This is a genomic window from Streptomyces sp. NPDC014676 (genome assembly GCF_043084105.1).
GTDB lineage: Bacteria > Actinomycetota > Actinomycetes > Streptomycetales > Streptomycetaceae > Streptomyces.
The window spans coordinates 1-50,935 of record NZ_JBIBZI010000026.1 but is presented as its reverse complement, the minus strand read 5'-3'; the positions used below and the strand labels follow the sequence as shown (position 1 = coordinate 50,935).

The 50,935-nt window shown below is 69.5% G+C and carries 42 protein-coding genes and 6 pseudogenes; 24 read left to right on the top strand and 24 right to left on the bottom strand.

Going from position 1 to position 50,935, the window contains the following annotated elements; all coding sequences use genetic code 11:
- Nucleotides 1-158 (top strand): annotated as a pseudogene (locus ACF1DX_RS37725) (IS5/IS1182 family transposase); the annotation flags it as partial.
- Between the two features lie 9 nt (nt 159-167).
- Here ACF1DX_RS37725 and ACF1DX_RS37720 read toward each other — a convergent pair.
- Both ACF1DX_RS37720 and ACF1DX_RS37715 read right to left on the bottom strand, forming a co-directional pair.
- Entirely contained in the window at nt 168-731 is a 564-nt protein-coding gene (locus ACF1DX_RS37720; RefSeq protein ID WP_391795663.1) for a dihydrofolate reductase family protein, read from the bottom strand.
- Nucleotides 732-1,222: 491 nt separating this feature from the next.
- The gene (locus ACF1DX_RS37715; protein WP_391795662.1) at nt 1,223-1,597 is read right to left on the bottom strand and encodes an STAS domain-containing protein; all 375 of its coding nucleotides are present in this window, start codon (nt 1,595-1,597) and stop codon (nt 1,223-1,225) included.
- 176 nt (nt 1,598-1,773) lie between these two features.
- Here ACF1DX_RS37715 and ACF1DX_RS37710 point away from each other — a divergent pair, with 176 nt between their 5' ends.
- The 3 genes from ACF1DX_RS37710 to ACF1DX_RS37700 all read left to right on the top strand — a co-directional run bounded on the left by ACF1DX_RS37710 (nt 1,774) and on the right by ACF1DX_RS37700 (nt 4,165).
- Nucleotides 1,774-2,259 (top strand): ATP-binding protein, encoded by a 486-nt coding sequence (locus tag ACF1DX_RS37710; protein WP_391795661.1) that lies wholly within the window; start codon nt 1,774-1,776, stop codon nt 2,257-2,259.
- Between the two features lie 335 nt (nt 2,260-2,594).
- Nucleotides 2,595-3,191, top strand: coding sequence for an RNA polymerase sigma factor (locus ACF1DX_RS37705; protein ID WP_391795660.1), 597 nt, complete (start codon nt 2,595-2,597; stop codon nt 3,189-3,191).
- Nucleotides 3,188-4,165: a CU044_5270 family protein gene (locus tag ACF1DX_RS37700; protein ID WP_391795659.1), complete on the top strand. Its 978-nt coding sequence runs from the start codon at nt 3,188-3,190 to the stop codon at nt 4,163-4,165. Before ACF1DX_RS37705 ends, ACF1DX_RS37700 begins: the two co-directional genes overlap by 4 nt.
- 363 nt (nt 4,166-4,528) lie before the next feature.
- Here ACF1DX_RS37700 and ACF1DX_RS37695 read toward each other — a convergent pair whose 3' ends face one another.
- Genes ACF1DX_RS37695 through ACF1DX_RS37685 form a run of 3 tightly spaced genes read right to left on the bottom strand, consistent with a single transcriptional unit; the run spans nt 4,529 to nt 7,491 of the window.
- Nucleotides 4,529-6,052, bottom strand: a complete 1,524-nt coding sequence (locus ACF1DX_RS37695; protein ID WP_391795658.1) for a glycoside hydrolase family 43 protein — start codon at nt 6,050-6,052, stop codon at nt 4,529-4,531.
- Between the two features lie 49 nt (nt 6,053-6,101).
- Nucleotides 6,102-6,488: a hypothetical protein gene (locus ACF1DX_RS37690; protein WP_391795657.1), complete on the bottom strand. Its 387-nt coding sequence runs from the start codon at nt 6,486-6,488 to the stop codon at nt 6,102-6,104.
- A 13-nt stretch (nt 6,489-6,501) separates the two neighbouring features.
- On the bottom strand, nt 6,502-7,491 hold the full coding sequence (locus ACF1DX_RS37685; RefSeq protein ID WP_391795656.1) for a helix-turn-helix transcriptional regulator: 990 nt from the start codon (nt 7,489-7,491) through the stop codon (nt 6,502-6,504).
- 92 nt (nt 7,492-7,583) lie between these two features.
- On the opposite strand from ACF1DX_RS37685, the gene ACF1DX_RS37680 reads away from it, so the two are divergent.
- Nucleotides 7,584-7,982, top strand: a complete 399-nt coding sequence (locus ACF1DX_RS37680) for a VOC family protein (protein WP_391795655.1) — start codon at nt 7,584-7,586, stop codon at nt 7,980-7,982.
- Between the two features lie 360 nt (nt 7,983-8,342).
- Here the strand turns inward: ACF1DX_RS37680 and ACF1DX_RS37675 are convergent, their stop codons facing one another.
- Together ACF1DX_RS37675 and ACF1DX_RS37670 are read right to left on the bottom strand one after the other, a co-directional pair.
- Nucleotides 8,343-9,275: a hypothetical protein gene (locus ACF1DX_RS37675; RefSeq protein ID WP_391795654.1), complete on the bottom strand. Its 933-nt coding sequence runs from the start codon at nt 9,273-9,275 to the stop codon at nt 8,343-8,345.
- A 370-nt stretch (nt 9,276-9,645) separates the two neighbouring features.
- Nucleotides 9,646-12,390, bottom strand: coding sequence for a hypothetical protein (locus tag ACF1DX_RS37670; protein WP_391795653.1), 2,745 nt, complete (start codon nt 12,388-12,390; stop codon nt 9,646-9,648).
- 552 nt (nt 12,391-12,942) lie between these two features.
- Between ACF1DX_RS37670 and ACF1DX_RS37665 the strand changes: the two genes are divergently transcribed.
- Together ACF1DX_RS37665 and ACF1DX_RS37660 are read left to right on the top strand one after the other, a co-directional pair.
- Nucleotides 12,943-14,109, top strand: coding sequence for an alpha/beta hydrolase family protein (locus tag ACF1DX_RS37665; RefSeq protein WP_391795652.1), 1,167 nt, complete (start codon nt 12,943-12,945; stop codon nt 14,107-14,109).
- 406 nt (nt 14,110-14,515) lie between these two features.
- Nucleotides 14,516-14,646 (top strand): annotated as a pseudogene (locus ACF1DX_RS37660) (IS5/IS1182 family transposase); the annotation flags it as partial.
- A gap of 82 nt (nt 14,647-14,728) precedes the next feature.
- Here the strand turns inward: ACF1DX_RS37660 and ACF1DX_RS37655 are convergent.
- Nucleotides 14,729-15,898: a Cmx/CmrA family chloramphenicol efflux MFS transporter gene (locus ACF1DX_RS37655; protein WP_391795651.1), complete on the bottom strand. Its 1,170-nt coding sequence runs from the start codon at nt 15,896-15,898 to the stop codon at nt 14,729-14,731.
- Between the two features lie 320 nt (nt 15,899-16,218).
- Here ACF1DX_RS37655 and ACF1DX_RS37650 point away from each other — a divergent pair, with 320 nt between their 5' ends.
- Together ACF1DX_RS37650 and gvpJ are read left to right on the top strand one after the other, a co-directional pair.
- Complete coding sequence (locus tag ACF1DX_RS37650) at nt 16,219-16,491, top strand: hypothetical protein (RefSeq protein WP_391795650.1); 273 nt, start codon at nt 16,219-16,221, stop codon at nt 16,489-16,491.
- 227 nt (nt 16,492-16,718) lie between these two features.
- Nucleotides 16,719-17,084, top strand: coding sequence for a gas vesicle protein GvpJ (gene gvpJ, locus ACF1DX_RS37645; protein WP_391795649.1), 366 nt, complete (start codon nt 16,719-16,721; stop codon nt 17,082-17,084).
- A 319-nt stretch (nt 17,085-17,403) separates the two neighbouring features.
- On the opposite strand, the gene ACF1DX_RS37640 is transcribed toward gvpJ, so the two are convergent.
- Complete coding sequence (locus tag ACF1DX_RS37640; RefSeq protein WP_391795648.1) at nt 17,404-20,574, bottom strand: NACHT domain-containing protein; 3,171 nt, start codon at nt 20,572-20,574, stop codon at nt 17,404-17,406.
- Nucleotides 20,575-20,919: 345 nt separating this feature from the next.
- Complete coding sequence (locus tag ACF1DX_RS37635) at nt 20,920-21,525, bottom strand: lytic polysaccharide monooxygenase (protein WP_391795664.1); 606 nt, start codon at nt 21,523-21,525, stop codon at nt 20,920-20,922.
- A gap of 1,395 nt (nt 21,526-22,920) precedes the next feature.
- Between ACF1DX_RS37635 and ACF1DX_RS37630 the strand changes: the two genes are divergently transcribed.
- Complete coding sequence (locus tag ACF1DX_RS37630) at nt 22,921-23,694, top strand: calcium-binding protein (RefSeq protein WP_391795647.1); 774 nt, start codon at nt 22,921-22,923, stop codon at nt 23,692-23,694.
- Nucleotides 23,695-23,743: 49 nt separating this feature from the next.
- On the top strand, nt 23,744-24,100 hold the full coding sequence (locus ACF1DX_RS37625) for a transposase (protein WP_391795646.1): 357 nt from the start codon (nt 23,744-23,746) through the stop codon (nt 24,098-24,100).
- A gap of 95 nt (nt 24,101-24,195) precedes the next feature.
- On the opposite strand, the gene ACF1DX_RS37620 is transcribed toward ACF1DX_RS37625, so the two are convergent.
- Entirely contained in the window at nt 24,196-26,436 is a 2,241-nt protein-coding gene (locus ACF1DX_RS37620) for an MMPL family transporter (RefSeq protein ID WP_391795645.1), read from the bottom strand.
- Between the two features lie 250 nt (nt 26,437-26,686).
- Between ACF1DX_RS37620 and ACF1DX_RS37615 the strand changes: the two genes are divergently transcribed.
- A complete protein-coding gene (locus ACF1DX_RS37615; protein ID WP_391795644.1) occupies nt 26,687-27,442 on the top strand; it encodes a TetR/AcrR family transcriptional regulator in 756 nt (251 codons plus the stop codon).
- Nucleotides 27,443-27,521: 79 nt separating this feature from the next.
- Here ACF1DX_RS37615 and ACF1DX_RS37610 read toward each other — a convergent pair whose 3' ends face one another.
- A complete protein-coding gene (locus ACF1DX_RS37610) occupies nt 27,522-28,409 on the bottom strand; it encodes an LLM class flavin-dependent oxidoreductase (protein WP_391795643.1) in 888 nt (295 codons plus the stop codon).
- A 247-nt stretch (nt 28,410-28,656) separates the two neighbouring features.
- Between ACF1DX_RS37610 and ACF1DX_RS37605 the strand changes: the two are divergent.
- Together ACF1DX_RS37605 and ACF1DX_RS37600 are read left to right on the top strand one after the other, a co-directional pair.
- A pseudogene (locus ACF1DX_RS37605) lies at nt 28,657-29,183 on the top strand (transposase); the annotation flags it as partial.
- Nucleotides 29,184-29,376: 193 nt separating this feature from the next.
- Entirely contained in the window at nt 29,377-29,619 is a 243-nt protein-coding gene (locus ACF1DX_RS37600; protein WP_391795642.1) for a hypothetical protein, read from the top strand.
- 347 nt (nt 29,620-29,966) lie between these two features.
- On the opposite strand, the gene ACF1DX_RS37595 is transcribed toward ACF1DX_RS37600, so the two are convergent.
- Nucleotides 29,967-30,209: a hypothetical protein gene (locus ACF1DX_RS37595; RefSeq protein WP_391795641.1), complete on the bottom strand. Its 243-nt coding sequence runs from the start codon at nt 30,207-30,209 to the stop codon at nt 29,967-29,969.
- 311 nt (nt 30,210-30,520) lie between these two features.
- On the opposite strand from ACF1DX_RS37595, the gene ACF1DX_RS37590 reads away from it, so the two are divergent.
- On the top strand, nt 30,521-31,486 hold the full coding sequence (locus ACF1DX_RS37590; protein WP_391795640.1) for an XRE family transcriptional regulator: 966 nt from the start codon (nt 30,521-30,523) through the stop codon (nt 31,484-31,486).
- A gap of 192 nt (nt 31,487-31,678) precedes the next feature.
- Nucleotides 31,679-32,440, top strand: a pseudogene (locus tag ACF1DX_RS37585) (transposase family protein).
- Nucleotides 32,441-32,611: 171 nt separating this feature from the next.
- Here ACF1DX_RS37585 and ACF1DX_RS37580 read toward each other — a convergent pair.
- Nucleotides 32,612-33,133 carry a transposase family protein gene (locus ACF1DX_RS37580; RefSeq protein ID WP_391795639.1) on the bottom strand — a complete coding sequence of 174 codons (522 nt, stop codon included), beginning with the start codon at nt 33,131-33,133 and terminating at the stop codon, nt 32,612-32,614.
- Between the two features lie 510 nt (nt 33,134-33,643).
- On the opposite strand from ACF1DX_RS37580, the gene ACF1DX_RS37575 reads away from it, so the two are divergent.
- The 3 genes and pseudogenes from ACF1DX_RS37575 to ACF1DX_RS37565 all read left to right on the top strand — a co-directional run bounded on the left by ACF1DX_RS37575 (nt 33,644) and on the right by ACF1DX_RS37565 (nt 37,482).
- The gene (locus ACF1DX_RS37575) at nt 33,644-35,299 is read left to right on the top strand and encodes a multicopper oxidase family protein (RefSeq protein ID WP_391795638.1); all 1,656 of its coding nucleotides are present in this window, start codon (nt 33,644-33,646) and stop codon (nt 35,297-35,299) included.
- Between the two features lie 350 nt (nt 35,300-35,649).
- Nucleotides 35,650-36,066 (top strand): annotated as a pseudogene (locus tag ACF1DX_RS37570) (ISAzo13 family transposase); the annotation flags it as partial.
- 75 nt (nt 36,067-36,141) lie between these two features.
- Entirely contained in the window at nt 36,142-37,482 is a 1,341-nt protein-coding gene (locus ACF1DX_RS37565) for an endonuclease domain-containing protein (protein WP_391795637.1), read from the top strand.
- Between the two features lie 438 nt (nt 37,483-37,920).
- Here ACF1DX_RS37565 and ACF1DX_RS37560 read toward each other — a convergent pair whose 3' ends face one another.
- Together ACF1DX_RS37560 and ACF1DX_RS37555 are read right to left on the bottom strand one after the other, a co-directional pair.
- The gene (locus ACF1DX_RS37560) at nt 37,921-38,187 is read right to left on the bottom strand and encodes a hypothetical protein (protein WP_391795636.1); all 267 of its coding nucleotides are present in this window, start codon (nt 38,185-38,187) and stop codon (nt 37,921-37,923) included.
- A complete protein-coding gene (locus ACF1DX_RS37555; protein ID WP_391795635.1) occupies nt 38,184-38,477 on the bottom strand; it encodes a hypothetical protein in 294 nt (97 codons plus the stop codon). The genes ACF1DX_RS37560 and ACF1DX_RS37555 overlap by 4 nt, the downstream gene beginning before the upstream one ends.
- A gap of 197 nt (nt 38,478-38,674) precedes the next feature.
- Here ACF1DX_RS37555 and ACF1DX_RS37550 point away from each other — a divergent pair, with 197 nt between their 5' ends.
- The 4 genes from ACF1DX_RS37550 (at nt 38,675) to ACF1DX_RS37535 (ending at nt 41,868) form a co-directional block, all read left to right on the top strand.
- The gene (locus ACF1DX_RS37550) at nt 38,675-40,144 is read left to right on the top strand and encodes a YcaO-like family protein (RefSeq protein WP_391795634.1); all 1,470 of its coding nucleotides are present in this window, start codon (nt 38,675-38,677) and stop codon (nt 40,142-40,144) included.
- Between the two features lie 53 nt (nt 40,145-40,197).
- Complete coding sequence (locus tag ACF1DX_RS37545) at nt 40,198-41,211, top strand: NAD(P)H-dependent glycerol-3-phosphate dehydrogenase (protein ID WP_391795633.1); 1,014 nt, start codon at nt 40,198-40,200, stop codon at nt 41,209-41,211.
- A 63-nt stretch (nt 41,212-41,274) separates the two neighbouring features.
- Entirely contained in the window at nt 41,275-41,604 is a 330-nt protein-coding gene (locus ACF1DX_RS37540) for a hypothetical protein (RefSeq protein ID WP_391795632.1), read from the top strand.
- 9 nt (nt 41,605-41,613) lie between these two features.
- Nucleotides 41,614-41,868, top strand: coding sequence for a hypothetical protein (locus ACF1DX_RS37535; protein WP_391795631.1), 255 nt, complete (start codon nt 41,614-41,616; stop codon nt 41,866-41,868).
- 189 nt (nt 41,869-42,057) lie between these two features.
- On the opposite strand, the gene ACF1DX_RS37530 is transcribed toward ACF1DX_RS37535, so the two are convergent.
- The 4 genes from ACF1DX_RS37530 to ACF1DX_RS37515 all read right to left on the bottom strand — a co-directional run bounded on the left by ACF1DX_RS37530 (nt 42,058) and on the right by ACF1DX_RS37515 (nt 44,591).
- Entirely contained in the window at nt 42,058-42,870 is an 813-nt protein-coding gene (locus ACF1DX_RS37530) for an NUDIX hydrolase (RefSeq protein ID WP_391795630.1), read from the bottom strand.
- A 37-nt stretch (nt 42,871-42,907) separates the two neighbouring features.
- Nucleotides 42,908-43,204 carry a hypothetical protein gene (locus ACF1DX_RS37525; RefSeq protein ID WP_391795629.1) on the bottom strand — a complete coding sequence of 99 codons (297 nt, stop codon included), beginning with the start codon at nt 43,202-43,204 and terminating at the stop codon, nt 42,908-42,910.
- A gap of 292 nt (nt 43,205-43,496) precedes the next feature.
- Nucleotides 43,497-44,156 (bottom strand): hypothetical protein, encoded by a 660-nt coding sequence (locus ACF1DX_RS37520; RefSeq protein ID WP_391795628.1) that lies wholly within the window; start codon nt 44,154-44,156, stop codon nt 43,497-43,499.
- A 75-nt stretch (nt 44,157-44,231) separates the two neighbouring features.
- Nucleotides 44,232-44,591 carry a lactococcin 972 family bacteriocin gene (locus ACF1DX_RS37515; RefSeq protein ID WP_391795627.1) on the bottom strand — a complete coding sequence of 120 codons (360 nt, stop codon included), beginning with the start codon at nt 44,589-44,591 and terminating at the stop codon, nt 44,232-44,234.
- A 60-nt stretch (nt 44,592-44,651) separates the two neighbouring features.
- Here ACF1DX_RS37515 and ACF1DX_RS37510 point away from each other — a divergent pair.
- Nucleotides 44,652-45,038, top strand: a pseudogene (locus ACF1DX_RS37510) (transposase); the annotation flags it as partial.
- Between the two features lie 112 nt (nt 45,039-45,150).
- On the opposite strand, the gene ACF1DX_RS37505 reads toward ACF1DX_RS37510, so the two are convergent.
- The 4 genes from ACF1DX_RS37505 to ACF1DX_RS37490 all read right to left on the bottom strand — a co-directional run bounded on the left by ACF1DX_RS37505 (nt 45,151) and on the right by ACF1DX_RS37490 (nt 50,542).
- Nucleotides 45,151-45,807: a hypothetical protein gene (locus tag ACF1DX_RS37505; protein ID WP_391795626.1), complete on the bottom strand. Its 657-nt coding sequence runs from the start codon at nt 45,805-45,807 to the stop codon at nt 45,151-45,153.
- Between the two features lie 15 nt (nt 45,808-45,822).
- Complete coding sequence (locus tag ACF1DX_RS37500) at nt 45,823-47,850, bottom strand: beta-L-arabinofuranosidase domain-containing protein (RefSeq protein WP_391795625.1); 2,028 nt, start codon at nt 47,848-47,850, stop codon at nt 45,823-45,825.
- A gap of 1,045 nt (nt 47,851-48,895) precedes the next feature.
- A complete protein-coding gene (locus ACF1DX_RS37495; protein WP_391795624.1) occupies nt 48,896-49,612 on the bottom strand; it encodes a hypothetical protein in 717 nt (238 codons plus the stop codon).
- A gap of 699 nt (nt 49,613-50,311) precedes the next feature.
- A complete protein-coding gene (locus ACF1DX_RS37490; protein WP_391795623.1) occupies nt 50,312-50,542 on the bottom strand; it encodes a hypothetical protein in 231 nt (76 codons plus the stop codon).
- Nucleotides 50,543-50,935: the final 393 nt, after the last annotated feature.

Here is a 50,935-nt window from a genome sequence, read left to right as displayed (position 1 = left end):
TCAACCGGGAAACCTACCGACGGCGCAACATGATCGAGCGCTGCTTCAACCGGCTCAAGGGCTTCCGCGGCATTGCCACCAGATACGAGAAGACCGCCACCTCCTACGAAGCAGCGGTCACACTCGCGTCGTTCCTGCTCTGGGCAAGATCCGTTTGAAGACGGACCCTAGTGCGCCACGCGGTAGCGGAGGTGGACGACTCCCGAGCCGAAGGCGCGGGTCTCCACGAGTTCGAGATCCACCCGGCGCTCGTGCCGGGGAAAGAACGGAATACCACCGCCCACCAGCACCGGGTAGACCATGATCCGGTACTCGTCGATCAGTCCCGACGCGGCCGCCTCGGCGGCGAGGGTCGCGCCGCCGATCGCGATGTCGCCCTCTCCCGGCCCGGCCCGCAACCGCCCGATCTCCTCCGCCGGGCCGCCGGAGGCCAGACGGGCGTTGCCCCGCACCGCCGACAGCGTGGTGGAGAACACCACCTTGGGAAGCGGCTTCCAGATCGCGGCCCACTCGAGCGACGCGTCGTCGAGCGAGGGATCCTGGTCGGCGGTCTCCCAGTACAGCATCGTCTCGTACAGCCGTCGTCCCATCAGGTGAACGTCGACCTCCCGGATCTCGTCGATCCAGAAGCGGAGGACCTCCTCGTCGGGCGCCGTCCAGTCGAAGCCGCCGTCCGGCCCGACGATGTAGCCGTCGAGTGAGACGCCCATCGAATAGGTCACTCTGCGCATCGGAAACCCTCCTCGGCAACGGGTTCGACGGTACGACCGCGAGCCATCGTCAAGTCCTGTGGACCGGCCCTGACGAGGTGGCCGATCGTGTGATCAAGGGCGTGTGCGACGCCGGCAGCAGTGAGTGATGACGACAGCCGGCGGTGCCCCCATGCCACCTTCGACATATAACGGATGGCCATCACCCACTTCCCCCACCGCGTGATCACCATGTCGGCGTGCGGCGTTGTTCACACGAAGAGCACCCCTGGAGACCGCGCAGGCGAGTGCGCCCGGCACCGTGGGTATGGCCGCACCAGTCCCCACGTCCGGCCATGGGCCGTGCCATCGAGGCAGGGAGGACGCGGGCGGTTCACGGGACGTCTCACACACCCGTCGGCACTGGGGCTGCGGAACAGCGGCATCCCCTGCGGCTCGCTCGTCCTGTCTCCATCATGCTCGTTCCGGCAGGTGAAATGTGTTCCGACGATACGTCATGACGGCGACAACGGTCAGCCGCCGAGGGCGTCTCGCAGGGTGGGGTGGCAGCCGATGACCTCGTCGATGCCGACGATCTGCAGGGTACGCAGTACGGCGGGGGTGGGCGCGGCCAGTCGTAGCCAGCCTCCGGCCGCGGTGGCGGTGTGGTGGGCGGTGAGGAGGATGTTGATGCCGCTGGAGTCCATGAAGGTGACCTGCCGCAGGTCGGCCACGATGCGGGGCCGGCCGGTGAGGGAGAGGCCCAGGGCATGGCGGAGCGTCTCACCGGTGTCATGGTCGATTTCGCCGGCCAGTGTCAGGACGCGTGCGTCGTGGGCGGTGGTGGCGGTGACCGAGAGCCCGCTGCCGGGGCGCGGCGCCTGCTCGGTGGGTTGTGCGTCTGTCATATGCTCCTCGGTCATATGGGTGATACTGGCACATCGGGCCGTGCCTGCGGTGCTGTCCTGCACGGTACGGGCACGGGCCTTGACGGTGCGGGCGGTCGGGGGAGGGGCGCGGGTGTGTGCCGCGCACGGGCGGGTATGCGCGCTGGGTGGTGAACAGTGCAGTGAGGGTGGCGGGGATGGCAGCAGTGCCCGTGGGTGGGGACGGTATTGCGCCGGGGGAGAGGGCCATCCAGGCCACGCTCGTGCTGGACGGGGACGGGGACGGGGTGAGTATTGCCCAGGCCCGTCACCTGGCCGTCGGCTTTCTTGCCCGGGTGCAGGCCGAGTACGGCCTGCCGGTCTCCCGGCGTGCGATGGATGTGACGCAGTTGGTGGTCAGTGAGCTGGTCACCAACGCCCGTAAGTACGCTCCCGGTCCGGCGCTGATGGACCTGCGCATCGCCGGTGACACGGTGGAAGTGTCGGTGTGGGACTCCGATCCGGTACTGCCGATCGCCCGGGCCGCGGACGCCGGCCGGGTCGGCCAGCACGGCCTGGAGATCGTGATGGCCGTCGCCCAGGGTTTCGAGGTGCGACGTGAGCCGGTGGGCAAACGCATCACCGCCCGCCTCGCCCTGGCCGACGACCCCGGCGGCGGGTTTGCCGGACGACAACCGCTGTAGAGGGTCCGGCCCCCGGCATGACACTCTCGTTCACGGAACAACGGAACAGCGAGGTCAACCGCGCCGGATACGGAGACTCCCGTCCCACCTGGACGTTCTCCTCGGACCATTGAGATCCAATGCCAGGGTGCCCTCCCGAGGGCCGGCCTCGGCAGACGGCCGTTCCCCCACGCCGTACCCGGCCACCTGGTCCGTGTTCCTTCATCGAACGGGTGTCATGAGGCGTACGGCGCCTGAGGCGGCGGCGTGAACCCGTTCGCGGCGACTCGGCAAGTACAGGGTGTGACCACCCACCATCCTGACACCCACCGACCCCACCGACGGACGGACTGTCCATGACCGACCTGGCCGGCGGCGACGCCGAGCTCATCGCGGCCTCACTCGAGGAACCCGAGCGTTTCGCGGCGCTCTTCGACCGTCACGCCCCGGCGATCCATCAGTACGTCGCCCGGCGGCTCGGACGGGACGCGGCCGACGACGTCACGGCCGAGACGTTTTTGACGGCCTTCCGGATACGGGCCCGGTTCGACCCGGCCCGCGCCGGCGTCCGGCCCTGGTTGTACGGCATCGCCGCCAAGCAGATCAGCCGGCACCGCCGCGAGGAGGTCAGGGCGCTGAGACTGCTCGCCCGTACCGGCCACGACCCGGTCGCCGACAGCTGGACCGACTCCGCCGACGACCGCCTCGCCGCCGAGGCCGCCGCCCGCCCACTGGCCGGGGCGCTGGCCCGTCTCTCCGCGGGCGACCGGCACGTCCTGCTGCTCTTCGCCTGGGCCGACCTCGGCTACCAGGAGATCGCCGAAGCCCTCGACATTCCCGTCGGCACGGTCCGCTCCCGTCTCCACCGCGCCCGCCGGAAACTGCGTACCGCCACCGGCGTGGCCGACGGCCCCCTCATCGAAGCTCGCACATATGAAAGTGACCCCGCATGAACGAGCTCTCCGAACTCCGCGGCGTGCGCGCCGACGTACCCCTTCCCGACGCCGACCGGCTCACCGCGCCGCGGGCCCGGCTCACCGCGGCGATCCGGCGGGAGACCCGCCCTGAGCGCGCCGCCCATCCCGGGCGTCGGATGGTCCTGGTCGGTGCCGCCACCGCAGGGGTCCTCGCCGTGACCGCCGGGATCGTCGCGACCCTGCCCGAGGACAGTACCCGCGCCTCCGCGGGGAAGGGCCCCCGGGTGCTGTCGGCAGGCGCCTCCGCCGACGCCCTCGAACTGGCCGCCGCGACCGTCGAGAAGCAGGGCGGCACCGAACCCGGCCCGAAGCAGTGGGTGTACGAGAAGAGCACCGTCTTCCTCCAGGGCAAGCCGCACAGCAGCGAGGAGTGGACCCGCTGGGACGGTACCGGACACGCCAATCTGCCCGGCATCCCCCCGGCCGGTGACATCTCGGACTTCGACCCGGACGAGCTCCAGGTCTGGTACGGCCCCAACCAGGAGGAGAAGTGGCGGAAGGAGGGGTACGACGACCGCTCCCAGCGGCAGTTCCACCGCTTCCTCGCCACCCTGCCGAGCGACCCCGACCGCATGATGAAACGCATCCGCGAGGAGCACGCCATCGGCTCCGTCGAGGGGGAGACGCGCGCACAGCGCGACTGGCGGGAGATCGACGTCCTGTACCGGTCCGTGCTGATCCCGCCGAACGTCCGGGCGGGCCTGTTCCGGGCTCTCGCGAAGATCCCCGGCACCCGGGTGACGACCGGTGTGAAGGACCCGCTCGGCCGCGCGGCGATCGGCGTAAGCGTGACCTACACCGAGAGGACGCCCTCGGGCCGGCAGAGCAAGCAGGAGATCTTCTTCGATCCCGAGAGCTACGCCTACCTCGGGGAGAGCGGGGGCGACGGGGAGATGGTCAGCGCCCGCGCCGCCTGGGGCGTCGTCGACAAGCCCGGCGCCCGCCCCTGAGCGCCCGCGAAAGGGCGCCCGGTGCGACACCGGGCGCCCCCTTGTCGTCGTACCGGCCACTTCGGGCCACAGCGTCCGCGACCTGGGCCCTCGGCGTGCGCTCCACACCCACGCGGGCCTCCGAGACCGGACGGCGCTTTCAAGGGCGCCGTATCGCCGCCGGGCGGGCGGAGGTCCTGAACGCCGGTGGAGCGCCGGTAAGACGGGCACCCGTGCCCGCACAGCGCGGTGAAGCCCCCGGAAGGGTCAGCCGGCCCGGGCCGGAACCCCGGACTTCAGGCCAGGGAGCACGTCGACCGTCCGGGAAGACCGTGAGGGGACGCCGCCCCCGCCGACGCGCGGCGCCCGCCCGCACACCGGGCGTCACACGGACGGCGCCGGGGCGTACTCGAACCAGTCGAAGGCGACCGCGCCCTCGGTGGCGTACATGCCGATCACACGGCCGGTGAAACCGCAGGCGACCTCGGTGGACAGGTAGCGCCCGTCCAGTTCGGCGAGCGGCCGGGCGTCCGGAGCGTCGGGATCGTCGAGCCAGAAGGCGATGGTGTCGGGGCCCGTGGTGCCGCCGTCGGTGAGTTCGGGCGACGCGGGCACAAGGCCCGACGTCCGGATCGTGACGGTGAGGGGCAGCGGCCCGGCCGGGACCGGCCGGCGGGCCACGGTCTGGCGCAGCGGTCCGATCCGGGCGACGACGCCGACCTCCCCGCCCCCGGCCTCCAGTTCGTAGTGATGGGCCTCGTCCAGGCGTACGCAGAGACCACCGCGTCCCGTACCCGGGTCGATCAGGGCGGTGACGCGGCAGTCGTGGTGCTGCTGACGGCGGCCGACGAAGGTGTACCCGGGACGGTCGAGGGTGGGTCCGGTGGCGTTGAGGACCAGCCGGCCGGGGCGCTCGGTGAGCGACCAGGAGCCCTCCGGGCGGGCGAACGGCGAGATCCAGTGCGGCGCGAGAGCGGGCCCGTCGAAGTCGTCGCGGGCGGGCGGGGCCGGAACGGGATGCCAGGCCCCGCCCGGGGCCGCGTGGCTCTCGGGAACGGGCGCGACGACGGGCCAGCCGTCCTCGTCCCACTCCACGGGGGTCAGGAACGTCTCGCGGCCGAGCACGTGCACGTCGGGCGTGAAGCCGCGGGGGCGGACGCCGAGCAGCACCATCCACCAGCTGCCGTCGGGAGCCTCCACCAGGTCGGCATGGCCGGTGTTCTGGATGGAGCGGGCGGTACCGCTGTGCGACAGCAGGGGGTTGGCGGGTGCGCCCTCCCAGGGGCCGCGTGGTGAGCGGCCGCGGGCGACGGACACGCTGTGGCCGCGTTCCGTGCCGCCTTCCGCGATCAGCAGGTACCACCAGTCGCCGATGCGGTAGAGGTGCGGCGCCTCGGGATACTTGAGGCCGCTGCCCGACCACGTGGCGAAGGGCCCCTCCAGCACCTCGCCCTTGACCGGGTCGATCCTGGCCGTGTTGATGCCTCCTTCAGGGCCGGAGAAGGCGCACCAGCAGGTGCCGTCCTCCTCCCACGCCAGGTCGGGGTCGATCCCGGTCAGGTCGATCCACACCGGGTCGCTCCACGGCCCCTCGGGCCGTTCGGCCGAGACGACGAAGTTGCCGCCACCGTCGACATTGGTGTTGATGACCCAGTAACGGCCGTCGTGGTGGCGGATCGTGGGGGCGTAGAGGCCCCCGGACGCCTTGGCGCCGGGGAGGGGCAGCGGCAGTTGTCCGGGCCGGTCGAGCACGTTGCCGATCTGCTCCCAGTGCACGAGGTCCTTGCTGTGGAAGAGCGGCAGCCCGGGGAAGTACTCGAAGCTGGAGCACACCAGATAGTAGTCGTCGCCGACCCGGCACACGCTCGGATCGGGGTGGAACCCGCTGATCACAGGGTTGTCGTACATGTGCACCGAAACGTTTTCCCTTCGAGCCGCCGGGCGCCGTGGAGCGAGTCTAGGTGTACTGCCCGGGAACGTCGGTGCTTGCGGTGAGGGGACCGGGCCGGTAGGGCCGGGTTTTCTCCGGCGTGATGCCGGGCTCGGTGCGGGTCCGGGTCCAGTGCCGGGAGCGGTGGGCCGGGCCGTTGCCGGTCAGGACCCGCTCGACGGCCACGCCGCGGGCGGCTGACCGGGCCGCCGCGTGGTGCAGGACGTCGACTGCGGTGGCGGCTGCCCCGTCGTCGCGGATCTCGGCGTACGCGACGGGGGAGGGGGCGCCGAGGACGACGTGGACGAACGCGGTTCCCCACAGCGGTCCTCGATATGTGCCGCGGGGTTCGCCGGGTGTCGCGGCCCGGTTCCTGCGGCCCGGGACGCGTCCGGCGCGGCGCCGCCCGCACATCGGTTCCCCGCGGTCAGGCTCGGCGAGCGCAGGACGCAAGGCGATCGGCGAGCGCGGTGACGAGGTGGCGCAGTTCATCGGGGCGCTCGATGACGAACGGCCGGTCGAGTGAGGCGAGTACCGGAGGCAGCCAGTCGAGCCGTTCCACCCGCAGTTCGACGCGCAGCCAGCGCTCGGCCGTCCGGTCCCGGCCTGCCGTGGGATCGTGTTCCTCCAGGCTCGCGACACCGGCGGGAAGACGGGCGCGGACCTGTTCGACCGTCCCGTGGATCCGCAAGGTCACCTCATGCCGGTACTCGGCCGTGGCGAACGCCGACAGCACGCGCTCTGCCGGACCGGGGCCGGCGGGCGCCTCGAAGGAACCGGGCAGGGGCCTCGCGTCCACGATGCGATCGAGCCGGAAGATCCGGTCCTCGCCGATCCCGGCGTCCTCGCCCGTGACGTACCACCGGCCCGCATGGGCGACGATCCCGTACGCGTGCAGCGTGCGTTCGCTGCGCCGTCCGTCACGGTCGGTGTAGCGGATCGAGACCGGTCGGCGGTGGCGTACCGCGTCGGCGATCGTGAGCAGGACACCGGCGTCCGGGGGGTCGGACTCACCGGGTCGGTCCGTGAAGGCGAGAGCCTCCAGGAGCGTGTCGAGCCGGCGGGCGACGTGCTGGGGCAGCACCCGCCGGATCTTCGCCGCCGCCGTCTCGCTCGCCGCGCGCTCCGCCGTCGTCAGTCCCGTCCGGCGGCCGGCGACCAGGCCGAGCAGCACGGCCAGCGCCTCGTCGTCACCGAGCATGAGCGGCGGCAAGCGGTACCCGGGAGCGAGCCGGTACCCGCCGTAGCGGCCGCGCACCGATTCCACGGGTATGTCCAGGTCGATCAGATGGTCCACGTACCGCCGCACGGTGCGCCCTTCGACGCCGAGCCGGGCGGCGAGTTCGGCCCCCGTCCGGGTGCCGCCCGACTGCAGCAGTTCCAGGAGCGTCAGCACGCGGCCGGTGGGGTGAGGCATGTTCGCAGCGTAACGCGGATACAGGACCGATTCCGTCCACTATCTCTCCTGGCCTGCGCGGTGCACGCTTCCAGCACAGCAAGGAGACCCCCATGGACTTCGTCTCGATCCGCATCATCACCGGCGACGTCGCGCGCCTTGTCGAGTTCTACGAGCGCGCCACAGGAGCGCGGGCGACGTGGGCCACCGAGGACTTCGCCGAACTCAGGACCTCGGGCGCCACCCTCGCGATCGCCGGTACCCGCACCGTCCCGCTGTTCGCCCCGGGCTCCGCCCGCCCGGCGGACAACCACAGCGTGATCACCGAGTTCCTCGTCGACGACGTGGACCGCGTTCACCGGAACCTGACCGGCATCGTCACCGACTTCGTCAACGAGCCCACCACGATGCCCTGGGGCAACCGGTCGCTGCTGTTCCGCGACCCCGACGGCAACCTCGTCAACTTCTTCACCCCCGTCACCCAGGCGGCCAGGGAGAAGTTCGCACACTGACGCCAGGCAAAGCCGCTCACGCGGGAGCCCTGAGATCCCAGGGCTCCCGACGAACGCGGCCGCCGGGTCCAGGAGCCACCGGCAGGGAACACCGGAACGCACGCCGGCCTCCTGCGGCCACGCTCCCGGACGGTCACGGGCGGCCGCCGCCCCGTGCGGCGGGGACGCGGGGTGGTACGAGGCGACAGGGATCATGGCCGGGGCGATCCGGCACGCGGGCGAGGCCGCCCCTCCCCGCCGCGCTGTGACGGTGCCCGGCCGAGTGCCGCGTCGGCCCACGACCGGCATGGACGGACAGCCCCCGGACGCGCCGCGTCACTCACAGCGCCCCGCCGTGCGTCCCCGGCTGCCCGGCAGGGCTCAGGTACGGAGCCGGCCCCTGCCGGTGGTCACCTCGCGTGCGATGTGACGCCACCGGTCCTCCCCTCCGGGCAGGGGCCAGGCCCAGGTCGGCTGTTTCGCGGTGTCCAGGTCGTGGAGGCGGCGGGCGAGCTGTGGGCCGGCGGTGGCGGTGCCGTCCGGGACGGTGGGACCGTGGAGGGCGCGGAGTCCGGCGAAGCGTGCCAGTTCGTCCTCGTAGAAGCCCACGGCGTCATCGATGCGTGCGGGCAGGTCGTCGTGCGGCACCGTGCGGTGCAGGTGCAGCAGCGGAGGCGCGCTGGACTCGGCGATCGCCGCGGCGAGTCGTGCGTGACCGTCCAGGACCAGATGACAGTCCAGACCACTGACCCACCACAGCAGAACGGGTGGGAGCGTCCCCTCACGGACCTGCTTGCGGTACGCCTTCACCCGGCTGTCGCCCGGACCGGGCAGGGGACGCAACGGCAGGACCTCGAACGATGTGGAGTGGAGAAACCAGTCGATGTATCCGTCCGGATGGCCCTCGACGAGCATCGAGCTCCAGTGCTCGGCATGCGAAGTGGCAGCGTGGCGCCGGCGCGGGAGCGGGCTCTCGCACGAGAGCAGCCACCGGCCCTCGTGCAACGGGCTGCCCGGGGAGCCGATGAGGTACCGCGCGAAGCGGTGAGCCCACCGTTGCGGACTGCCCGACAGGGCACGCCCCACGTCGGCGCGCAGCGGTGGAACGAAGGAGCGGTATTCATCGGTGCGCCGGAAGTCCACGCCCTGCAGGGGCTCTTCGACGACGGCGAGCAGCACAGGCCGCGACGACTGGGAGATCAGCAGCCGCGGCCCCGCGCTGAAAACGCACAGCTCCGGCCGGCGGCGGCCCCGTACGTCCAAGGACAGGCCCACCCATGTGCCGTCGTCCCGCGTGACATCGCTGCGCTGCATGCCAAGAGCGTAGACGGCGTCTACGGGACCGGCGGACAACTCATCAAGGACGGTGTGGTAACGCTCCAGGACGACGGTGTACTCGTTCTCGTCCTCTCGCGTACGACCCCACCGATGACCATGATGCCGGTGCTCACGAGCGGGAGGAACCGGCTTCTCGGCCGCCGCTTCACCGGCTGCTGATACAGCCGGTCGGGTTTGCGGCGTGCGCCGTTCCTGGGCTTTTGATGTGCCCAGGGGGCGTTACTCCACCGGTGACGAATCCGAAGGACGGCGGGCCGGACGGGATCCGCGTGACCTTGTGAAGCGCGGGGCCCGGACAGGCCGGACCCCGCACAAGAGGGCGCTCACGATCCCTCGTGCATCGTGCCTACGGCTTGTCGAGCACCGTCCCCGTCAGCACCGGCCCATCGGGCAGCGGCTCGGCGTTGTCGTCGGTCAGTGCGAGGCGCATCGACTCGGCCGGCTCGGCGACCTGGTCCCGCACGGTCGGCACGACGAAGTCCACGCCGGTGCTCCCGGGCGGGATGTTCAGCCACACCCACAGGTTCGCGTCGGACAGCGGCCGCTCGGGATCGGGCACGTCACCGGACCAGTCCATGAGCCACTGCGGGTCCACGTCCTTGGTGGACAGCTCGGCGCCCTCGGTGACCGGAAGCACCCGCACCGGCTGCCAGAGGTCCACCGCCAGGGGCGCATCCACGGACAACCGCCAGGTCAGCGTCTCTCCCTCGGTCACCCGGTCCGCGACCGGCGACAGAGTGATCACCGGCTCGGGGTCGTCGTTCTCGACGGTGAGCCCGCCCCGGTGCTTGCCGACGACGGCGTTGTGGACGGCCTTGACGGCGATGTCGTGCTCCACGTCGTAGCCGTAGACCGTGTCGCCCTTCACCTCGACCGGCACGTCGATCGTGTCGCTGCCGGGCCGTACGGTCACGAGGCGGTTCTCGGTCCGGCCGCTGTCCGGGTCGAGGACGTACACGCGGACCTGCCCGCTGCCGTGCCCGGAGATCTCGACCGGGACCCGGTAGGTGCGGGTGCCCGAGTCGCCCTCCTCGACGATCGTGCGGCCCACGTCGACACGCGGCAGTGCGGCCGCCTTCACCGCCGAGGTGCCGGGCGCCCAGCCCCAGGCGTCCATCAGCCAGGCCCGCCCGGACTGCGAACGGGGTGTCAGCTCAAGGGACTTGACATGCCTGAGGTCGAGCCCGGCCCGGGTCGCGGCCGACAGCGGGACGCGCAGCTCCCGAGCCCAGTAGGAGGCGGTGCTCGCGGAGCCCGGGAGCCCGTCCACCCGGACCGAACCCAGCGTCACCCGGCGGTTGGAGGAGTCGGTGACGGACACGTCGAACTTCGTGCCGGTCGTGTTCGGCGGTACGAAGACCCGGAGCGCGAGCTTCTGGGAGCCGCGGAGGGAGAGCGGCTCGGCCGGAGTGATGCGCGCGGCCGTGCCCGGCGCGGACCACTTCAGGTCCACCGCGCTGCGGCCGGTCTCCTGTTCCGTCTCCCACCACGCGAAGTGCGGTGACGATCCAGGGGTCTCCGGGTCCAGACAGGCCGCGGCCGGGTCGGGGTCGACCGCCGAACACAGCCGGGCTCCGGTCACCTTCATCCTGCCGTCCGGCAGGAAACCACTACTGCGACGGCCGCCGACCGCGTGGGTCAGCACCCGGGCCGGGTCCGCGGACGGGGCCCGGGTGCCGGAACCGTCGAGCAGCGGACGCACCCGGTCGTCCCCGGCGAGGAAGAGCCGGGCCGCGGCGGCGATGTACGTGGCGCCCGCCTTGTGCTGCTGGGCGGCGGTCAGCCGGGTCGCGGCACCCGGCGTGCACACCGGGTCCGGCTGCTCCGGGTCGGTCCAGAAGTCGTCCCCGGCCGGTGCGACGGCCTCACCCGGGGTCCACTCGCTGTTGAAGTAGTTGTGGTTGGCGCCGACCATGTAGACCGCGCTGTGCAGGGCCGTGCCCCGGCTGATCCCGCGCGTCCCGTCGACGAAGTTCTCGCCCTGCAGGTCCGACACATCGCCGTCGCAGCCCGGAAGCAGCGTCACGGACGGCACGTCGGCGACCGGGTTCTGGCCGAAGATCGTCGGTCCGATGAGCACGGTCCCGCGCACCTTCCAGCGCACCGGGCCGCGGTAGCCGTCCTCGGCGGCCGGCGGCGGATAGAGGCTGTCCATGGCGGCCCGGTTGACGCCCTCGCCACCGCGTGAGTGGCCGACGAGCAGGACACGGGAGAGGTCCGCTTTCGCCGCCTCGCGTACGACGGCCGGGGCGGAGGAGCGATGGGCGGTCCAGTCGGCCCAGCGGGCGAGGTGCTGCCGTACCAGCGAGGAACGCGCCTGCGCGCCGGCGTCCTCGGCCTGCCAGTCCTGGGCGTTGATGCCGTTCGCCGAGACCGACACCGTCACATATCCCTGGGAGGCCAGCAGTCGCTGGTCGCGTAGGTAACCCAGGTGGCTCGGGATCGGCTTGTAGCCGTCCGCGCAGGGCCAGTCGCCGGTCACGTCGTCCTCGGAGCCCGGCTTGTAGCAGGTGCCGTGTCGGCCGTGCAGGAACAGTGCGAGCGGCCGGCTGCCGGCGGCACCCTTCGGCGCCACCACCTCGGCGGTCATCTCCACCGGGGTGTCGAACCCGGGCAGGCGCACCGGGTCGAGGTCGTACTCCCCGGTGACCGTGCGGTACGAGCCGGGCCTGCCCGGATCGACGCCGTTCGCCGGCGCCTGCGCGGGCATCCGTGCCACGCGCGAGCCGGACCCGTGCGTGTCGTCGGCCGCCGCGTCCAGCCGACGCCCCGCGGCCGTCACTCGGAGGTCCGTCAGCTGTCCGGGCGGCGTCCCGCCGAGGGCGAGCCGGAAGGTCTTCCCGTCCCTCGCCGGCTTCGGCGCCCCGAGCAGCCGGTCCCCGGTACGGAACTCGACCCGAGCGTCCCCCATGGGCACGGCCTTCGGCGTACGCCAGACCAGCTCACGCGCCCCGCCCTCCCCGTCGATCCGCCACCCCGGCGGAAGCGGATGGTCGTCCGTCGTGCTCGACGGACCCGATGTGTACGGCTGTTCGGCCTGTGCCGGTCCGGGCGAGCCCGCCAGGGCCGCCAGCACCGCCACGGCGGTCACACATATTCGCCGGGCACGGATCAATGGTCCTCTCCTCAAACCCCGTGCGCAGACGTCCCGTCGGTCTCGGGCGCCCCTCGCGTCACCTAGGACGGGGGAGAGGTGTCTGTGGGTTGTCCGTGAGGAGACGCCGGCGGCGGGCGAGCGATGCGATCAAGCCAGTGCAGTTGATCGCTCTCCGATGCGGTGTCGGGCAGGGCGGTACGGACGCCCCCGCCGGTCCCTTCGGCAACTGTCGGCATCCGGACGCCGACCGCTTCGGTTCTGCCGGAGGCTCGTGCGGAAGGCCCGGCCCTGGTTCCCGGCGAACGTCATGTCCGGTGCTTCACGCCCTCCCCACGCCGTTCCTGCAAGCGGCGCCCGCTGGGGCGTGTACCGGTCCCACGAGATGGTGCCGCCTCACGAGCTCTCACCGCCCGGGCCCGCATCCCGTGGGGTCGCGGAAGCGCTCGTGTCCGTCCACGGGCGGAGACCGGCATACGCCCCGGGACGGACACCGTTCAGGCCGTGGGCTGACGCTCCGGGCGGGGCCCGCTGCCTAGCCTCACCGGTATGAGTCATCTGCCTCGCGGCGCAGCCGCCGCTTTACTCGGCCTGTCCCTCGCCCTCCTCGGCACGGGCGTGGCCCGAGCCGCGTCACCCGCACCCGCAAAGGTGCCGCCGGCCGCCGAGACCGCCCGCGTGCGCCTCGAACTGCCGCCGCCCACCGGGGCGTACGCGGTGGGCCGGGACACCGTGCACCTCGTTGACAGGAGCCGCCCCGATCCCTGGGTGCCGGAGGCCGGGGAGCGTGAGCTGATGGTGTCGATGTACCACCCGGCACGGCCCGGCGGCGGCCGGACGGCCCCGTACATGACCGCCGCCGAGGCCCAGGCCTTCCTCGACGACCGGGAACTGACCGGCGTGGTGTCCGCCGGGACGCTCAGCGGCACCCGCACCAACGCCCGCCTCGCCGCCCCGCCCGCACGCGGGAAACACCCGCTCGTCGTGCTGTCGCCCGGATTCACCGTCAACCGTTCCACTCTGACCCTGCTCGCCGAGGAACTGGCCAGTCAGGGATATGTCGTCGCCGCCGTCGACCACGCCTACGAGTCGGTCGGCACGGCCTTTCCCGGTGGGCGCCTCCTGAACTGTGCCGCCTGCGAGGAGATCGCCCCCGGTGGGTACGGCGTGGTGCCCAGGGGCCGGGCCGAGGACGTGTCCTTCCTCCTCGACCGGCTGCTCGCCGACCGGCGCCCCGCCTGGCGGCTCGCCCGCATGATCGACCCCACGAGGATCGGCATGGCCGGCCACTCCATCGGCGGTGCCTCGGCCGCGACGACCATGGCGGGTGACCGGCGGGTCCGCGCCGGGGCCAACATGGACGGTTCCTTCATGGAGCCGGTTCCGGCGGAGGGCCTGGGCGGGCGCCCCTTCATGATGCTGGGCACCGGCGACGACGACCGCTCCTGGACACGCGACTGGCCGCTCCTCGACGGCTGGAAGCGCTGGATCAACGTCACCGGCGCGGGACACTTCACCTTCACGGACGTGCCCGTCCTCGGTGATCAACTCGGCCTTCTGCCGCCGGAGGAGCCCTTGTCGGGCAAGCGGTCGCAGGAGATCACTCGCGCGTACGTGACAGCGTTCTTCGACCTGCACCTGAAGGGCGTGGACCGGAAGCTGCTGGACGGGCCGACCGCCGAACACCCGGAGGTGGTCTTCCACACGGCGGGCTGACCGGGTGGAGGGAGGAACAGCGGCTCCTGCCGGGGCCAGGCCTCCTGCCGGGGCCAGGCCTGTCACATGAACGGTACGGCCAGAACAGTCGGGTCGCCGGCGGAGAGCCGGTCGTCCACGGCCTCCGCCGACACGACCACTGCCGGCTCGTTGGCCCGGCTGGTACTCGTATCCCTTGGCCGGCACGAGCGGCACACTGGAAGTCGCGATTGCTCAGGCCGTCGGTGGCGAGGAAGTGTCCGTCAGCATCATGGGAGCCGAGACATCCGAGCTTCGGCTGCGTACGGACACACTCCTGTCCGCCTTCGCCGGCAACTGATCACCGGTGTGTTCGACTGGAGCGTTTCACGGCCTGCTGATGCCTGACTTCTTGGGCGCCTGAGGTGTCTGTCCTGCCGCACTCGACCTGCCTCACACGCTGGCCGAGTGGGTAACCCGCCCATCGTCACCCGTGAAGGTGACCACCGCTGCAAACTTCCGCCTCATCGGCGTGCCCTTGCCGGCCTGGTCCACCTTCGCCGGCACGACACTCCGGCGTGGGCGATCCGGTGGCTGCGGCAGCGCTCCACGAGCCTTTGGCGTCCCTCGATGTTCAAGGGGCCGTTCGTGTGTCACTGGATCACTCCGGTGCTCCGGCCGGCTTCGATCGCAGTGCGGAGGGGAATGCGATGAGCAGCGCGACAGCGACCAGGAGCCCGCTTGCCCACAGAGGCCCGAGGCTCCCGGCAGCGGTGCTGAGGGTGGCCGCGGCGACGAGAGGGCCGGCGGCGGCGCCGACGTTGAGGGCCACGGTCGCATACGAGCCGGCCATGGTAGGGGCTTCCATGGCCTCGTAGAGGACCCGCGTGATCAGCGTGCCGCCCAGCGCGAACGACAGCGCGCCCTGCACGAACACGAGGGCGAACAGGACGACCGGCTCGTCGGCCGACAGGGCCAGGCCCGGCCAGCCGAGGAGCAGCAGTGGGCCGCCGACTGAGATGACCGACCCGGGTCGCCGGTCGGACAGCCGGCCGGCGACGGTGACGCCCACGAAGGAACCGGCGCCGAAGAGCACCAGAGCGACGGAGATCCACCACTCGCCCAGCCCGGCGATGTCGGTCACCACGGGGGCGAGGAAGGTGAAGCTCGCGAACGTCGCCGCGTTCACCAGCGCGCCGAGCAGCATCACCAGGATCAATCGAGGTCTGGTGAGCTGGGCGAGCTCCGCTCGCAACGCCGGCCTGCCAGTCGCCTCGTCCTCGTCACGTCCTGCCGGGATTCCCTTCAGGATGCCGAGAGCCGCGGGCAGGCAGAGAGCGGCGACCGCCCAGAAGGTGGCCCGCCAGCCGAGCAACGTGCCGAGTACCGAGCCGCCGGGGACACCGGCGATCGTGGCCACCGTCGTGCCTGACAGCAGCACGGCCAGCGCACGTCCCTTCCTGTCGGGCGGGACCAGCGTGGCGGCAGCCGTCAGGGCGACGGCGAGGAACCCTGCGTTCGCGAGCGCGGCGACGACCCGGGTGGCGAACAGGACCGGGAAGCTGGTGGTGAGGGCGCCCACGGCGTGAGCTGCCGCGAAAACGAGGACGAACCCGAGAAGGCTGGAGCGCCTGGGCCAGTCGCGGGCCAGCGCGGCCACGAGGGGGGCACCGACCGTCATGCCGATCGCGAAGGCCGAGGTGAGCGTTCCGGCTGTCCCGACGGTGACATCGAGGTCCGAGGCGATGTCCGGCAGGAGGCCGGCGAGCATGAATTCCGAGGTGCCCATGGCGAAGACGGCCAGGGAAAGCAGGTACAGCGGGAGAGGCATCGAGTGGCTCCGAGACGAGGAGAAGCGCGAGAAGGTCATCTCGTCACCGCGGCCAGCCCCGAGGGCACACCCGGCCGGCCGCAGAACGCGGCGCGACGACAGGGCTATGAGCTCAGTGGTTCAGGGGGCTGACGGCGTGACCGAAAGCCCCCACCGTGTCCGACTCAGGACTCGACATGGCCCGCACGCTACCTGACCGATGCCCGTCGAGGCACCTCGGTTTCACCGGCACGGGCCTGTGACACCAACGTCATGTCCCGCACCAGCAGTGCTGCGACCAGGAAGGTCCACCGGGGCGTGGCCGGGCCGGCCTGGCTCGCATGGTGGAGTTCGACGGGACGGAGGTCGTTGCGCTCGAGGACGCGGCAGCCTTTGAGGACTGGCCGGCCGGCCATCACACCCGCTGTGAGGGTGTGTGGGTCAAGGTGGCGAAGAAGGCGTCGGGGACCGTGTCGGTCACGGATGACGAACTGGTCGACGTGGGACTGCGCTGGGGCTGGATCCCCGGGCAGCACCGGGCCTGGACGACCGGTACTACCTGCAGAAGTACGGGCCACGGCGACGGCCCGAACCTGCATCCACGGCTGGGCTGAACCGAGCACGGCCGCCCCTTTCCCGCCGGCGCGGAGGACCGGCTCCGTTCCGGACGTCCGTTTGAGTGGCGGAGCAGGGGTAATCCGCAAGAAGGACGCTGCCCGCCGGGCAGCCGAGAACCACGGGCCGTGCGAGGCCCTCGTCCGCATCCCGGACTCCGCCGGGCCGGGCGTGCGGCAGGTCGCCGGAACGGGCCCACACCACCTGAGGGAAGGGACTGGTCGCGGTGACCGTAGTGGCGCAGCAGGGCGGTGGGGGAGGATCCAGCGGTCTCTACGACGTGCTGGAACTGATCCTCGACCGAGGCCTGGTGATCGACGCCTTCGTACGCGTCTCGCTCGTCGGCATCGAGATAGTGAAGATCGACGTGCGCATCGTGGTGGCCAGCGTCGACACCTATCTGCGCTTTGCCGAGGCCTGCAACCGTCTTGACCTGGAGGCAGGCCCGCGCAAGCCTGCCGGAGTGACCGAACTGCCGGGACGCGTCAAGGAGTCGGGTGCGCGCGGTGCGACGAAGGGTCTCCTGTCCGGAGCCGCCGAGACGATCTCCGACGCCTTCCGGCAGGCCCGCGGGGAGAGTCACAGGCGGTGACCGGCCGTGAAGCCGAACCGCCGATGCCCTGAGGCAGGATGGCCCTGTGTCGCATGCGCGGCGATTCCGGTTGCATGTCGGTCGGCCCGGTGTGTCCGACGAGGCCGTCACCCGCACTCCGTGGAGCGTCCAGCCGGGGTCCGCGTGACCGGGAGAAGCGGGGTGGGCGCGGAGTGGAAGCAGGTCCGGGTGGCAGGCTCCGCCTTCATGGACAGGCAGCGGTTCCGGCAGCTCATCGTGGCAGCCCGTCATCAGGCGTCCGACCCGAACGACGGCGAAACGGTCGCTCGCGAGGCGACCGCGCCGCCGGCCCAACTGCCTACTCCGGCGGGCCGGCGGCCGGATCGTGGGGGCGCGCGATCAGGGCCCGGTCCTCCGCCGATACGAGGGCGTGCACCAAGGGCCGGTGGGACGCCAGCGTCTGGGACAGCGCGTCGAAGACGGTTGCCGGCAATGGCTGTACCCTCTCGCTGTCACCGGACATGAGCCGAATGAGCTGTGCCAGAAACAGCAGGACGTCGTCGTGCGCGTCGCCGGGGACTCGTCCCCTGTCCTGGTCGAAGGCCGTCAGAAGGGCGTGCACGGCCGACACCAGGTGGGAATGACGCATGTCCATCAGCAGCCGCGTTCCCCGGAGCGCCCGCTCGTAGAGACCGCCCAGCTCCCTGTCGCTCATGGTCGCCCGGTCGGCCAGCAGCAGTTCGAGCAGGTCGTGGGCGAGTGACGAGGCCGGAGCACCGTCCACCGGACTGAACACGGTCATGGCCTGGCCGAGCCACCGGAACACCGGGTCCAGGGCATGCCGCATCACCGAGTCGTTGGTTCCGCCGGACACGGCCGTCTTGTGCCACAGCTCGTCCCAGTACGACCGTGACCAGCCTGGACCTCCGCTGCCTCGTGGATAGCGGAAGTGCCAGTTCATGTCGAGGGGCTGCGGTGGGGTGCCTGGCCCGGAGCGAAGCGATATCTCCAGGGCCCGGCCCTCGTCGTCCCACGTGTGACGCACGTCGAGGGACAGGGCGAAGTCCGTCCACTGGCTCTCGTTCATCGCCGAGCGCCACAGCAGGCAGTGCCGGTGCCAGGCACCCGGCGGGTCCGCGGAGCCCGGGAACAGTTCGGCGGCGGAGCAGCGCTCGGCGAGCAGCACCGTCAGGAGCACGAGGTTGGAACCGTACAGGCCGTGGCGTGTCGTGGTACGCAGCAGGGTGGGCCGGTAGGCCGGGTGCTGGTCGCCGGTGCGTGTCGTGTGCTGGGTCAGGACCTGGATGAGGGTCCGGGTCAGCCGGCGCCGTTCAGCCGCGGACAGCCTGCCGGTCAGCGACCGCGCGAAACGCAGCATCTGCCGGGACGCCAGGGAGGTGTAGGAAAGCAGTGCGTAGGCGAGGTCGTCGTCGATGCGGGTGTCCCCGAGGGAGAGCGCGGGGCGGGGTGCGAGCAGGTCGGTGAGCAGGTGCAGGGCGAGGCGTACGGCCAGATACTCGCCGAAGGTCGCGTGCAGGAACTCATAGGTGGCGAGTACCTGGCCGTCCCGCACCGACTGGGCTCGCTGGACGAAGAAGAAGCGGCCGAGGGCCGTTTCGGCGGCGGTGAGCGGGGTGCGGAAGCCCGGTGGCCGTACCGGCTGCCTGCCCAGTACGGCGGTGAGGTCCTGCTCGAGTTCGTCGGCCGACACCCACTGGCGGCCCCGGTTCAGCTGGGCGAAGGCCACGAGAGACAGGCGTTGCAGTTCCTGCTCGACGAGGGCGGCCGTGTTCTCGTCGGGGACGGCGTGGAGTGTCGTCTTGCCGACCTCGCGCCGGGCGAAGGAGGACAGCAGTTGCTCGTACAACTCGGTGACGTCGAAGTCGTCGCCGGCGCGCCGCAGAGCGCCCTCGGCGGCGTCGTACAGCGCGAGCATCGTCAACAGCAGGGGCTGGGAGGCCAGTTCGGCGTGCCGTTCGAGGTGCTGCCAGGTGAGCGGGCCGCGGCCGTGCGCCGGGAATCCGGCCGTGTTGGCCTCGTTCCACACGGCCAGCCAGGTCGTGATCTGCTCGGCGCGGAAGGGTTCCAGGCGCAGGACGACCATGCCGGTGGGGTATCGGGCGCGGTCGGCCACGGAGGTCCGGCTCGTCACCAAGGCCAGCACGGGGCGTCCCTGATCCGCCTCGCGCCGTTGGAACTGGGACACGCGCTCCAGGAAGTTGGTCTGGTGGACGCCGGTCGTCTGCAGCAACTCGTCGAAGCCGTCCAGGAGCAGAACGGGAGTACTGCCGCCTGCCGCGCGCACCAGTTCCGGCCAGCCGACCCGTTCGCCGGTGGAGGCGCGGATCGCCTGTTCGATCTGGTCCTGCAGTTCGTCCTCCACCCGGACGTCCCGCAGCGGCACGCGCACGGGGAGGAAACCGACGGAGGGGAGCCGTGCGGCGAGCACCCGGGTGAGGACGGATTTGCCGGCACCGGGCTGGCCCAGGATCAGCAGGGGCGCCTCGGCGAGCTGAGGAGAGGTGAGGGCCCCGGCCAGGTAGCGGGTGAGGTCTCGGCGGAGAGGCAGTCGCCCCCACCACGCGTGGTCGGCCGGTGCGGTCTGCCCGGAAACGGCACTGACGCGGAAGTCCGGGTCGAGGTAGAGGTCCTGAAGGGTGGGGATCCTGATGCCGTCCGGCGCCGACGCGGCGTCCAGCACCGGGTGGGCGAGCGCCGCCCGGTGAGCGCGTGCCAGAGCGGAGGCCACGTCGACCGGCGGGCGCAGCGCCTCGGTGGTGCGGGTGAGAAGGGTCTCGATCCCGGACAGGGCACGGCCGACGTCCGTATGGATCGCCTGCTGCGCCACGTGCGTGACCCAGAAGCCGAATTCGGGTGCCTCCTTGGCGAGTTCGACGTACAGGCTCTGGTATCGGTCATGGGCCGCGCGCGGCAGGTCGTCCATGAGAGCCGTACGGGCCCGAAGGCGCCGCGACGCGTCCATGCGCTCCCAGAGGACAAGGCCTTCCAGGAAGGCGCAGAACCTGCGGGCGTAGTCCGCGTAACTCGCGAGCAGCATCGCGGTGAGCGCCGAGGCCGGTATGTGCGGTGCCGGGCAGGGCAGGTCCGTGGCGAGCAGCAGCGACACCAGATCCGACGTCTGCGGGGGCGAGCCCGCTTCGGTTCGGGCAAGGGTGAGTTGCTCGTCCCGGGTCAAGCGCACCTCGGCGAGGGCGAACGGAAGCTCCAACTCCTCCATCGCCTCGAAGAAGGCCACCACGACGATGACCGTGTGCGCCGCGCGCAGCACATCGGTCCGCTCCGCACGCCCCTGGGTACGGTCCAGACGGGCGCCGACGCCGCGGATCGCGTCGCGTCCGAGTCCGAGGAGGCGTCCGTTGGCGTCGGCCATGCCGATCACCGTGCCGCTGACCCCGGCGGTCGCCAGATTCAACGCCCCACCGAGCGCCCGGTCCAACGCCGCCAGTCGCGGCGGCTCGGCACCGAGAAGCACCAGCGCGTCGGCGAACGCCAGGAGTCCGCGTGCCACGATGTCCCTCACTCCCGCATCTGTACAGGCTCGGTCGGGACCGACGCTACCGCGCGTCGGTGGCCCTGTCGGCACGATCGCGAAGGACACGGAGGCCGGTGCGATACGCACCGGTGGGCCGACGGTGCCGAGGATTCTCCATGACCGTGCTGAGTGCCGGAGTCGTACGACGAGACGGTGGGGAGCCGGCTGCCGCGCGATCGGGTGTGCTCCCACCAGGAGCGCAGGGAGCTCCGTCGGGGCAGGGTGACCGAACGGGTCCCCTGCCCCGACGGAGCTCGGTCGGCCGGGCGGTGGATCACCGGCGCCCGGCGGAGGCCGGTGCCGTGTGCGGCGCTCTCCGGCTCAGCCGAAGTTCACGTCGCTGCACCACATGTAGGCCTGGTCGAGGTGCGAGGCCTGCCAGATCACGAACAGGATGTGGTGTCCGGTGTAGCCGGAGGTGTTGACGTTGAACCTGATGTCCTGTGCCGGGGCGTAGCGGCCGGTCTGCGTGATGAAGTCGAGGTTGCCCCAGCCCAGGGTCTGGGTCTTGGGGTTGAAGCCCTGCTTGCTCACGTAGACCCTGAAGTAGTCGGCACCGTGGGACGCCTGGTCGTACAGCTGGACCGTGAAGTTGTTGCTGATGTTGGTCGTCTTCCACTGCCCGGGCTTGTCCAGGCTGGCGTTCCTCGAGAGGTTGTTGCTGCAGAGCGTCCCGTCGGGGGTCCGTGCCTGGAACTGGCCCCCGAGGCCGTCGCGGAGTGCGCTCATCCAGTTCCACATGGTGTCGGGGTTGGCCTGGAACGCCTGGTAACACATGGGGTCTTCGGTCTGCATGGCCGGGTTCGTGTGGTTGCTGCCCCACGTCTTCCAGCACTGGTACGCACGGGAGGCGGGGTTGACGATGGTGCCGTGAGCCTGGGCGGGGGCCGACCAGGTCAGTGCGCCGACAACCACGGCGAACACCATGACGAACGCCTGGAGAGGCCGGCGGAGGAGCGACCGTGACCGCCCGGTCAATGGACTCTGTTTGAGCATGTGGGGGGAACTCCTTCCAGTTGCAAGACTGTCATGGGAGCGCTCCCAACGGTACGACTTCCGAGTGAAATGTCAATGAAGCAAACGAAGTTGATCACAGAGGTGGGTGGTGAGCAGGGAATCTGCCGTGAGCCGGGAGCCACAACCGTTCCCGGGGCCGGAAAGCGAGGATGCGGCCCGGACCGGTGTGCGGGGCGATGCCGGGGAAGGACATGCGCAGCATGGCGACGGGACCCGGTTCCGGCGTGAGGGCTGTCCGGTTCCACAACACGCCAGATCCCAGGTACCGATGGTGTGCTTCCGTACACCCGAGTCGTCCTCGCCGGGCAAGTCGCCCGGTGGGAACTGTGACTGCACGGCGCATCGGGCGGGGAGCGCGGCCAATGGCACGCGGCGTGAACGCGCGTACTCCTCGGATCCGAACCGACGGCACTGGAGCATGGACGCCGTAGTGAGGGAAGCCGTCGGCAACACAGATCAGTCCCGGCGCGCTCCCACTCACCTGGGCCGCCGCCGCAACCCCAAGGCGCTCGTGGACCAGGTGCCGGAACACTTTTTGGTGGACCGTCGCCCAGGTCATGGAGGAGAGACCTGGCCGATCATGCCCGGGTCCCTTCCATGTTCGCTGACACGGCCGTTCCGGACAGGGCTGCCCCGCGGTGGGCGGGCGGCATGGGCTGTGGCTCGGCCGTCGCCAGTTCCCCACTGACGATGTTTTCCCTGCCGAGCCCTCGCCCTCACCCGCATAACGGCCACCAGCTCGACGATCCGTCGGTAGTCCACCGCGAGCACCTCCACGGCCGCCGCCTCGTGCCAGTGCGACACGACAGCCCCCGCGCCAAAAGTCTCTTCGACCACCGCCGGTACCTCCCCCGCACCCGTGGCGGGCACTCCGCCACGTACGGAATGGCCAGGGTCTGGAGGAGCTCCTCCAGGTCGATCACCCGACGTTTCAACACCGCTCCGCCTCGGCGGATCCGGCCGCGATGCGTTCCGCCTGAGGGCGAAGCTCCTCAACCCGCAGGCGGGCAGCCACCTTCCGCTCCTCCGGCAATCCCAGCCATCGACTGCGTCAGCCAACTCACCTTCACTGGGCCAGAATTGAGCTAGCGAACCCTGCCGTGGCGGCACCGGGAACATGCCTGACCGAAGACGCCCGACCATCGCATCCGGAGGGATATCGGCTTACCATGACGCCGCGTCGATTCGCGGTCCTGCAGATCCGGACCAGCAGGGGAGACCGTCTTGACGACCGGGTCCGCCCGGTCCCCGGCAGCACCACGCCAAGCAGGTCGGTCCACCGTCACTCCACCGGGATGAGGTCTGATGAACCGAAACAGAGCCACCGTCACAGCGGTCGCCGTGACCCTGTTCACCGCCGGCCTCGGCGTCGGCCCGGCAGCCGCTGCCGCCACCGCCGCCGAGACGAAGGCCCGCGTCGGAGCCGACTGGGCGACCCAGTCGATCGTCTTCACCGCCGCTGCGGGACAGACCAACAACCTCAGCATATTCTCCATGTACACCAGCGACGGGATCCGGCGGATCGGCTTCAGCGACGTGGTCCCGCTCGAACCGGGCGACCACTGTGCGTACTCCAGACCCGAGGACACCACCTCCGTCGTCTGTGAACTGCCCGCCGACAGCCCCCGGCCCGACAGGATCGACGTCTTCCTCGGCGACGGCAACGACACGATCGCGGCCTTCACCCCCGGGATCGGTACCGTCAGCGGCGGCCCCGGCGACGACGAACTGCACGCCCACACCGCACGCAGGGTGCTGGGCGGCGCGGGGAACGACATGGTCATGGGGCCCGCAGCCCTGCACGGCGGCGACGGCATGGACCACCTGATGGGTGACAGCGGCAACCAGCAGATGTGGGGCGGCCGGGGCGACGACATGATCGAGGGCTACGGAGGTGACGACACCGTGCACGCGGGCCCCGGCGACGACCACGCCATGGGCGGGGACGGCCGCGACATCGTCCTCGGCGGCCCCGGCAACGACACACTGGACGGCGAAGGCGGCGACGACGTCGTCTGCGGTGGCACCGGAAAGGACGCCCTCGAAGGCGGACCCGGCCGCGACATCGTCCTGCCGTAAGAGAGCATCCGATCCAGGTAGTCGGTCTTCTGGGATGGTTTTGTGACTGGTGGTGTCGGCGGTCGTCGGGCGGTGTGTGCGTGCTCGTCGTCCGTACCGCGGTGATGTGTCCGATGCCCGCTGGGCTCTGATCGAGCCGGTCTTCACGGCCTGGCGGGCGGGAGGGACCGGCCCTGGTACGGCGGCCCGGGTGCGCGAACTGCGGGAGATCGTCAACGCGATCCTGTACGTCAACCGCACCGGCATCCCGTGGGAGACCTGCCGCACGCCTTCCCGCCGTGCAAGACCGTCTATGACTACTACGCGAAGCGGGAAGCCGACGGCACCACCCGGCAGGTCCACGACCTGTTACGCGACAAGCCCCGGCAGGCCCACGGCCGCGGCGCTCAGCCGACCGCGGCCGTGATCGACGCGCAGAGCGTGAAGACCTCGGCAAACGTCGCCGAGACCAGTCAGGGCATCGACGAGTCGCGGTGGGCGGCTGAGCGGTGGTCAGGCGGGTCACACCATGGTCGACTCCTTTGTGTCCGCCCGAGCGGCTGCCGCCGGTCCGGGGGCGGAGGCCGGCTGGGGACCGCCTTCGCTGAGGCCGTACCGCGCGTGGAACGTGCGCAGGAAGCCGGGCGCGTACCAGGCCGAGCTCCCCAGCAGGCGCATCGCGGCGGGGACGAGCACGCCGCGGACGGCGAGGGCATCGATGAGGATGGCCAGTCCGCTACCGAGGCCGAACATCTGTATGAAGCTGAGTTCGGCGGTGCCGAAGGCGAAGAAACTCACCGCGAGCAGGAAGGCGGCCGCGCTGACGATGCGCCCGGTGTGGCCGAGGCCGTTGACCACGGCGGTCTCGTTGTCCGCTCCCTGGTCGTGAAGTTCCTTGATCCGGCTGGTGACGAAGACCTCGTAGTCCATCGAGAGGCCGAAGCCGATGCAGAACATCAGCACGGTCATCGCCAGCTCCATCGGCTGGGCGGTGAAGCCGAGCGGTGAGGAGAGGTTGCCGTCCTGGAAGATCCAGGTCATCACACCGAGGGTGGCACCCAGGCTGATCAGGTTGAGGATCAGCGCGCGCAACGGCTGCACGACGCTGCCGGTGAACAGGAAGAGCAGCAGGAAGGTGCTGAGGACGACCAGGGTCACGGCCAGCGGGAGTTTGTCGGCGATGGATTCCTTGGCGTCGACCAGTACGGCGTCGTTCCCGCCGACCAAGGGGTCCGTCCCCGGGGGCGGAGTCACCGAGCGTATCTGCTTGACCAGGCCCTCGGCCGCCTCCGACTTCGGCGTCAGGCTGCTCACCACACTGATCCGCTGTGCGTCGGGCCGGCCGAGGGCGGAGTCGGCCGGGCCGGTCGCGGCGGGCCGTCCCGCGCTGTAGGTGCCCGCGCTGGTCTCGACACGCTCGACGCCCTTGAGCGCGGCCAGTCGCCCCGCGTACGAGGCCAGCGGGGCTTCGGCCACGGAGGTGTCGATGGTGATGAAGACGGCCGAGTCCTCGCTGCCGCCGAACTCCTCCCGGAGGACCTGCGAGACCTGGCGGCTCTCGGCGTCCTCGGGCAGCACGCGTTCGTCCGTCGTTCCGAAGGTGATGTTCAGCAGGGGGCTTGCCGCCAGCAGCAGCACGGCGAGAACGGGCACCGCTGTGAGCACGGGACGCCGCATGACGGTGCGTGCCAGCCGTCCCCACATGGATGCCTGAGCCTCGGAGCGCCGCGACTTCGCCCATGGCATCCGCCCGCCGTTGACCCGGTGTCCCAGAACCTTCAGCAGGGCGGGCATCACGAACAGGGTGCTCAGGGCGGCGATGGCGACGACGCCGACCCCGGTGAAGCCGAACGAGCGCAGGAAGTACTGCGGGAACACCATGAGGGCTGCCAAGGCCGCCGCGACGGTCGCTGCGGAGAAGGCGACGGTGCGGCCCGCGGTGTGCATCGTCCGTCGGACGGCGTCGTCCACGCTCACACCGGCCGCGATCTGCTCCCGGAAGCGGCTGACCATCAACAGGGCGTAGTCGATGCCCAGTCCGAGGCCCAGGGCGGTGGTGAGGTTGGTCGCGGTGTCGGCCACGTCGGTGACGCTGCCGAGCAGGAAGAGCTGGGCGAACGAGCCGATGACGGCGATGACGGCGATGACGAGAGGCAACAGCGCCGCGACGACGCTGCCGAAGACGATCAGGAGCAGCACAAGGGTCAGCGGTATGGCGATCGCCTCGGCGAGGATCAGATCCTCGACCACCTGGTTCGACAGGTCGGCTCCTACCGCGGCGCTTCCCCCGGCCCGGACGGTGAGGGTGTCCTTGTAGGAGCCGCTGTAGGTGTCCAGGATCGCGATGGCGCTTTCCCGTTGCTCGGTGGTGTCTCCTTTCACGTGGGCGAGCACCATGGCTTCACGGCCGTCCTCGGAACGCAGGTCCGGGCTGTTCGTCTCCCAGAAGGAGACGACGTTGCTGAGCCGCTCGTCCTTCTTGAGCTCGGCCACCAGGTCCCGGCCGTTCTCCTCGGCGGCGGGAGTGTCGATGCGGCCGTCGGGGGAGCGGACCAGCAGGACGAGGTTGGTCTCGCCGCCGAACTTGTCGGCGATGACGTTCGCTGCCCGCGTGGAGGGGGAGGAGGGGTCGTCGAAGCCGCCTCCCTTCAGCTTGTCGAAGGCGCCGGCGCCCACTGCGCCCATCAGTGCCACGGCCAAGGCGGCCACGACCAGTACCAGCCGGGACCGGCGGATCGCCAGGTCGGCCATACGTTCGAACACGAGTGGATCTCCTTCAGGGTTCTTCGGGGAAGACGAGAGGTGGCGGCCGGGCGAGAAGCCGGCGGAACGCGTCGCAGAGCCCTCTTCGCTCCGGCAGAGGGTGCGCGATGCCGCGCTCGTCGCCGCCGGGAACGACGCTAATAAGGCAGCGTGTTTTTGAGCAGAAGGAGATTTACCTGACACTGTCAGGTTTTTCGGGCGGGCGTAGTTCTCTGATGACTAGTCCCGTCAACCGCCTTAGGATCGCCGCATGTTCGCCGAAGAGCCCGCGACGGTCCTGCCGTCCCTGCGCCAGCGACGCCGGGCCGTCGCCACTCGAGAGATCGTGGACGCCGCCGAGCGCCAAATCGCCAGGGACGGGCCGCACGCCCTGTCCCTGCGAGCGGTCGCCCGCGACCTCGGCATGACCGTGCAGGGGCTCTACCACTACTTCCCGAACAGGGACGCCCTCGTCACGGCGTTGGTGGCCAAGGCGTACGACGACCTGGCCGACGCCGTGACGGCAGCCGTCGACGCAGCGGCCGACGAACCGGCTGCACGGCGGTTCCTGGCCGCCACCGAGGGTTATCGCCGCTGGGCCGTCACCCACGTCGAACGATTCCAGCTGCTGTACGGCGCACCGCTGCGCCATTACGAGGCACCTGCCGAGGGCCCGACCACTCAGGCGATGCGCCGAATGAGCATGGTCTTCCAGCGAGAGGTGTTCGATGGGTTCACCACGGAACAACTTGCCGCAGCCGACACCCGGGCGCTCTCGCCGGCTCTGCAGGCGCACCTGGAACCCCTGTTTCCGCATGGCTTGGAAACTCTGCCGCCTTCCGCAGCCGCTCTCCTCCTGGGTGCCTGGGGGCACATGCACGGCATGGTCGTCCTGGAGGCCTTCGGGCACACCTCCTTCATCGGCGAACACCAAGGGGAGATCTTCCGCATGGCCATGCGCGACCTGCTGGAGGACGTCCATCGACGGATCCCCACGCAGCCCCCGGGGACACCGGCTGCCCCTTGAGGGGCGGCGCCGGAAGCACGGCGGCCGCGTGGGCGGCTGCCTGGTTCCGCCGGTCCGCCGTGCCACCGCGCCCGGCGGCCTACCGCCGCAGTGTCTCCAGCAGGCTCCCGAGCTGCCGTACCGGCTCCGCTCCCGCCACTCGCAGGACGACCGTGTCGGCGCCGGCCGCCGCCAGTTCGCGTACGTGGCCGACGGCGTCCTCCGGGCGGCCGGAGACGGTGAACACCTCGTCCGCCGGACGGCCGAGCCAGGCGGCCTGACCTTCCGTGTGCGGGCGCAGCGCCTCGGCGGCGCGGGCGGGGTCCTCGTCCACGCAGGTGAAGGCGAGCACCGTCATCGTGTGCTCCGCGCCCGCGCCGCCCTTGGCCACCAGCTCCCGGGCCGCCGTCACCTCGGCGGGGCCGTGCCCCTCCGCGATCACCGTGCCGTCGGCGACCCGCCCGGACAGCTCCAGCGAACGCGGCCGCACCACTCCCGCGACCACCGGCGGCACCTCGGCCGGCGGGTGAACCAACCGGATCCCGTCCAGCCGCACCTCCCGGCCCTCCAGCTCGACGCGTTCCCCCCGCAGCAGCGCCCGCACGGAGGTGATCGTCTCTTCCAGCAGCGCGAGCGGGGAGCGCGGGGCGAGGCCGACCGCCGTCATCCACTCCTGCACCCCGTGCCCGACCCCGGCCACCAGCCGGCCCGGGAACACCCGCGCCAGAGTGGCCAGTTCCATCGCGAGCAGCGCGGGGCTGCGCAGCGGCGCCGGGGTGATCCCGATGCCGACCCGCAGCCGCTCGGTCGCCCCCAGCGCCACGGCCGCCGCGGACACGCCCCCGTTCCAGCCGAGGTCCTCCACGACCCAGAGGTCGTCCGCGCCGAGCGCCTCGACCTCCCGCGCGAACCCGGGCAGCCCCTCGGGCGCCCAGTCCCGGTCGTACATCACGCCGATCCGAACGCCGTTCCGTGAAGTCGTCGTCATGGACCGCAACCTATGCGTCGTTCGTACCGATGATCAACGGTCGGGACACCGTCGGCCACCGTTCCCGCCCGCGCCACCGTTCCCACGCCCCGTATTCACCGCCGGAGCTCACTCTCGGTACGACGTTCCGGCAGGTCACGGGCACACAACCGATCAGCGGGAGCTGAGATGGCCCACAGTGGCAACGGACACGACCACCACCATCCCCACCACCACGGCCCCGGCCACGGCCGCGGCCAGCGACCGCGGCGGGTCCGGCGAACCGGTCGTGGGCCTTCTGCGGCCCGGCAACGCGGGCTCCAACACCGCCGCCGACCACGTCGAGGCCACGAAACTGATCCTGGCCCAGTTGCGCTTCACCGACGCCGACGGCATGCGTTTGACCTGCTTCGCCACCAACACGGCGGACGAGACGATCGCTGCCCTCGACCTACGCCACCGCCGGCGGGCCCAGGTCGAGGACCGTATCCGTGCCGCCCGTGCCACCGGCCTGCGCAACCTCCCTCTCCACGACACGGCGCAGAACCAGATCTGGCTGGAGCCCGTCCAGATCGCCCTGGACCTACTCGCCGGATACCCCTGCTCGCTCTGACCGGCCAGGCCCGCCGGTGGGAGCCCCGCCGCCTGCGGCTTCGGTTGTTCTCCACCGCCGCCCAGCTCGTCACCACCGGCCGCCGCCGCTGTCTCCGCCTCGCGGAGCACTGGCCCTGGCCCTGGCCCGACGTGATTACGAATGCCCTGAACCGGCTCCACGCTCTCCCGAATCCCGGCTGACCAGCACCTTTCCACCCCTGCGGACAGCAACACCCAACCGGAGCCGTGGAACCCGTCGCCCCCGCCGGTCGTCGATCCGGACCAGATCGCCTGCCTTGAGGTACGACACCACGATCGACTCGGCGGCCTTCTCCACGAGTACGAGCATGCCGCCTGACCTGCCCGGACAAGGATTTCGGCAAGGGCAGGGGTCGTGCGGTGTCCGTCCGGCCAGCCGAGACCGGACAACCGGCCCTCCCCGGAGGCCACCGGGCCCCTCGCCCGCCGCTCCCTCATGGAAGCCGCCGCCCGCTTCGGCCGGCGCCGCGCCTACGGCGACACCACACAGGTCGACGCGCTGTTCACCGAGCAGACCGAGACCGCCTGCACCGAAGCCGCCGACCACGCGCAGCTGGCGACCGCCAAGAACGCCGGCGTCCTCACCGTGCAGCCCTGAGTCCTGGACGCCCGCGGCCGTGTCCTGGCCGACGTCCTCTCCTCGGAGGGCGTCCTGACCGGCGCCCGCAACCGCGGTCTGCCACCGGATGTCTTCGCCGGGCAGTTTTGACCTCACTTGAGCGAGTTGTTCTGGCCCCACCCTCGATCGGGTGAGGTTTTCCGGCTGCCCTGGGATGGAGCGAAGTCAGCTCACGTTGAGCCTGGTTGGTGGCCGTAGCGTGTGATTCACGATGCCCGCCCGGCTGCCTCCCCCTGACAGGAATGCGGCGGGCCTGGCCACACGGGAGTGCTCTTGGCAGTCCGTTGGAACGGACTGCCAAGAGCACTTGGTTCACCGGGAGCGATTTACTGCCATACCCACAGAATGTACTTGCCGCCGCCGATCCCATCGCAGTAGGCGTCGCCAGCGTACGAATCGCGCAGCGATATGCACGTCGAGTACGAGAAGGTGCCGTACTTCACGTAGCCCGGCACGGCAGCGGTCCGGCTGACTTCGGAGGCGGGAGCCGCCTGTGCGGTGGCGACCGACCCGCCGGCCAGTAGAGCGACTCCCGCCGCGAGGCTGGCAACCCATGTACGAGTACGCATGATGCTCCTTCAAGATGACGTGTCGGATGATGCGCCGAGGTCCGGGTTCTACCCTTCCTCCTACGTCTTCGGCATGGGACTTCAGCCGAATCCGGGCAATGCCGAGAATGACCGCGCGGTCACCGGGCTGACAAGGAGATTCAGCGTTCGTGTCTGTTCGGAACGGAGCCCACTGGCGTTCCGAACACCCCCGAACACGACCGGTTTCAGGAGTGCCAGGTCACCGCCTGTGGGGTCATGCTGGAGCAATGAGCCAGAGAGGGAGAGGCCTTGCCGAGCTGCCTGAGGAACCACCACAGCCCGCACAGACCATGACCCCTGCCGAGTTCACTGCGGCCCTGCGCACACTGCGGATCTGGTCCGGGCTGACCTACCGGCAGCTTGAGGACAAGGCCACCGCGCACGCCGACGCACTCCCGGCCAGCACAATCGCAACCACCCTCGGCCGCGTCACTTTGCCCCGGGAAGGATTTGTCGACGCCTACACCCGCGCGTGCGGCCTGGGAACCGAAGAAGTACGTCAATGGCTTGAGACACGCCGCCACATCGCAGCCGGCGAAACCCTGGCAAACAACGATGCGCGCGACGACGATCCCCACCCTCCGACCGTCGGCGCGCCTGCTCCGGCGAGCCTCCCGCGGTGGCGCCGGGCGGCCGGCCTGCTCGGTGCCGCGGTTCTCGGGATCGCGGGCACACTCGGTGTCAGCAGCCTGTCACGCGACGCGTCGACACCAGCCGCCCTGCCCGAGATGCCGGTGACCGGCCTGCGCATGCTGGCCGTGGGCAGCTGGGCACAGATCCACCCCGCTCGCACACCCGAGCTGTGCATCACCGAAGGCAGGGACCGCACCGGGCAGTACCCAACCGCCATCGCAGTCCAACGGTTCTGCACGGATGCGGCCCTGCCTCAGGTGTTCCTCGAACCGCTGGGCAAGGACACCGTGCAGATCCAGTGGCACCACCCGAAGTACGGCATCGGTTGCCTCACCGTCCTGTCGGAGGGGCCGAGGCTCGACTTGCTGGAGCCCCGCGACGACTGTGCCGACCACGATCGGGCCCAGCAATTCCACATCGAGCGCTTCGGTCCACCTGTCACCACCCACTTCCGCATCCGCCCGGTCATCACCGGTCGGTGCTTGAGCTTGCGCCACCAAGACACCCAGGACGGAGCAGAGGTTGTCCAGGGCCGCTGCTCCGGCGCCACCGACCAGGACTTCATGATCGAACTGACCCCGCCCCCGAAAGTCGCTGCCGGACACACCCCGTCGGCCCGGTGACGGATCCCGTCCCGCGAACGGTACGCCCGACGCTGCGATTTCTCGGTTTGGGGGCAGTGGAGGCGGGAGGCAGTGAGCCGTTTCCAACCTGATGGTGGCGCCCGGGTATGGGCGGCGGGAAGCTGTACGGAACGACGAAGCTCCTGGTAGACGGGTTCTCGACCAAGCTTACCCGTGTCACCAGGAGCTTCCGTGCTTGTCTACCCGTCGTCCATAGATCTGTCCAGCCGCACCCTGCGGTACCTCACCGGGCAACTCGTCGTCCGGCGACGGGAGGTCGGCACTCGGTGGCGGCGGCTGCCGGCCGGGCGGCAGGCCCTGCCGGCCCTGGCCCACCTGCGGTGCGGCGACACCTACGTACAGCTTGCCGCCGGGTTTGGCATCGGCGTCGCGACCGTCCATCGCTACGTGCGCGAGGCCGTTGAAGTGCTCGCCGTCCTCGCACCGAGCCTGGCCGAGGCGATGAAGACGGCACGGACGAAGGCCTTTGTGATCCTGGATGGCACTCTGCTGCCGATTGACCGGATCGCCGCGGACACCCCGTACTACTCCGGGAAGCACAAGCGGCACGGGATGAACGTCCAGGTTCTTACGGACCCGTTCGGGTGACTGCTACGGGCCTCACCCGCGCTGCCCGGCGCCGCGCACGACCTGACTGCGGCCCGTGCACACGGGATCATCCACGCCCTCACGGAGGCGGGACTCAAGTGCTGGGCGGACAAGGCGTACCAGGGCGCCGGCCGCTTCGTCCGTGTCCCATTCCGGGGCCGTCGACTCAAGCGGTGGCAGCGACGGCACAACACCACCCATGCCAAGATCCGCTGCGTCGGCGAGCAGGCCATGGCCGCCTTGAAAGGCTGGCGCCTGCTGCGGAAACTCCGCTGCAGCACCAACCGGATCACCGCCATCGTGAAGGCCGTCCTCGTCCTTCACCATGCATCAGCACGAGGTTGAAAACGGCTCACTGGCTACGAGACGAAAGTCCTCAAAGCAGGTCGGGGACAAGGGGTGCATATAGGTCTTGACCTGCATAAAAACCTTTCAGGGGTCGTTTTTGCCCGATATTTTATCCCGGAATCAGCTTTTTTGGTGTGTAGTGTCGGGTCGCGCCAGGAGATGGTGTTCTCACCAGCGGACGACCATGGTCTTGACCGCGTTCTGCTTGTTCTTGCCGGAGATGAACGTGTCCCGGTCCTCGTGCCCGGTGGTCGGCCACCGGGCCCGGATCTCGGTGCCGTCGATGACCCAGGTCTTCCCGTCGGCGTCGAGGTGGCCGATGACCTCGGCCAGGGTCCGCAGCCGCATACCCGGGCCGACGGTGCACCCTCGCTCGGCGAGCAAGGGCCTCACCTCACCGACGGCCCGAGTGACGGTGGGGCGGCCGACACCGAACCAACAGGCCAGCACGTCGTGCGCGGTCGCGTGCCGGAGACGCACGAGCGTGGCCAGGAGCCGGTCGGCGAACACCGACCGGTGCTCCGCGCCCGCGCCCACAGCATGCTTCCGCAGCCGGGACGCGAGCTTGCTCTGATGCCGTTCATGCCACAACGGGCCTGCCTCAGTAATAAGTTCAACGATCACGTCGGTCGACAGGCCCGTGATCCTCCGGTCGTCGATGATCGCTGCACGAGACGCATTCCCCACCACGCGACCATGATCGACGACCAGGAGCTCAATACCTCATCGCCTACCGTGCATGAGCTCGTCAGCGGGCACCCTCGAGGCGGCGACGTGCGCGTACGGTGCTGCCCCCGCATTCCGGCCGGGCCTGCCGCCCTGTTCCTCGGGGCGGGCTGATCGCACAACCGTGTCGATTATGTCCATATATCCCGAATATATGCCGAGCAGGGTTAATGTACGCATATGGTGATTGACCCGAGGGGCGGATGCGGGCGCGGCCTGCGCGGACGGCAGGTGCCGTCCGGTGCCCTGCCGCTCGGAATATCCGCACGGCCGCACTGAGCCCGCGTTGCGGAGACCGGCGAGGGACGCTCTCCGGTCTCCGCGACAGTCGGTTCCGCCGCCCACCGGATGTGCTCACCGCCCCGTCGGTGCCTCGTGAGGAAGAGCGCCTCCGGCCGTCCGGTTCTGTCCGGGCGGTGGTGGCAGACCCACGCCTTCACCTGCCTTCTCCCGACCAGCGAGGTACACCCAGTCATGCGCACGGACCGCACCAGTCAGACCTCCCCCGCACGTCGCGCCGTACTCGGCGCCGGTATCGCGGCCGCGGGTTCCGGGCTGCTCGCCGCCTGCTCCCATGCCGACTCGCGCGACGGCGGCCACCCGGGCGCGCCCGCGCCGGCCGGATCCGCTCCGAACGGCAGAGAGGCTGGCGGGGCACATCCGAACCCCGCCGAACCGCTTCGTAAGCACACATTGAAGGCCACCCCGTCGCCGGTCGAGTTGGGCGCCGGACGTACCTTCAGGTCATGGACGTACGAGGGATTGCTGCCGGGCCGGGAGGTGCGGGTCACCGCAGGCGAGACTGTGGCGTTGACGCTGGCCAACCACCTGCCGGAGGCGACGACCGTGCACTGGCACGGTATTACGCTGCGCAACGACATGGACGGTGTGCCCGGTGTGACGCAGCGGCCGGTCGAACCCGGTGAGACGTTCGACTACCGCTTCACCGCGACGCATCCCGGCACCTACTGGTTCCACCCTCACATGGGGGTGCAGGTTGACCGTGGCCTGTACGCGCCACTCATCGTCGACGACCCGAAGGAGCCACTCGGGTACGACCACGAGTGGATCGTCGTGCTGGACGACTGGATCGACGGAGTGGATGGCTCCACCCCCGACGATGTTCTCCACCAGCTCCGCAAGGGCAAGCCCCCGGTGGGGCACGGCAACAGGCCGGAGGGCCCCGTCGGGGCCGGTGGCGGGGCGTTGGCGGACGCCGCGTCCGGGGGAGCGGACGACGGGAAGGGCCCCGGACGGGCGCCCTCGCCGTCACCGTACCGGCGGAAAGGGCCGAAGCGACTGATGGCGGGAGCCACCAGCAAACTGCTCGGCGGTCACGCGGGACACATCGCCTACCCCTACTACCTGATCAACGGGCGCACAGCGGACGACCCCACGCAGTTCACGGCCAAGCCCGGCGACCGGATCAGGCTGCGCATCATCAACGCCGGCGGGGAGTCGGCCTTCCGGGTGGCGCTCGGCGGACACCGGATGACCATCACCCACAGCGACGGCTTTCCCGTGCAGCCGTACAAGACGGACGCGCTGGTCATCGGCATGGCCGAGCGGTACGACGCGCTGATCACCGCACAGTCGGGTGTCTTCCCGCTTGTCGCGCTCGCCGAGGGGAAGGGGGGCCGGGCCATGGCCGTCCTGCGTACGGGCGCCGGACCGGTCCCCAAGCCGTCCGCGCACCCTGCGGAGCTGGACCGTGAGGTGCTGGTGTCCGCCCGCCGGCTCGAGCCGGATGAGTCGGTGGCGATGCCCCGCCGCAAGTACGACCGGCTGCTCCGGGTCAAGCTGACCGGTGGCATGAAGGAGTACGACTGGGGAATCGACCACGAGCCCTACAACCCGGACACGCTTCACAAGGTCGAACGGGGCGAGCGGGTGCGGCTGGTGGTCATCAACGCCACCCATATGTGGCACCCCGTGCATCTGCACGGTCACACGTTCTCCCTGGCCGGCGTGGACTCGAACGGTGCCCGCAAGGACACGTCGATCGTGCTGCCGCACAACAAGCTGGTGGCGGACTTCGACGCGGACAACCCCGGACTGTGGATGCTGCACTGCCACAACATCTACCACTCGGAGTCCGGGATGATGACGACCCTTGCGTACCACGGGTAAGACGTCCCTGCTCGAGCGGCTAGGCGATGTCCGGAGCCCGGTCACGCCGTCGGCGACCGCGGTCCGTCCGGCGGCGCGGGGTTCTCGGGGACTCCTGCCGGGAAATGACCGGGTGGACATCGCCGCATCCTGTTGGCGAGCGCGTACACGGTAGGCGGTGAGGTGCCGAGGACGGCGGTGGGGCTCGGTGTTCACATCGGTCGTGCTGATGTCAGGTCCGTGGTCTGCTGGTGGGACAGCAGTCCGGTGATGGCCTGAACGGTGTGGCTCATGTGTCCGCGGCGGCCGAGGCGGCGGGCCGGCGCCCGCCAGTTTTCAAGTGGGCGATGCCGTGCTCGACCCGGATGCGGCGTGAGGACCCGATGTTGCCCTTGCGCTGGACGGCGAAGCCGACGCGGAGTCTGGCGGCCGAGCTGCCCCGGCAGGGCTACTGGGTCTCGGCCGACACGGTCGGGGACCTGCTGCGCGCGGAGGGCTTCAGCGTGCAGAGCAACGCCAAGACCATCGAGGGCAGTCGGCACCAGGACCGGGACGGTCAGTTCCGCTACATCAACGAGCAGGCCTGGGCTCACATCGATGTCGGAGAGCCGGTGGTCAGCGTGGACACAAAGAAGAAGGAGCTGGTCGGCGCCTACAGGAACGCCGGACGGCAGTGGCTGCCGGAGGGGCAGCCGGTGCCGGTCTCGACCCACGACTTCCCCGACGCTCAGATGGGCAAGGCGATCCCGTACGGCGTCTACGACCTGGCCGCGAACACCGGCTGGGTCGTCGCCCGGCTCTTCAGCGTCACACCCGAGCGCAGACGGGGAGGCGTTGCGGAGGTCGACCGTTAGCCTGTCGGTATGTCGGAACGTGTCATCCCGGGTTGCGCGGACGGTCTGATCACTCTGGGCACCGCGGACATTTTGTGGGCCGGTTTGACGGCCGACAGCGCGGTGCCGACGGCTTCTGCGGCGTTCACCCGTCCTCCTTCCCATGCCCAGGCAGGTTACGTCCTGCTCGGTGGCTGTGTGGTGGCGACGGTGAAGGCCGACGGCGGCCGGTGGAGTGTTCCGGCAGCCGAGCTGCGCCGGGCGGCAGCGGAACTGAACGCGGTGGAGATGGACCGCCAGGACCTGGTCCGCATCGGCCCGTTCCGTGACGGGGCGAAGCAGGAACATCATGAGGAGACGCTGCTGCGATGGCGTCGGCGCATCGCCCGGGAACTGCAGGAACGGAGCGAACCCGAGCGGGCTGACGGCGGTCTCTGCCATCTGGCGGGGATCGACTGGCGGCGGATCCTTGTGGAGCAGACCCGAGACGGAGCACAGCGCACGTGGTGGCTGCCGCGCGCTGTGGTCAGGCTGCTGGACGCGGCCGAACACACCGAAACGCGGTGGCTGCGAGCCGCGCGGACCCGCCGGGCAGGCGCAACCGTCGCCGAGCCGCCCTCCCACCACCGTCAGGCCCGAACCGTCGACGCCCCGCAAACGACGAGTCCCGACCGTCCGACCTCCCCACTGCGCCCGTACAACGGGGAACTGAAAGGCCACCTGTACTCGGTACTCAGCAGGAAACCCGGCATCTCCTGCAAGGTGGCCGGGTGGGTGTGCGCCGTCTGTCGCACCGCACCCGCCGCCGTACTCGACCACTGCCACGAACACGGCTACGTCCGCGCCCCCGTCTGCCAGTCCTGCAACACACAGGAACGACCCGACCGCCTCTACAGCAACGACATCCGCGTGGCCGACCACTACAGGCGTCTTTTCCACACCCACGCCGCCGACTGGCTCCGCCATTGGCACCGCTGCCCCGGCTGCCGCGCCCGCACCACCCTTCCCCTGCCCCACCTCGCCGCATGGACCGCCCACACAGCATGCCGCTCCCTACGCCCGACCCACCGCGACCCCAGCAGCTCCCGCGGGCGTAAACCCTGCGGCGCGCTGCGCGTGTCCTGGACCGGCAGCCACCATGCGCCCGGCTCCTGCCTGTTCACTGTCGCCGTCGACCTGTGTCCCTCCGGGGAGCACCGGGTCCTGGCGCACGTCCCCTACCGCGAAGCCGCCGAGCGGTTTCGCACCTGGCTGGCCGAGACCGTTCCTGCCGTGGCGGCCGAGGCCGGACCCGACCGCCTGGACGATCTTCCCACCCGGATCCGGCCCGTCATCGCGGACCCCAGCAGCGAGGGCCAGGCACTGTTCTGAGCCAACAACGACAGACCCGACACCAACACCGTCCGGACAATGACGAGATCACCCAGTGGCCGCGGGCACACCACTCCAGCGGACGTGACCTCAGACCGCTCACGGCTGAGGGGCCCGGAGCCCACGGAGGAGACATCGCGGTCGTGCTGCGCGCGGCTCATGACCGGCTGCGGTAGGCGGCTTTCCCTCCCGGACGCGACCACACGAGGATGCGGTCAGGACAGCGTTGGACCAAGCCGCGCGTGCGGCCGAGGCGGTCAAGGCTGGGACGCTGGAGGAACAGGCGGGCCGGACGCAAGTCTTGATGGCGCTGGGCGTAACCGAGACTCTCGGCGCTCTCGCGCGGCGCGTAGCAGGCAACCGCATGGCCGCACCCACGGGTCGTGCACCACAGTGCCTTCGCCCGTCCACCACTCAGGCGAACGGGCGAAAGCCTGCCTACGGCCCCGCGATCAGCCAGAGGATGAGGGCGGCGTCCAAGTCCTCGCTGTAGCGGTACACGACGCTGATACCGCGACCACTAGTCTGCTCAGGCAACAGCTCGACAACGCGGGACGAGCTGTGTGGGTCGACGTCCGGCAGGCCGCGCCCCTGCGTGGGGATTTCCTCGAGCGAGCGGCGGACTCTCTCGACGGAGGCCCGCTCGGTACGGCTGAGTTCGGTGAGGATCTTCTCGGCCGGGTCGCTGAAGAACGCGTGGGTCACCGGGCGGCCTCAGCGAGTTTACGCCGCAGCTCGGCTTCGACATCCCCGGTGGGACGGGCGAGTGCGGCCATGGCGTCGGGGTTGTAACGCATCAAGATGCGGTGTCGGTAGGCCTGGGTGATCTCGCGGACCTTGGTCAGGTCGTCCAACTCGATCGCGTCGAGTTCTGCCTCGAACTTCTGCCGGTCGCCGGGGAAGCCCCACGTCGACAGTGCCTCGCGCAGCTCGGCGAGTGTTCGCATCGGCGGTGTGAACTGGCCGGCGTCGGGATGCTCGGGCTGTGCAGTCACGGTGACCTCCTCCTAATCGCTGGCTACGACGCTACTCGGCAGTGGTGCGCTATGGGGAGAGTTCCCTGATGACGCTGGAGGAGTACCGGGCTGGATCGGGATGTGGCGGCTGCCGTTGAGGTTCAGCGCACGCCGTGCGCGATGTGCCGGTCGACCTGGTGCGGCGCCGCATCCAGCGGCCCGCATGAAGCGCGGACTTGCTGCGCGCGACCAGCACCGGCCTGGCGTGCGGCAACACCCGCGGCGAGGCGCTGCTGCACGCTCTGTGCGGGGTCGTGGAACGGGATGTGCTGTACCGGGACGGGCAATCAGGCGGGCAGGCGCGGACCCTGATCGACCCCGCCACGGTCGACGATCCGTACGGCCAGGAAGTGATCGCCCGGCTCGCAGCCGCTGGGATGGCGGTGGAGCTGTCGCTCGTGGATGGCCTGTACGGGCTGCCCGTGTGCGTGGCCTACCTGTGGTCGGAGGACTTCCCCGTCATCTTCGCCGGCGGCGGCTGCCATACCAGCCCGGCCATCGCCGCCACCCGGGCCCTGACCGAGGCGGCCCGGTCACGGCTGACCGCCATCGCCGGCACACGTGATGACCTGCCGAGCGACCCGGCCTCCTTCGACGTGCCGCCCTTCCGTCCGGCGCGGGCCACGGGGCTCATCCCGTGGCCGCAGGCGACGGCCCGCTTCGACCGGACACCCAGCGGTTTCACCGCCCAGGTCCAGGACGTGGCCCGGCGGGTCGCGCACGCCACCGGGCACGAGCCGGTCGTCCTGGACCTGTCCGATGGGTCCGCATCGATCCACGCGGTGCAGGTCGTGTGCCCCGGTGCCCGCTCCCGCATACGAAGGGCGATGCCCCCGATGACCCACCCCACCACCACGTCTACGCCCGCCGTGCAGCTCGCGGACCAGTTCGACGGCCTCTACGCCGCGCGGGCCCGCAGCACGCTGGCCGCCCGCCTGTACGCCACGGCAATGGGCGACAACTCAAAAGAGGTCGCCGCCTCCAGCTCCTGTGACTGGCCCCTGCTGGGACTGCTGGCCGCCCGGCTGCGAATGCAGCCTGGCCAGGTCCTCGTGGACGCAGGCTGCGGCACCGGAGGCGTCGGGCTGTGGCTCGCCCGCGCCCTGGCGGCATGTCTGCACGGCTTCGACGTCTCAACCGTCGCCGTCGCGCAAGCCACCGACCGCAGCAGCCGCTTCATCCCCGTCGACCGGGCCGCTTTCCGCGTCGCCACCCTGAACGACACCGGCCTGCCCGACCACAGCGCGCACGGGGCGGTGTGCGTGGACGCCTTCGGTCTTACGGCGGACCGGAGCGCCGCGACGCACGAACTCGGCCGCATCATGGCACCCGACGCCCGCCTGACCCTCACCCGGTCCCTGCGCCAGGGCGCCGCCCCTGTGTGGGAGGAGCAGGCCAGCGCCGCCGGGCTCGTCGTGGAGCACGTCGACGAGCGGCCCGCCGAACCGGCGATGTGGACGCGGCTCTACCGGCTGTGGATCGACCACGCCGACGAGCTACGGCGCGAGCTGGGCGACGATCAGGCGCAGAACATGCTGCGCGAGGCACATCGGATGCTCCCTGCACTCCCCGGACGCCGCGCGGTCCTGCTGCCCCTGCGCCGCCCCCGACAGAACCGGCGGCCCCCGAGGCAGCCGATACGATGACCCGGCCCGCGTTCCGCCGGCGACGGGCCCACGACCAGCGAGAGGACCCCGCAGTGAGCCAGCACCGCCCCGCTCGTGCGGCAGTGTTGTCGGCCGGGTCCTGGGGCACCGCCGCCGCCAAGATCCTCGCCGACGCCGGCGGCACCGTGATCGTGCACGCCCGCCGCGGCGAGATCGTCGACGCGATCAACGCGACGCACCGCAACCCGGCCTACTTCCCGGACGTCGAGCTGCCCGCCTCCCTGACAGCCACGGCTGACCCGGCCGCCGCGCTGAACGGCGCTGATTACCTCGTGCTGTCCATCCCCGCCCAGGCCCTGCGAGACAGCCTCGCCGCATGGGCACCGCACATCGGGCCGGACACCGTGATCGTGTCGCTGATGAAAGGCATCGAACAGGACACCGGACTACGGGCCAGCGAGGTCATCGCCGACATGACCGGCGTGAGCGCGAACCGGGTCGCAGTGCTGTCAGGCCCGAACCTGGCCCGCGAAATCATGGCCGGACAGCCCGCCGCCGCGACCGTCGCCTGCCCCGACGAAGCCGTCGCGCGCCGCTTCCAGCAGGCGTGCCACACCACCTACTTCCGGCCCTACACCAGCACCGACGTAATCGGCTGCGAACTCGGCGGCGCGATCAAGAACGTCATCGCCCTCGCCACCGGCATCGCGCACGGCATGGGCCTGGGCGACAACGCGACCGCCATGCTCCTCACCCGCGGCCTGGCGGAGACCATCCGCCTCGCCACAGCGCTCGGCGCCCACCCGGCAACCCTCGCCGGCCTGTCCGGGCTGGGCGACCTGGTGGCCACCTGCACCTCCCCACTGTCCCGCAACCGCACCTTCGGCACCCACCTCGGGCAGGGCATGACCGTCGCGAAGGCCACCGCCGCCACCCGGCAGACCACCGAGGGCGTCAAATCGGCTGAGGCGCTCCTCGCCCTGGCCCACACCCACAGCGTCGAAATGCCGATCACGGAAACCATCTCCGCGCTGCTCCAGCAACAGGTCACTCTTGGCCAGGCCGCCGACGCACTGATGCAGCGACCCGCCAAACCCGAGCACTGACCCCAGCACCCCGCCCCAGGGGCACACCGTTCTTTCACCCTCCCGTTCCCGGAGGTCTTCGCCATGCCCGCAGCTGTGCTGCCCGCTGTCCAGGCTGCTGCCACCGCTGCCCTGGCGGCGTGGATGATCACCGGCTTCACCCGCCTGCCCGGCCGCTGGCTGCGCTGGAAAATGTTCTGCCGAGCCACCCTCACCATCGTCACGCTCACCGGCACCAAGAACGGACAAACCGAACCGGTGAACGTCTACGATCATCTGTCCCCAGGGAGCTTCCTCCTCGGCCCTCCCCAGCTACAGACAATCATCAACTACCTCATCGCCAGCGGCCGGTACGACCGGATCGACGGCCACGGCCGCGTCCTGTCGCAACCGGCGAGACGCCCTTGGAGGTGACGGACAGCCATGTGGTTCGTTGGCGCGATCACCTCCGGATTCAAGCACCCGACCGACCCCGGCCGGCTGCACTGGTTCCGCATCGTCTTCGGCACGGTCTGCACCCTGCGGTTCGCGCTGTCCTTCGGCCAGGGCGGCTGGGACCGGCTCGTGCCCGGCTCGCTCAGCCAACTCACCCCGGAGCCGTTCCACCTCCCCCAACCTCATACCGGAGAAGATGCCCACCACCAGCAGAGATCACCCAAAGTAATGAAGCACTACTAGGGCAGCCTGCTCCAGATCATGTAGTCGGTCGGTGCCGACGGCGCCGTCTGGGGGTATGGGCCGACGCATGGAGAGATGCGGCATGAAGAACTTCAGCTTGGTGTTGAGCGGTGTGTTTTGTGCCCGGGGGTGCGGCACCTAGGTCGTCTCGCGGGAGGGCATCGGTGCCGACTGTCGTGCCAGCGCGGCCTACTTGGCTGGGGCGAAGGCGGTGAAGTGCGCAGGTGGGTGGTCGATGGGCAGGTCGTGCTGCCAGGCCGTGAGGATCTGGGCGCTGCACACGAACAGGCCGTCGGGGAGTTGATCGAGCGGGTACCACGCCCAGTCGCCGACGCTCTCGTCCGGCTGCGTGGCCGGCTGCCCTTGCCAGGCGTGGACGAGCGCGCCGACGGTGACCCGCAGGACACCTTCGACGTGGTCGACGAGTGTGCCCAGGAGCCCCACGTCCTCGGCGTGAGCGACCAGCCCGGTCTCCTCGGCGAGTTCACGGATCACCGCGTCTTCGAAGGACTCCCCGGCCTCCACGCTGCCGCCGGGCAGTTCGAGGGTGCCGCGGCGGTGCCGGCCCAGCAGGATGCCCTGCTCGCTGAGCAGGATCGCTCCGACGCCGACGGCCGCGTGGGCGGCCGGGGCTCGGGTGCTGCGGGGGCGGCTGGAGACGCGCGCCGGCCGGTGGGGAAGGCGTCGGGCGCGGATGAGCTGCTGGATGACCGTGGCGTTCTCATCGGGGTGCGGTAGCAGGTCGATGGCCTCGACGCGGAAGCCGTACTCGGTGAGCAGGTCCTCCCACAGCCGCGGTGCCAGGACCCACATCTGTGTCGGCAGGGGCGGGTCGTCGCGCAGCAGGATCATCTGTTTGCGCGGTGCCACTTCCGTGGACGGGCCGCGGCCGTGCAGGTCGGTGTGCAGGAGCGAGAGGACCAGAGGAGCGCCGGGACGCAGTCCGTCGCGCAGTGCCGGCAGTGAGCGGTGCGGGTCGATGAAGGCGAGCGTCCTGATCATCGGGAGACTTCGCGGTTCGTCAGGACCAGCAAGGCCCTCACCAGGGCGGTCGGCCACTTCGGGTCGGTGCGGACCTTGCCGAGGACCCGCCAGTTCTTGAGATGGCGAAGCTGTGCTTGACCGGTGCCCGGACGGCGGCCAGCGCCTTGTTGGACAGCTTCTGTCCTCGGGGCAGGGGCCGGTTGCGGGCGGCCTTGTAGCCGGTGATCACCGCCGGGTCGGCGCCCGGGCCGCTGTCGTCGAGGCTAACGAAGCCCAGGTCGGCGATGGCGCCGAGCCCGGCCGCCCGCAGTTTCGCGGTGAGCTGGTCGTGGCGGCAGGCGGTGATCTCCAAGGGGCATCTAGGGCGGGCCGCCAACTGACAAAGACTTACGTCCTACGTAGGAGCGACGCCTCGGATCTGAAGGCTGTGCTCAGAGGGAGGCCGGGCGCCCTCGCCGCCATGATTGCCCAGATTTGGAAGCAGGCACGCGGTGCCTCAAGGGCCCCTAGTTCACCCCCTGCCTTGCCATGGTGCCTCCGCAGCATGGCGGAAGCCAGCCAGAGCCGAAACTCCGTTTATTGGCGCAGCTTTGATACGGCCTCGGTGAGGGTGGTGATCACCGCGTCGGACAGGCGCGGCAACGTCACTCCAACTTGTTACCAATAGCACGCCGCCTTGCTGGAACAGGTCGCCGGGTTCCCCGGCCGTGCCGCCAGCTCCACACCGCTTGGCCCACGAGGAGCACGACGGCCACGGCCGAGAGCGCGCGAACCGAAACCCACACCATTTCGACGACCTGGCCTTGCGAGTCATCCACCTTCACTGCCAGTCGCAGGGATGCCTCGGCGAAGGCAATCCCCGGCACAAACACCCGGAATCCGAGACCGCCGATTCCGGGTGTTCTTGCCATACTCCCCAGGAACCCGATAGGCGCACCGACAGCGAAAGCCGCTACCCCCCAGAACAGGGCCCTGGAGGCGAGACCGTCGTCCGCACCAGAGATGACATGCCCCCCAGCCGGAACGTTGGGGCTCAAAAACTTAAAGAGATAGTAGACGGCCACGCCCACGGCCAAGGCCGAAGATGCCAGCAGTGATGCCTCAATTCTTGACCGCTGGAAGTAGCCGACTAGGAAGGCGAAACATGCCCACGACCATCCTACGGAAAACACGACACCTACCGTCTGGAGGGTCGGGTTTTCGAATCTACTCGCGAATGGGCCGACTATGCCGAGCAGTGCGCCTGCCCCGAGAACTGTCGCTATAGGGACGATGCGTGAACGCGTAGAGAGTGTAGTTGTCATGACCCTATTCTTTGGACAGTTTCCCGGAGAGCGGATCCTCCCCCGGCGGGTGGCCGCCAGGGGAGGAGGCGGCGACTAGTACTTAGCGTAGTAGGTCTCGCACGTGTAGATCGCACCCGCGGTGAGGTTGGCGTAGGACCACTTACCCGCGCCCGCCACCGCCTTCAACGACGACCCTGCCAACTTCACAGTCGACCCGTGATTGTCCGTGGGGTGGTAGTAGTTCGAGTAGCAGTACTGGCCGTCGGTGGTGAGGTTCTTTCCGTAGCTCCATGTGCCACCACCGATTTCGAGGACGGTCAGCGGCGTGAAGTCTCCTGTGGAGCCTTCCGTGATCGTCACTACGCCCCATTCCGTGGGGTTTCCCAGATGTGCAGGCGGCTGGGTGCCGTCACCTCTGGTGTGAGTCTCGACGGTGACGGTGTCAGAGGCCAAAACCGGGGCGTTGTGCGCAGCAGCCGGGGCAGAAAGGACACCAACGGCCAGGAGCCCAGCCGTAACAAGGCCGCGGCCAGGCGTTTCTTCCGCCGCCTGCTGAAGACGACCCGCACGGTGCCCCGGGTGGTCGTCACCGACAAGCTGCGTTCCTACGGCGCGGCCCACCGCGAGGTCATGCCCTCGGTCGAGCACCGCTCGCACAAAGGCCTGAACAACCGGGCCGAAAACAGCCACCAGCCCACCCGGCAGCGCGAACGCGCCATGAAAGGCTTCCGCTCCGTGGGCGGGGCGCAGCGGTTCCTGTCCGCGTTCGGCGGCATCTCACCCCACTTCCGGCCCCGCCGTCACCGGATGCCCGCCCATCACTACCGAGCCGAGATGACTGTCCGCTTCACTATCTGGGACCAGATCACCGGCGCTGCCGGCCGGCCCACCACGGCCTGAACACAGGACCGGCCCTAGGGGGCCATCACGCCCCGACGCGCCGTCAGACAGTCACGTACCCAATAACGTGACAGTGCCCGCTCAGTGGCTACGCTGAAAGAGCTCACTGTGTTTAATCCCTGCCTGGCAGCCAGGAGATGTATCGGCTGCTCTCGCCCCAGGTTAGATCGATGTTCCACTCCACCAGTTGATGCGTGATGGCCGGGTCGGGCAGGAACTTACCGGTCCAGGTCATGCGCCCATCCGGATCCTTTCCCAGAGCGAATCTCGTCGTAGGTCTTCGAGCCGGATCGAAGAACACGAGCTGGTCCTCTTCAAAGGCCCAGAACGTCTCGTTCGGGTGGTCGGATTCAATGCCGCCGTCGACGTGCAGCAGGACGCTGATGGGCAAGGAACGCGGTCGGCGGAACTGCCAGACCTTGCCGGTGACCTCGCGGTCGAGTTGGCGCAGCTGATGTGTGACACCAGGGTTGGGAAGGAACGGTCCCGAATGGTCGACTCGGCCGAACTGTGAGCGGGTGTCGGTGAGACGCGTCGTCACGCGGCCGTCGCCGTCGCGAAAGACGAGCGTGCCGTCCTCCTGCGCCCACGAGCGCTCGTTGGGGTGTGAATGGCCCTCGACGACGCCCCCGCCGCGGAGCCGAAGAAGGCTGGTGGTGATCGACCCGTCCGCTCGGGCGAACTGGAACCACTTCCCTTCCACGTTCAGGTCGACTTCGCGGATTTCGTGGACGATGCGCTCATCGAACTCGAAGCGGCCCCGCAGCACGATGCGCCCGTTCTCTCAGGCGTGCCAGACAAAACGGGTCGAGGCTCGCCCGTCACTGGTAAAGAAGGCCAGTGCGCCGTTCTCCCGGCCCCAGCGCGCTTCGTTCGGGTGCGTGTGTCCTTGAATGGTTCCATCAGCGAGCAACCGGATCCGCTGGGCGATGACCGAACCGTCGTTTCGGCCGAACTGAAATACCCGGCCTTCGACGTCGACTGGTCCGACGGCCACCGTGGCCGGCATCCCGGCGTTCGCGAAGTCGCCCAGGTTGACGTCACCGGCGTCGGTCCGGGCGCGCACGCGCACCATGCGCGTGTCCTGTGGCGCAGGGGTGGACTGGTCGAGGGTGAGCTGTGCCGTGGTGGCCATTGGCGGGAGGGTGTGGATGTCGAACCGGTCGTGGCGTTCGTCGTAGGCGAGCAGGACCGGTCCCCGATACAGCGCGAGGCGTCCGCGGGTTCCCTTGCCGCTGTCCGGGTCGCAGCCAGGTGGTGGGTCCGTGCCGATCAAGGTTCTGGGGCGCAGGTCCAACTCCAACGCGATCGTGTCACCCGAGCGCCAGGTCCGCTCGATGGTGTGGTAGCTACCCGCGACGACCCCCGGGCGGGAGGCCCCGTTGACGGCGACCGTGGTCGTCGTCGACCACGACGGTATCCGCAGCCGCATGGTGAAGGCCTCGTCCTGGGCCAGTGTCACGACCAGCTCGACTGTGCCGTGTACGGGATAGCGGGTGTGCTGCTCGATGGTCAGCTGGTTGCCCGTCGGCGTCATGAGCGTGAAACGGGAGGCGCCGTAGAAGTTCACGACGATGCCGTCCGCAGCGGCCATCACCGCCCATTCCGAGAGCATGCCCAGCCCTCGGGGACCGTTCGCGGCGCAGCAGCTCAGGTGCGAGGCACCGGGCCGGTCCTGGAAGCCCAGGTCGTGGGGCGTGGGTCTGCGGGTGCCCTCGAACGGGGGTTCCCGATGGAGTGGATGCGGCAGGGACATCACGTCCATGCCCGAGGTTGAGATGCCCCCCATCGGGGTGTTGTAGGTCCACCACCGTCCGTCGGGGCTCTGCGCGCCCAGCGCCGCGTTCCAGGTCGACAGTTCCAGCTCGTCGGCCGGCTCGCAGGAGCCGGTCATGCGGAGCATGTCGACGGTCAGCGCCATCCAGGCCACGGTGGCGCACGTCTCGATCGGACGGGGATCGAAGGGGTTGCCTGTCGCGCGCTCAACTGCGGAGAACCCACCGGTGCTGTGCCGGTCGAATGCGCAGATGCCCTGCCAGGCGTTGATGAAGGCCCGGCGGTACCGCTCCTCACCGGTAATCCGGAACAGCTCGCCCACTGCTTGCAGGCTGTGCAGGCGCTCCCACCGGGCCGTCGCCCCCAAGGCGGCGAACAGGCTGCCCGGCGTCTGGAACTTCGCCACGTAGTCGCCCCCGTCCGGGACGCTCGACCATGCCTGCTCGAACAGGTGCGTGAGGTCTAGATACCGTGACTCGCGTGTCTCTTGGTGTAGAAGTGCAGCGACGTGGGCGAAGGAGAGGTTCATCGCCGGATGGCGCAGTCTTGCGATCATTCCCGTACCGCTGAGGTTTGTAGACAGGTGGTCAGCGGCCCTTCGACACGTGTCGAGGGCACGGGCGTCGCGGCGGTAGCGGAACCATTCATAGATGCCGAGAACGCAGTGGTAGTGACCCCAGACATCCCAGTTGTCGCCGAAGAGCCGGTCGTCTCCGTCGAACGGCCCCAGGTAGCCATCGGCGCATTGGTGTCCGGTCAAGGCTTGTACGACGCCTGCGACAGCGGACTCGAGCTGCCTGTCGCGTGACATGCGCAGATCCTGAACCGCAGAGATGAGGTACTTGCCGACGAACTCCCCAGACCATGGCAGGTACGGTGCACCGGGTCGAGGGACGAGCGCGTGATCGAACATTGTCACCATCGCCGGATTTGCGATGGGGGCGGCCAGGAGCCAATTGCGCCGATTGGCGAGGAGACGCGTCCCAATGACCCCATCGAAGGAAGCTGATACAAGATTTGGGCGCTCGAACCCCATGGGCTCCCCCTTGATCCGTCTCAGTCCGTCAGCGATCCACCGAACCTTGTGAGCGGCATGTAGACCTCGGCGTCTTGGTTATTCGATTTCTAATTTGCAGCCGAGTCGTCTCGGGGCGCCGAGCGGCCAATCGTTTCTAACCACGAGTAGCAGATCAGTTAGAGCCACACCCGGCACCCCTGGGTGGATGAACCATGCGAATGGCTCACCACGTCCCGCAGAACAACGTAGGGATCAGCTACTTCTGCTCAACTCAACAGGAAGCACCGGCCACATTGGACAGGACGCCGCTCGTCACACCTTGCGCACGTGCGCTGTGCGTAGTGGTCGCGCCTGCAGGGCAGGAGACGCCTACGGTCTGACTAAAACGACCCGACGCATCAGCCTTCGCTTCCGCAGTAGTTCCGGCCGAGGATTCACCCCCACCTCCGAAGCGCGACTTGGAGTCAACTCTAATTTGGACTGATTCATTCGCTGCGAATCCGCTGCCGAAGACACGGAGATTTTGAAACGGTCCTGAAGATGGCGTCAATTCGGCGCCGATCTGAGCAGTGGGGGTGCCGGATGGGGGTGGAGGGGTGGGAGGTGGGGTGGGCAAGCTGTCCAGCTTCTTGATGAGATTACGGGTGGATATCGGGGGTGACATGCCGAGAATTTGTGACAATTTCCGAATGCTCCATGGGGTGATCGGTTCAAAGTTTCCCCGCTGGACGGCGTTGTTGATGGCGGTTCGTAGGCTAGGCATGACTTTCGATTCCTCCTCATCCTTCATTCTTCCGCGCGCGACCGCCTACCCTCCCAGGAAGGTCGCGGAGTGGCCCTTCGGTACGCGTCGAGGGCGCAGGCGTCTCCGTGGTAGCAGAATCGGATGACGCACTGAATGCTTAGGCCTCGACCGCGGTTGGCAGCGGAGGCCAACCGGATGAAGAGGACACGGTCTTATTCGGGGAGGGATCCTTTGCCGATTCCGTGGATGACCGCGACCCGTTTCAATTGGCGCGTGTCTGCATCGGCTTTGCAGTTGAAGTCAGACCGATTCGCTCGGTCATCCCAGGCCGACGAGGACAAGGACGAGCCCTGTGCCCGAGGCCAGGGGCGTCAAGGCTTTCCCCAGTACTGCGCCAAACGCCGCATCGCGGTCAACGGCGGCCATCGCATGCCCCAGTGTCGTGGAGGTGGTGAGCAGATCACCCACCAGGATGGGCCGGGAGGACGCATTCGCCCGACACCACACCTTGCCCACGACCGCAACAGCCCGCCGCCAAGCGTCCTCACGGCCCTCAGGGTACTCTTTGCGGTCGAGGACGAGAGCCGGCACGCGGTCACCCGCGCCCGAGACCACCCCTGCCACACACGAGTCGTACGCCTGCGTGCACGGTGCCAAAGCACCCTTGTCGTTGAGGACGACAACTGTGCCCGGACCCACCTCATCCGCAGTGTTTAGCCGTTCGGCAACATCAAACTGCTCGGCCACGTCCGCACCAGTCAAGACCAGGTCACCGGTGACTTCGACATTGCCGAAGAATCGGCCGGCGGTGCGCCCGATACCCGTCACGCCAGCGCCCTTTGTGTTGGATGCCGGGATCGCCCCGCATACGCCACTGGCATTGGGAACCTCGGTGAAGCCAAATACGCCGTTTCCGGCTGGCGCTCCTCCGGAAGGGGCGGGCGCCTTTGCGTCGTTGTTCCCGAAGACTCCGTTGCGGCGGCTGTCGTGAGCGAAGCTCTGTATGGCATCACCGTGGTTGCTGTGGGCCAACACGCCAGTACCGGATTCACTGAACCCGCTTACACCAGCCTCAGGTCCGTTGCCCTGGACCCCACGGCCGGAGTCTGCGTTGCAGCTCCCGAACACCCCCGGCGCCCCCGGAACGACTGTCAGGCCGAAGACGCCAGCACCTCCAGGACTGCCTGCCGGTGGAGGTGTCGTCGCGTCGTTGCGGCCGAACACACCTGACTTTGAACTGGAGGCAGTGGATGCAGTCACACCGTCATCGGTTGGTGCATTACCAAAAGTTCCTGGCATCAGACCCTCCTATTGATTATCGCACGACCTTGATGCGGCTAAATCAGGCTAAGCCCGCGATCGCAATAGCGCATCTTGACAAGCGTGGACGAAGATGTCCCGCCCGGGATTACGGAACAAAGAGTCCGGCCTCGTTGTTTCACGGGAGCAACCGGCTGATCTGGTGCTCGTGATGTCGCGTTGACCCCTGTCCGAGGTGGTACCCGCCAGGGGTGCGCGTTGGTTGTCGTGCCGGATGATGTCATCTCCTGGTGATGCGCTGCCGAAGGCCCCGGCGCAACTCGGATCTGTCTGAAACCCGCGCAAAGGGCCAGGATGAATCGGACGGACATCCCCACAGTCGCTCGCCTGGCGGTACTGCGCGGCCGAGTGCTGAGGGAGGCACTGCGGTGGACCAACCGACGGCCTGCCTCTTGGGACAATCGGACCTTCGGGTTATGCCCTGGACGGGGTCACCTCGCGTTGCTCGGGCGCTGCTTCGAGCAGCTCGGTGTTCTCCACCATCAAGCGCTGGTTGATGTTGCGGAGGGCCGTCAGGTCGGCTTCTGTGCGTTGGCTGGCGGCCAGGGCGGCATCCCGCTGCTTCCGCAGTTCCTCTATCTCGGCATCCCGTGCGGCTGGCAGGCCCAGGCCGTCGCGGGTACGGGGCACCGAGTTCTTGCACACGGAGCGCACGGAGCTGTGCTCGCGCCTCTTCAGGGTCTTGCCGGAGGACGGCGTTCTGTTCGAGGAGCATGCGGTTCTCGACCTCCAGCGCAACCTCTTTGCGGGCTGAGGGGGCGGCAGTGGCTCGCGGCCGATCGCTGGCGAGATGGGCGCGTACGGCCTCGGCTTCGGCCTTGAGGTCGCGGTGCCGCTGCAGGTACTGCGGATTGACCTCGGCTCGGCGAGTGATTTCCGTGTCAGAGAGCGGTGTTCGGCTCTTGCGTATCTTGGCCAGGACCTTGAGGACGCGCTGTCGGCACTGAGCCGTTTCCAACCTGACGGGTGGTTGGACGGCGCTCCCGGCGGCGAGCATGAAGAAAGCTCCTGGTAGACGGGTTCACGACCAAGATCACC

Excerpts from the sequence above, each read along its gene's own strand:
- ACF1DX_RS37540 (WP_391795632.1), top strand. The coding sequence starts at position 41,275 with ATGCCCGCAGCTGTGCTGCCCGCTGTCCAGGCTGCTGCCACCGCTGCC.
- ACF1DX_RS37675 (WP_391795654.1), bottom strand. The coding sequence starts at position 9,275 with ATGCAGCGCAGCGATGTCACGCGGGACGACGGCACATGGGTGGGCCTG.
- ACF1DX_RS37535 (WP_391795631.1), top strand. The coding sequence starts at position 41,614 with ATGTGGTTCGTTGGCGCGATCACCTCCGGATTCAAGCACCCGACCGAC.
- ACF1DX_RS37575 (WP_391795638.1), top strand. The coding sequence starts at position 33,644 with ATGCGCACGGACCGCACCAGTCAGACCTCCCCCGCACGTCGCGCCGTA.
- ACF1DX_RS37650 (WP_391795650.1), top strand. The coding sequence starts at position 16,219 with ATGGTGGAGTTCGACGGGACGGAGGTCGTTGCGCTCGAGGACGCGGCA.
- ACF1DX_RS37590 (WP_391795640.1), top strand. The coding sequence starts at position 30,521 with ATGACCCCTGCCGAGTTCACTGCGGCCCTGCGCACACTGCGGATCTGG.
- ACF1DX_RS37690 (WP_391795657.1), bottom strand. The coding sequence starts at position 6,488 with ATGTGCGGGCGGCGCCGCGCCGGACGCGTCCCGGGCCGCAGGAACCGG.
- ACF1DX_RS37710 (WP_391795661.1), top strand. The coding sequence starts at position 1,774 with ATGGCAGCAGTGCCCGTGGGTGGGGACGGTATTGCGCCGGGGGAGAGG.
- ACF1DX_RS37630 (WP_391795647.1), top strand. The coding sequence starts at position 22,921 with ATGAACCGAAACAGAGCCACCGTCACAGCGGTCGCCGTGACCCTGTTC.
- ACF1DX_RS37635 (WP_391795664.1), bottom strand. The coding sequence starts at position 21,525 with ATGGTGTTCGCCGTGGTTGTCGGCGCACTGACCTGGTCGGCCCCCGCC.
- ACF1DX_RS37530 (WP_391795630.1), bottom strand. The coding sequence starts at position 42,870 with ATGATCAGGACGCTCGCCTTCATCGACCCGCACCGCTCACTGCCGGCA.
- ACF1DX_RS37500 (WP_391795625.1), bottom strand. The coding sequence starts at position 47,850 with ATGGGGTTCGAGCGCCCAAATCTTGTATCAGCTTCCTTCGATGGGGTC.
- ACF1DX_RS37685 (WP_391795656.1), bottom strand. The coding sequence starts at position 7,491 with ATGCCTCACCCCACCGGCCGCGTGCTGACGCTCCTGGAACTGCTGCAG.
- ACF1DX_RS37655 (WP_391795651.1), bottom strand. The coding sequence starts at position 15,898 with ATGCCTCTCCCGCTGTACCTGCTTTCCCTGGCCGTCTTCGCCATGGGC.
- ACF1DX_RS37615 (WP_391795644.1), top strand. The coding sequence starts at position 26,687 with ATGTTCGCCGAAGAGCCCGCGACGGTCCTGCCGTCCCTGCGCCAGCGA.
- ACF1DX_RS37665 (WP_391795652.1), top strand. The coding sequence starts at position 12,943 with ATGAGTCATCTGCCTCGCGGCGCAGCCGCCGCTTTACTCGGCCTGTCC.
- ACF1DX_RS37700 (WP_391795659.1), top strand. The coding sequence starts at position 3,188 with ATGAACGAGCTCTCCGAACTCCGCGGCGTGCGCGCCGACGTACCCCTT.
- ACF1DX_RS37610 (WP_391795643.1), bottom strand. The coding sequence starts at position 28,409 with ATGACGACGACTTCACGGAACGGCGTTCGGATCGGCGTGATGTACGAC.
- ACF1DX_RS37695 (WP_391795658.1), bottom strand. The coding sequence starts at position 6,052 with ATGTACGACAACCCTGTGATCAGCGGGTTCCACCCCGATCCGAGCGTG.
- ACF1DX_RS37520 (WP_391795628.1), bottom strand. The coding sequence starts at position 44,156 with ATGACAACTACACTCTCTACGCGTTCACGCATCGTCCCTATAGCGACA.
- ACF1DX_RS37680 (WP_391795655.1), top strand. The coding sequence starts at position 7,584 with ATGGACTTCGTCTCGATCCGCATCATCACCGGCGACGTCGCGCGCCTT.
- ACF1DX_RS37595 (WP_391795641.1), bottom strand. The coding sequence starts at position 30,209 with ATGCGTACTCGTACATGGGTTGCCAGCCTCGCGGCGGGAGTCGCTCTA.
- ACF1DX_RS37705 (WP_391795660.1), top strand. The coding sequence starts at position 2,595 with ATGACCGACCTGGCCGGCGGCGACGCCGAGCTCATCGCGGCCTCACTC.
- ACF1DX_RS37720 (WP_391795663.1), bottom strand. The coding sequence starts at position 731 with ATGCGCAGAGTGACCTATTCGATGGGCGTCTCACTCGACGGCTACATC.
- ACF1DX_RS37565 (WP_391795637.1), top strand. The coding sequence starts at position 36,142 with ATGTCGGAACGTGTCATCCCGGGTTGCGCGGACGGTCTGATCACTCTG.
- ACF1DX_RS37715 (WP_391795662.1), bottom strand. The coding sequence starts at position 1,597 with ATGACAGACGCACAACCCACCGAGCAGGCGCCGCGCCCCGGCAGCGGG.